This window comes from Rhodococcus sp. NPDC047139, assembly GCF_040643435.1.
In the GTDB taxonomy this organism is placed as follows: domain Bacteria; phylum Actinomycetota; class Actinomycetes; order Mycobacteriales; family Mycobacteriaceae; genus Rhodococcus.
On the sequence record NZ_JBEYUH010000001.1, the window covers coordinates 115,344 to 172,422 of the forward strand.

Below are 57,079 nucleotides of genomic sequence, written 5' to 3' on the forward strand. Positions count from 1 at the left end.
GGCCGGTGACGCCGATGCCGATCTGATCGACGCCGGTGCACCGCTCGTCGCAGCGGTGAAGGCGATGCCCTGGCCCGACGGCGATGTGCAGGTCTTCGTGCACGGGGAGGCCGAGGCGGTCATGAAACACATTCGGCCGTATCTGCGGAAGGAACGGGCCGTGCCCTCGGCGCGGGCGTCGATCTCGGGCTACTGGCGTCGCGGACGCACCGAGGAGGGATTCCGGGTGTGGAAGAGCGAACTGGCCGCGGTGGAGGGCAGCTGACCGCCGTAGACGCTCGTCAGCTCGTGGACTCGCGCGCCAGCAATGTGACCGAGGTGAGTGCGAGGCCCGAGCAGACCACGATCGCGACCGCCATCGGTATGCCGGTGCCTTCGCCGCCGAGGCCCACGAGGGGGGAGACGGCGGCGGCGAGACCGAACTGGGATGCGCCGATCACGGCGGAACCGGTCCCCGCGGCCTTCGGGACCTGCGACTGGGCGAGGGCGGTGGCGTTGCCCAGGGTCATGCCGACCATGCTGACGGCGACGAACAGCAGCGGCAGGATCAGAGCCGCGACGTATCCGATGAAGATCATCGCCGACAGGAGCAGGACGCCTGCGGTGAACATGGTGGTCACGCCGAAGAGCAACAGCGTCCGTACCTCGAACCGCCCGATGAGGCGGGTGTTGACGACGTTGCTCAGAACGAGTCCGACCGAGTTGACGGCGAACACGAGGGAGAACTGGCCGGGGCTCAGACCGAGGATGTCCTGCGTGATGAACGGCGACGCCGAGATATACGAGAACATCGCGCCGAAGCCCAGCGCCATCGCCGCTGCGTAGCCGACGAAACGGCGCTTGGACAGGACGTAGCCGAAGTTTCCGGCCATGATCTTCAGCCCGCCGCCGTGCCGCCTCTCGGGCGGCAGGGTCTCGGGAACGAACAGTAGTGCGCCGAGCGCCATCGCGATCGCCAGGGCTGTGAGCACCCAGAAGATCCCGCGCCATCCGATCGGGCCGAGCAGGGCCCCACCGAGCAGCGGAGCGACGACGGGGGCAATGCCTCCGATGATCATCATGAGGCTGAACAGCTTCGCTGCCTGGTTGCCCTTCGCCCTGTCGGCGATGACCGCACGGGCCAGGACGATTCCGGTACCACCGCTGAATCCCTGGATCAGCCGCGCCGCGATCAGAACCTCCACGGTGGGTGCCATGGCGCAGATCGCGCTGCTCAACGCGAGCACGACAGTGCCGGTGAGAATCAGCCGGCGCCGTCCCCAGCTGTCGGAAAGCGGACCCACCAGGAGCTGACCCAGGCCGAGGCCGGCCATGAATGTCGTGAGGGTCAACTGGACCCCGACCGTCGTGCTTCCCAGGCTCTCCGCCATCACGGGAAGTCCGGGGAGGTACATGTCGGTGGCGAGCGGTGCTGTCGCAGACAGCAGCGCCAATGCGCACAGCATCGGCACCGGAATCATTTTGTTCACAAAAGTACTTTAATCGGCGGGGTTCGTTGCGTTCGCGGCACCGACAGCGCACGGTAGGACCATGCGAAGCGACGGACCGGACGATCTTCCCGCGCCCCTGGCCGTGCACCTCGGCGACTTCCTCGACCATCTGCGCCTCGAGGGTAACCGCTCGCAGCACACGATCCGCGCCTATTCCACCGACATCCGTTCGCTGCTGCGCCACCTTGAGGAGCGGAATCCGGAGGCGCGCATCACCGAACTCGATCTCGACCTGCTGCGATCGTGGCTGGCCGGGATGGTGGAAGCAGGCGCCGCGCGCACCACGCTCGCGCGGCGGACGTCGTCGGCACGGGTGTTCACGGCCTGGCTCGTTCGCACCCACCGGCTCGACACCGACCCCGCAACGCGACTCGTGTCGCCGCGTCCGCATCGGACGTTGCCCGCGGTGCTGCGCGACGATCAGGCGCTGCAGATCATGGAGGCCGCAGAATCCGGTGCCCGGGAACTCGATCCCGTCGCCCTACGCGATCGCACCATCGTAGAACTGTTGTACGCGACCGGCATTCGAGTAGGTGAGCTGTGCGCAGTCGACCTCGGGGACGTCGACGCCGACCGGAGGGTCCTGCGGGTCGTCGGCAAGGGTGACAAGGAGAGGATCGTCCCCTACGGAGCACCTGCCGCCGACGCGCTCGACGCGTGGCTGCGTCACGGTCGCCCTCACCTCGCACGCCCGTCTTCGGGAGCCGCATTGCTGCTGGGCAAACGCGGCGGGCGAATCGATCAGCGGCAGGTCCGGTCGGTGGTGCACGAAGCCGTCTCCTCGGTGCCCGGTGCTCCCGACCTCGCGCCGCACGGTCTGCGCCACAGCGCCGCGACGCATCTGCTCGAAGGGGGAGCAGATCTGCGGGTGGTCCAGGAGGTACTGGGCCACTCGAGTCTGGCCACCACCCAGCTCTACACCCACGTCTCGGTGGCTCGGCTGCGCGCGGCTCACGAGCAGGCCCACCCCCGCTCCTGATCGTGCGCCGAAGGCCCCTGCAGGTTTGATAGCGTGCCCCGGCACCATCGAATCGGGGGAACAGATGAGACGCAACGATCCGAGTCCTGCCGTGCCCGCTTGGCTGCAGGAACGACCGGAATCCGAGTCCGACACCACCCGCCGCGGTTTCCGCCGCGCTTCTCGCGGAGCCGAGACCACCGGTTCGTCCGCACCACCCGGCGACAGCGCGCCCTCGCAGGCTCCCTCGGCCCCGCTCGAGATGACGGCCTCCGTGCCATTCGGGATGGTGCTACCGCCCCGTGCCGCCGCCACGTCCGAGCAGCCGGAGACCGACGGCGCGGAGCAGGCACTCGTGCCCGACCCGGCGCCGATGCCGCCTCCGGCAGAACCCGAGGACTCGACGCTCCGCGTGAGCGAGCGGGAGGCCCACATCGACCCCGAGCCTGTAGCTCCGGGCCCCGGGCCCGAACTCCCCACACCGGACCCCGAACCCGGGCCGGCGGACGGTGTGGAGCCGACAATGCTGCCCGCCTCGCAGCGCCTCGATCATCGACCGTCGAACGTCGATCTCGCGTCGGGTGTACTCGTACGTAGGTCCCGACGGGCGTCCGGTCGATGGCGGGAGAGCATGAGCAGGCTCACCGGGGGCCGACTCGACGGGGGCAACAGCGACCGGCACGACGAACTCGTCGCCCGCATCCGCCAGCCGATCTCGGGTGACTACCGGATCGCGGTGCTGTCACTGAAGGGTGGGGTAGGAAAGACCACTACGACGGTCGGGCTCGGATCGACGTTCGCGTCGTTGCGCGGCGACTGTGTCATCGCCGTCGACGCGAATCCCGACTTCGGAACCCTCGCCCAAAGGGTCCCGTTGCAGACCACCTCGACGGTGCGGGATCTGCTGGCGAATGCTGCCGGAATCTGCCGATATTCCGATGTGCGCGCCCATACATCGCAGGCGCCGAGCCGGCTCGAGGTGCTCGCGAGCGAACGTGATCCCGCCGCGTCGGAGGCGTTCAGCGAGGACGATTATCGCCGCGTCGTCGACATCCTGCAGGTCTACTACAACGTCATCCTCACCGACTGCGGAACCGGGATCATGCATTCGGCCATGCGGGGGGTGCTGGATCTGGCGAACACCCTGGTGCTCGTCGCCTCTCCCGCGGTCGATGCGGCACGCAGCGCGGCCGCCACACTCGACTGGCTCCAGGCACACGGCTACACGGAACTGGTCGAGCGCACGGTCGTGGTGATCAGTTCGCCGCGGCCGGGTTCGGCGAGTATCGATATGGACGCCTTGACCGCTCACTTCCTCGCGCGGTGCCGGGCGGTGACGGTGCTGCCCTTCGACGAGCATCTCGCCGAGGGAGCCGAGATCGATCTCGAGCGCCTGCGACCCGCGACGCGTGCCGCGTTCGTCGGACTCGCCGCGATGGTCGCCGACGACTTTCCGGCGTTGTCGGGTCGCCACGCCGGACGGTAGCGGGCGGACACCGCGCCTCGGCTCACACCGGTAGCAGCCGGATCACCGGCCGTCGCACGAGGGGGAGTGGGTCGAGGTAGTCGTCGCGGCTGCGGCGCAGTCCCCAGTGCAGGCAGGCCGCGGACGGACACCCCTCGTGGCCGCCGACGACCGTGCCGATCGGGTCGCCTTTCGTCACCCGGCGACCTGCGGCGACCGTCGCCGCAACGGGTTCGTAGGTGGTGCGCAGACCGCCCGGATGATCGACCGACACGACGGGTTTCCCGGCGACCGTGCCGGCGAACGCGACGATGCCGTCACCCGCGGCCGCGACCGTCTGTCCGGTGCGTGCTTCGAGGTCGACACCGCGGTGGCCGGGAAGCCAGTCGTGCTCGGGTGGGGCGAATTGCCGGGTCACGGTGGGGCGAGGATCGAGCGGCCAGCCGAACCGCTCGGCGTCGGCGGACCCGGTACCCGGGACGGCCGCCAGCACGATGAGCACGGTGATCGCGACGACCGGAATCGAGCGGAGGTGCGTGGCAGGGGACATGGTTTGTCAGCGTCGTGATCCGCAAGGGTTGCCGCCAGAGGGTTTCGGCGATCTGTGGACAACTCCGATCGCTCCACAGCCCGGATGCCTCCCGGTTAGGGATCCGTGTCCGGGCCGCGTACACTTGTCGGGCGGTCTGTATACGCAGATCGACTTCGCGCGTCCGCGCATCGGTGCCGACCCGTTTCTCCGGGTTGCGCCGGAAATGGCCGTCGGCCGGTCCCGAAAGGGTTCGACGGGCATGTGGACGCCAGGGCGGGGATCGGAAGATCTCCCGCGGCAACCGACACGAAAGAGAGACAACAGCCATGGCTGTCGTAACAATGAAGCAGCTGCTGGACAGCGGCGCCCACTTCGGTCACCAGACCCGTCGCTGGAACCCGAAGATGAAGCGGTTCATCTTCACCGACCGCAACGGCATCTACATCATCGACCTGCAGCAGACCCTGACGTACATCGACAAGGCGTACGAGTTCGTCAAGGAGACTGTCGCCCACGGTGGAACGGTCCTGTTCGTCGGCACCAAGAAGCAGGCTCAGGAGTCCATCGCCGAAGAGGCCACCCGCGTGGGCATGCCCTACGTGAACCAGCGCTGGCTCGGCGGCATGCTGACCAACTTCTCGACGGTCCACAAGCGCCTGCAGCGCCTGAAGGAGCTCGAGTCGATGGAGCAGACCGGCGGCTTCGAGGGACGCACCAAGAAGGAAATCCTCATGCTCACGCGTGAGAAGAACAAGCTGGAGCGCACCCTCGGCGGCATCCGCGACATGGCGAAGGTTCCGTCGGCGATCTGGGTCGTCGACACCAACAAGGAGCACATCGCCGTCGGTGAGGCCCGCAAGCTGAACATCCCGGTCATCGCGATCCTCGACACCAACTGCGATCCGGACCTCGTCGACTACCCGATCCCGGGTAACGACGACGCGATCCGTTCCGCGGCGCTGCTGACCAAGGTCGTCGCCTCCGCCGTCGCCGAGGGCCTGCAGGCCCGCGCCGGCAAGAGCAGCGACGCCGAGGCGAAGCCCGAGGCCGGTGCCGAGCCGCTCGCCGAGTGGGAGCAGGAACTGCTCGCGCAGGCCACCCCGGCCGCCGACGCCGAAGCACCCGCAGCGGACGCAGCCCCCGAGGCCTGATTCGTTGCCCGGCCCCGACCGCGCGATCGAGAGATCATGGTCGGGGCCGTCGCTTCGCAGTCCGAGTCCGTTCGTGCACCGGGCTGCAACCAGAGACTTTTTCCACCACAGACACAGGAGGCTCGCTTCCATGGCGAACTACACCGCCGCCGACGTCAAGCGTCTCCGTGAGCTCACCGGCTCCGGAATGCTGGACTGCAAGAATGCTCTCGCCGACAACGACGGCGACTTCGACAAGGCCGTCGAGCAGCTGCGCATCAAGGGCGCCAAGGATGTGGGTAAGCGTGCAGAGCGCTCCACCGCCGAGGGCCTCGTCGTCGCCAAGGACGGCGTGCTGGTCGAGCTGAACTCCGAGACCGACTTCGTCGCGAAGAACGACGAGTTCAAGGCGCTCGCCGAGAAGGTCGTCGCCGCTGCCGCACAGGCCCGCCCGGCCGACGTCGATGCGCTCAAGGCGGTCGAGGTCGACGGCAAGACCGTCGATGCCCTCGTCCAGGAGCTGTCCGCGAAGATCGGCGAGAAGCTCGAGCTGCGTCGCGTCGCTGCGTTCGACGGCCAGACCGCCGTCTACCTGCACAAGCGTGCATCCGACCTGCCGCCGTCGGTCGGCGTGCTCGTCGAGTACACCGGTGAGGGTGACGCCGCTGCCGAGGCCGCTCGCGCCGCTGCCATGCAGATCGCTGCACTGAAGGCCAAATACGTCACTCGTGACGAGGTTCCCGAGGACATCGTCGCCAACGAGCGTCGTATCGCCGAGGAGACCGCCAAGGCCGAGGGTAAGCCGGAGCAGGCCCTGCCGAAGATCGTCGAAGGCCGGGTCAACGGCTACTTCAAGGACGTCGTTCTCCTCGAGCAGGCGTCCGTGACGGACTCGAAGAAGACCGTCAAGGCCATCCTCGACGAGGCCGGTGCGAACGTCGTCCGCTTCGTGCGTTTCGAGGTCGGCGCCAGCTAGTTCTTCCACTTCTCGACCCCGCCGGTTCGTGATCGGCGGGGTCGAGGTGTGTCGGGCCACGCCGCCTCGCGGCCCGGAGGCACCCGCGTACGGTGCGTGGTGACAGGTGTGGCGTGTCGATTCCGCCCGGTCTCGGTTCCTTCGGGCGGATGAGGCAGGATGATAAGGGCCGATTCATGCGCAACCAGAGGAGAGTCATGTCCGACCACGCCCACGATCGGCCCGGATTCCGCCGGGTACTGCTCAAGCTCGGCGGCGAGATGTTCGGCGGCGGCAAGGTCGGACTCGACCCGGATGTGGTGACGACGGTAGCCGAGCAGATCGCGGAGGTCGTGCGCGGTGGCGCCGAGGTCGCAGTCGTTATCGGTGGGGGCAACTTCTTCCGCGGCGCAGAACTCCAGCAGCGCGGTCTCGAACGGGCCCGTTCGGACTACATGGGCATGCTCGGCACCGTGATGAATTCTCTTGCACTGCAAGATTTCCTGGAGAAGCAGGGGATCGATACCCGTGTGCAGACCGCGATCACGATGGGGCAGGTGGCCGAACCCTATCTGCCCCTGCGTGCACGTCGGCACCTCGAGAAGGGACGCGTGGTCATCTTCGGCGCCGGCATGGGTATGCCGTACTTCTCCACCGACACCACTGCGGCGCAGCGCGCCCTCGAGATCGGGGCCGAAGTCGTGCTCATGGCGAAGGCCGTGGACGGCGTGTACTCCGACGACCCGCGCACCAACCCGGATGCAGTGTTGTTCGAGGAGATCACCCACCGAGAGGTGATCGAAAAGGGCCTCAAGGTCGCCGACGCGACCGCCTTCAGCCTGTGCATGGACAACGCCATGCCGATCATGGTCTTCAATCTGCTGACCAAGGGCAATATCGCTCGAGCCATCGCCGGTGAGAAGATCGGAACACTCGTACGGTCATGAACGGACAACGGAACATGGAGGAACTGCCGTGATCGATGAAGCCCTCTTCGAAGCCGAAGAGAAGATGGAAAAGGCCGTCACGGTGGCCCGGGACGATCTGGGTGGCATTCGGACCGGTCGTGCGAACCCGGGCATGTTCAACCGGATCGTGGTCGACTACTACGGTTCCCCTACCCCGATCACTCAGATCGCCAGCATCAACGTTCCCGAAGCGCGCATGGTCATCGTCAAGCCCTACGAGGCCTCGCAGCTGAACGCGATCGAGACCGCGATCCGCAATTCCGATCTCGGGGTCAACCCCACCAACGACGGCAACATCATCCGCATCTCGGTCCCGCAGCTGACCGAGGAGCGTCGCCGTGAACTCGTCAAGCAGGCCAAGGCCAAGGGCGAGGACGCCAAGGTGGCGGTGCGTAACGTGCGTCGCAAGGCGATGGAAGAACTCGGCCGCATCCAGAAGGACGGCGAGGCAGGCGAGGACGACGTGAACCGCGCCGAGAAGGAGCTCGACAAGACGACTGCGAAGTATGTCGGTCAGATCGACGAGTTGATCAAGCACAAGGAAGCCGAACTGATGGAGGTCTGACAGTGGGTCGAGCCGACGGGTCCCCCGACCCGCAGCTTCCACTCGGCACCGGAACCGATTCCGATGCCACCCCTGTAGACCCGGCACCGGTGGCCGATACAGTGTCGGCGCCGGTGAAGGCACCGTCGCGCGCGGGACGCGATCTTCCGGCCGCCTTCGCGGTCGGCGGCAGCCTCGGTGCGCTCGTCATCGGGATCCTGCTGTTCGCCCCGACGGCGTGGCTGGCGGTCGTCGCGGCCGCGATCGGTATCGCAACCTGGGAAGTCACCAAGCGACTGCGCGAAGCCGACGTGCTCGTCCCCAGAGTGCCGCTGCTGGCCGGCGGCCAGGCGATCATCTGGCTCGGGTGGCCCTACGGAACGACGGGTGTGCTCGGTGCCTTCGCGGGCACCGTCGTGTCGACCATGTTGTGGCGCCTGTTCGACCACGGTCTCGCCGCGCAGCCGCGCAACTATCTGCGCGACACCGCGGTTGCGGTCTTTGTCGCCGCCTGGTTGCCGCTGCTCGCCTCCTTCGCGACCCTCATGGTTCTCGAGGATCAGGGCGCGCAGCGCGTGTTCTGCCTGATGCTCGTGTGTGTGGCGTCGGACATCGGCGGTTATGCGGCCGGTGTGCTGTTCGGCAAGCACCCGATGGTGCCGGCGATCAGCCCGAAGAAGTCCTGGGAAGGATTCGGCGGGTCGCTCGTGGCGTGCGTCGCAGCAGGGATTCTCACGGTCACCTTGCTGCTCGAGGGTCCATGGTGGGTCGGTGTGCTGCTCGGCTCGGTGCTCGTACTCACGGCTACGGCGGGCGACCTGATCGAATCGCAGGTCAAACGGGATCTCGGAATCAAGGACATGGGCACGCTGCTGCCCGGGCACGGCGGCATCATGGATCGGCTCGACTCGATCCTGCCGTCCGCCTTCGTCACCTGGTTGATCCTGACCGTCTTCGTGTAGTCACGGGATGTTGCGCACATCGATGTGGCGGGCGGGCAACCGGGAAGCGGACCGCGGTGTCATCGCCAGCCCCAACATCTGGCACTGGCCGGAGGTGTACGAAGAGGAGAATCGCGCCCAGGACCCTCGCGGCGCCGTGTATGCGGCGCTGCGGGAGAGCGCGGACTGGACCGCATCCGACGTCGTCGACGTCGGAAGCGGTTCCGGTTTCCACCTCCCGATGTTCGCGTCCGACGCGCGGACGGTGACCGGGATAGAACCTCATCCGCCACTGGTCGCGGCGGCGCGCACCCGCGTGCGGCATCTCCCGGGCGTAACCGTGGCGGAGGGCTCGGCCGCGGCAATGCCGATCCCCGACGCCTCCGTGGACCTGGTGCACGCCCGCACGGCCTACTTCTTCGGCCCCGGCTGCGGGCCGGGAATCCTCGAGGCGATGCGTGTGCTGCGTCCCGGGGGCACACTGGCCGTCATCGATCTCGACGCCACGGCCCATCCCTACGGCACGTGGATGCGCGCCGACCTGCCGCATTACGATCCGGCGTCCGTCGAGACGTTCTTCGAGGCCCAGGGTTTCGAACTGCGCCGGATCGACACACTGTGGGAGTTCCCGGACCGTGCGACGCTCCAGCGCGTGCTCGGGATCGAGTTCGGGCCGCGCATAGCGGCGCGAGCGCTCCGCGAGACACCCGGCACCACGCTGACCGTCCGTTACCGCCTGCACATACGCCGCAGGCCCGCCGGTCTCGAACTCGGGTGAGCCGGGACCGGATCAGCGAGATCGGCCGATACCGAACATCCTCGCGAGTTCGGTGATTCTTTTCGCCTTCGCGAGGTTGGGCAGGTCGCTGCCGTCGCGCACGTTCCGGCCGTCCGCCCCCACGCGATCGATCACGCCTTCCGCCCAGTCCATTTCCGCGCTGTTCGGAGCCATGGCGGTGTTCGCATACGACGCGCGTTCGGCGGTCATGCACAACTTGCCGGTCATACCCATCGACCGGGTCAGCTCGGCCTCACGTGTCAGCACGTCGGGGTCGTCGCTGAGGGTGGGACCGTCGATCGGCCCCGGCAGCCGCGCCGCGCGGCTCGTGATCACCAGCCGGGACCTGGCGTACGCCAGCGCGATCCGAGCGTCGCTCATGCCGGTATCGCGTCGGAAGTCGCCGCTTCCGAAGACCAGGCGGAACGTTCCTTCGGCTCGGGCGATCTCGGGGACGGCCTCGAGCCCGGTTGCGGATTCGATCAACACGAGGATGCGCGTGCCGGAAGCAAGCGCGTCTGCGGTGGCTTCGACCTGATTGCCGCTCTCGGCCTTTGCGAGCATGACACCTCTCAGACCCGGGACGACCGAGAGCGAGGCGAGATCGTCGGCCCAGAACGGAGTTGTCGCGTCGTTGATGCGCACCCAGGCATGTCCGCCCCCGCACAACCACTCGACGACGTCATTGCGTGCCGCAGGTTTGATTCCAGCGGGCACCGCGTCCTCGAGATCGAGCACCACCGCATCGGCGGGGGAGTGAGCGGCAGCGTCGAAGAGGTCGGGAGAGTGGCCCGGGACGAGCAGCCATGAACGCGCGACTTCGGGTGCGACGGACCGGTCATGTGGTCCATGCTCCTCGCATTCCCGCCGCCGGATGTCCGCGATCCGCCTCGGGCCGGCGGGGCGAGCATCACAGCCACGCCCGGACCGCTCGGTCCCGAACCATGGGACAATGGGTGATTATGGCTTCTTCTCTGCCCCTCGTCTTCGATGCACCCAAGCGCGGGCTGCCTCCGCGTCATCTTGCCGACCTCGACGCCGACCAGCGCCGGGAGGCGGTGCGCGAACTGGGGCTTCCCGCCTTCCGTGCAGACCAGCTCGCCCGGCAGTACTACGGGCGGCTCGAAGCGGATCCCGCGAAGATGACCGATCTGCCCGCTTCGGTCCGTGAGAAGGTCGGCGAGGCGTTGTTCCCCTCACTGCTCACCGCGGTCAAGCACATCGCGTGCGACGGAGGAGAGACACGCAAGACGCTGTGGCGCGCCCACGACGGCACGCTGCTCGAAAGCGTACTGATGCGGTATCCCGACCGCGCCACACTCTGTATCTCCAGTCAGGCCGGCTGTGGCATGGCCTGCCCGTTCTGCGCGACCGGTCAGGGAGGACTCGATCGCAACCTGAGCACGGCCGAGATCGTCGACCAGGTCCGGTCGGCAGCAGCGGATCTGCGGGACGGGGAGGTCGCAGGCGGACCGGGACGTCTGTCGAACGTCGTGTTCATGGGTATGGGGGAGCCGCTCGCCAACTACAAGCGGGTGGTTGCAGCGGTCCGGCGCATCACGTCGCCGGCGCCCGAAGGCCTCGGTCTGTCCCAGCGTTCGGTGACGGTGTCCACGGTCGGACTGGCGCCGGCCATCCGGCGCCTCGCCGACGAAGGGCTCAGCGTCACCCTCGCAGTGTCGCTGCATACCCCGGACGACGAACTGCGCGACACCCTGGTTCCGGTGAACAACCGGTGGTCGGTCGCCGAAGTGCTCGAAGCGGCACGCTACTACGCCGACAAGACCGGTCGTCGCGTCTCGATCGAGTACGCCCTCATCCGCGACGTCAACGACCAGCCGTGGCGCGCCGACATGCTCGGCAAGAAGCTGCACAAGGCACTCGGATCCCTCGTGCACGTGAACCTGATCCCGCTCAATCCGACGCCGGGTAGTGAATGGGATGCCAGCCCCAAGGACGTCGAGCGTGAGTTTGTGCGCCGCGTGCAGGCTCAGGGCGTGTCGTGCACCGTGCGCGACACGCGGGGTCAGGAGATCGCCGCAGCCTGCGGTCAGCTCGCCGCAGAGAACTGAGGGGGCTCGACGCCGAGAGGACTATGCGTCTGCGGGTTCCGCGCCGACGGTGCCGAAATAGGCACTTTCGAGACGATCGCGGTCGGCGGCGAGTTCGCGGGCATCTCCCTGCAGTAGCACCTTTCCCCGGCCGAGAACGAGAGCTCGGTCGGACACCGCGAGTGCGAGGTCGACGTGCTGTTCGACGAGGAGGACGGCGATGCCCTCCTCCTGGGCGAGTTCTCGGAGCGAGGGCAGGATCCGGTCGACCACCATCGGCGCCAGCCCCAGGCTCATCTCGTCCACCATGAGAAGACGGGGTGATGCCAACAGCGCGACGGCGATCGCCAGCATCTGCTGCTCTCCTCCGGAGAGAAGCCCGACCGCACGAGACCGGAGACCGGCGAGCGCGGGGAAGCGGTCCAGCACGGCCTTCTCACGTTCGTGGTCGGGTTTCCGGCATGCCAGGCGCAGATGTTCGCGCACGGTCATGGAGGGGAAGAGTCCACGATCGTCGGGAACGAGTCTGACTCCCCGGCGGGCGACGGAATGCGGTGCGCGGTGATCGACCGATGCGCCCAGCGCGCGGATGGTCCCGGACATCGGCGGCAGCAGTCCTGCGAACGCGAGCAGCGTCGTGGTTTTCCCTGCTCCGTTGGCTCCGAGGACGGATACGACCTCCCCGGCTGCCACGGACAGATCGAGGCCTTCGATCACGGGGATACCGTTGTATCCGCACGACAGGTTCTCGACCTCGAGCACGATCTCAGACATCGATGGGCTCCATGGGGGTTCCGAGATAGGCGGCCACCACCGCAGGATCCGTCCGAGCCTCCGACGGGGTTCCCGAGAAGATGATCTTGCCGAACTCGACTACGTACAGGCGGGTGCACACGCTCAGGATCAACGACATGTCGTGGTCGATGAGCAGGATTCCTCTGCCGCTGTCGGCTACCGCACGGATGCGGTCGGCGAACGCGGTGCTCTCCCGGGTGTCGAGCCCGGCGGCGGGTTCGTCGAGCAGGAGTACCGAGCAGGTGCCGGCCAGCGCGCGGGCCACACCGACAAGCTTCTGTTGGCCGAGGGTGAGGTCGCGTGCGAGCATCGCCCCGAGACCGGCGAGCCCGACCGCCTCGAGAGTGGTGTCCACGATCGTGTCGACGTCCGTCGAGTGTCGCCCGAACAGATCGCCGAGGACGGCCCGGAGACCGCCGGGCCGCAGCGAGACCGTGACGTTCTGTCGCACGGTGAGATTCGGGAACAGTTCGCCCGACTGCCAGGTGCGTGACAAGCCTGCGCGGCGCCGGCGGTGCGGGGGCATGCCGGTGAGGCTTTCACCGTCGAGCAGCACGTCACCCTCCGCCGGCGTGAACCCGGTAACGGCGTCGACGAAAGTCGTCTTACCCGCTCCATTCGGACCGATCAGCCCGACGATCTCGCCGGGCTCCACCGTCAGGGAGATCGCCTCGTTCGCGACGACGCCTCCGTACCGGACGGTGAGCCGCCGGGTTTCGAGGCCCGTCCCTGCGGGTGCAGAGGCATCGGCCGGCGTGTGCGTTTCATCGGGCATCGGTCACTGCCGCCTTCCGAGTCGTGTCGTTCACGGTCGACGGGGGTTCGTCGCTCACTGGTCCCCGGGAGACGGATGCGGCTCGTCGTGCGCGGATCGAATCTGCGAGACGACCTGCCTCACCGGCTATTCCGACAGGGTTGACGATGGCCGTGAGGATCAGGGCGAGCCCGGAGATCAGCGGATAGTAGTCGCCGAGGTCGAACGCGTTGTGCAGCACGATGTACACGATTCCGAGAGGCCCGATGACGCCTGCGATCGCCGCCCCGGTGAATGAGGTGATCCCGCCCAGATACGCCACGGCCAGCACTTGCAGCCCGACGAACACGGTGAACGACTCGGCGGAGAGCTGGCCCGCGCTGTATCCGATGAGACACCCGGCGACACCCGCGATGAACGCCGACACCCCGAACCCGATCAACTTGGTACGACGGACGTCGATGCCGGCCGCTGCGGCGGCTCGTTCATTGGCGCGCACCGCCAGGAAGGTACGTCCCGTATCGCCCGAAGCGAGCCGGACGAACGCCCATACGACGATCGCGGCCACGGCGAGCACCGTGAGTGAGAACGCCAGGCGTGCGATGTCGCTGCCCTCGCGTACTCCGAGGTTCAGGCCGAACAGGCTCGGGCTCGCGATCGGATTACCCGAAGGTGGTGTGAGACTGTAGTTGTCGAACACGAAACGTTCGATGGCCAGAGCCGCGGCGATGGTGACGATCGCGAGCTGCGCGCCGCGAATACGGAAGGCCGGCAATGCCACAACCATGCCCAGAAGGGCGGCGACGAGCGCGCAGAACAGCAACGACAGCGGAAACGGCATCGACCACTCGGTGGTCACCTTCGAAAGTGTGAAACCGGCGGCGCCCGCGAATGCCGCCTGCGCCAGCGAGATCTGTCCGAGATAGCCCGTGATCACCACGTACGACAAGGCCAGCAGCATCAGGATGATCGAGTAGGTCACGCCGAATCGATAGGTGCCGGAGGTGAGAACCAGAGCGGCGGCGGTGCCGGCAACCAGAAGCGCGGCGGGGACCGGACGGAATCGGGGAATCTGCACGTCGGGAAGCTTCACCGTCTGCAGCGACCCGCGGGACGGCAATCGTCCGCCGAAGACGAACAGGATCACGATGATGACGAGGAACGGCGCCACCTGATCGACACCGGACTGCGCCCACACCGGCCACCAGCTTTCGCCGGTGAGCAGATTGAGCACCGATTGGAACGAGCCGAGTGCGAGCGCCGCCACCACGATCGTTGCCACCGACGTCATGCGGGCGACGAGCAGTACTGCCAGTGCGGGAACCACGAGCAACGAATAGTTCAGGGGGCTCAACCCGGTCAGGCCGGCGCCGAGTACGACTCCCGCGGTGCTGACGACCGTGGCCATCACCATCGCGACCGCAGCGAGCCGGTCCGCGGAGAATCCCATGAGCGTCGCGCCGCGCTCGTTCTCCGCTGCGGCACGAGTCGCCGCGCCGAGCCGAGTGAAGCGGAAGTACCCCCAGATCAGAGCCGAGAGCACGAGCATGATTGCGGCCATGAAGATTTCGGCCGACGATACCGATGTCCCGAGCAACTGCAGCGTCCCTGCCGGTACGACCGACTCGATCGGAATACTGTTCGGCCCGAATCGCAGCACCACCAGCGCCTGGATCGTCAGCATCAACGCCACCGAGACGACGACCTGCGCCAGGGCAGGCGCGCGGCGGATGGGGCGGAAGACGAGGTAATGGGTGACCACACCCAACAGGCCCGCAGTCAGCATTCCGATCGACAACGCGACCGGGACGGACGGCCTGCTCTCGAATGCGAAGCTCCCGACAGGCAGGACGAGGGTGCCGTCCCTGCGTAGTTGCGCGAAGACGTATGCGCCCCACATCGCCATTGCGCCCTGTGCGAAGTTGATGATGCCGGTGGATCGGTATACGAGGAGCAAACCGTTCGCCAGGCCGATGTACACCGCGCCGAGGCCGAACCCCAGCACGACGAATTGCAGGTAGGTGCTCATGGTGTGTCCCTGCCCGTCAGGACGCGGGCATCAACGACGGGTCGAGGTCCATGTACCCGGCCTCGTCGACAGGCTGCAGAGTGCCGTCCTCCTGCACCTCGAAGAAGATGGCCTGCGCATTGCAGGTAGTCGCGATTCCGGGCCATTGCTGTCCGTCGCACGTGGCGTTCGGTCCGGCGAAGGTCGGGAAGTCCCTGAGCGAGGAGAAGGCATCGATGACCGATTCCGACGTCACGTCGTCGGATCCGTTCTCCGACAATATTTTTGCGATATTCACCAGAGCTGCGAATGTGTACAGCGACCGTGACGACGCCTGGTCTCCGTAACCGACCGCGTCCATTGCCTGCTCGAACTCTTCGAGCTGCCGGCGAACTTCCTCCGGTGCAGCCTCTTTCGCCAGTGGCACCCACAGTCTCGGCTGGGTGACGATCCCGGCCGCGTCCGCGCCCATCTCGTCGATGAACTGGGAGCACGAGCCCGCGAGGATCGAATTGTCGTAACCCTGTCGGCGGAGGGCCTGGAACAGCCCGGTGCAGGCATCCTCGGGGAGGGCGATAACTCCTGCGATGTCGGGATCGTCGGCCAGCTGGGTCGCGGCGACGACATTGAGGTTCGCCCCGGAGGCCGGCGGGTACTGGACGCTGACATCGATGCCCATCTGCTCCGCGATCGGCAGGATCAGGTCGTCGACGTACGCATGAGAGGTGGGGGACTCGTTCACCGCCAGCGACGCCTTGGTCTTGCCCATCGTGTCGAGGACCGACATGCTGCTCAGCGCTGCGAACGACACAGGTCCGGTGAAGTAGAACGCCTTACCGTACTCAGCGCTGTCGGCGACGAACGAGCCCGCGAGTGTGCCGATGATCGGAATGTTCGCCTCAGCCAGGATCGGCACGGCCGCACCCATCGACTGGTCGACCGCGTCGATGACGAGGGGCACCTTCTTCGACACGAATCCGTTCGCGCAGTTGATCGCGGTTTCCGGACTTCCGTCGCCGCCACAGACGTCGACCTCCACGGGACGTCCGGCGATACCTCCGAGGACCTCGTTGATGTAGTAGGCGCCGGCCTCGAGTCCGTAGGCGGTCTGCGGATAGGCGGTCGCACCCTTGATCGGTGCCTGCGCGCCGATGACGATCGGTGCGCCCGTCGCGCGGGTACCCGACAAGTCGTTCTCCGACCCGGAGCTACAGGCGGTGAGCGCGAGGGCAGCAACTGCCCCCAGAACACCGACGTACGGCTTCTTCATAGGATGCTCACTTTCTCGAGGTCGGATTGCCGGCGGACGAGTCGGACCGCACGGGCAGATGGGGGAGCAGTTCTTCTTCGGGTTCCACCCCGAACGAACGCAGCGCCATGCCGAGCATCGCGTAGGCGCCGACGGTGAACACCAGGTCCATCAGCTGCCAGTCGTCGAGTTCGCCCGCGAGAATCTGCCAGGTGGCGTCGGCGATCATCCCGTCGTCGAGCAGTTCGTCGACAGAGGAGAGAACGGCGCGTTCGGTTGCGCTCCACTCCGGCGAGTGCGGGGCGTCGGAGATCCGCGCGAGCTCATCATCGGTGATCCCGAACTTGCGGGCGAGGATCACGTGTTGGGCCCACTCGTAGTCGGATCGGCGAATCGCGGCGACACGCAGTACCAGCAGTTCCCGAAGGCGTCCCGACAACGAGGTGCCCCGCAGAAGGTGCGTGTTGAAGCCGAGGAAAGCTCTGGCCAGCGTTGGATACCGGGCGAGCGTGCCGAGCAGATTCGAACCCGATGCGCGTTCCTTCTCGGGGCCGCCGCTGGCGACCCCGGAGCGGAAACCCTCGAAGAACTCGGTCATTTCCGGTGTGCGCTCGGTCTCGGGAACGGGTGGTAGCCGGGTGGTCATCGAATTCCTTCGCAGCTCGTGGGGAGGGGGCGGCAATCCGGTCTCAGGTGTTGCGGCCACCGTTGACGCCGATGACCTGCCCGGTGATGTAACCGGCCTCGTCGCTGACCAGGAATGCACAGGTCGCGGCAATATCTTCGGGGCGGCCGATTCGTCCGACCGGTGTCTTCGCGGTCTGCTGGTCGAGATCGACGAATCCCTTCTCGACGGTTCGGCGCAGCATCGGGGTGTCGATGAAGCCGGGCGGGATGGTGTTCACCGTGACACCGTGCTTGCCGAATTCCAGTGCGAGCACCTTGGTGAGTCCGACGACCCCCGATTTGGCCGAGACGTAACCGGCCAAGCCCGCCGAACCGCTGTGCACGCTCGACGAGGAGATGTTCACGATCCGCCCCCATCCCTCGTCGAGCATGTCCGGCAGGACCGCCTGACAGCAGTCGAATGTTCCGGTGAGGTTGACGGCCAACGATTTCTGCCACAGCTCGGGCGTGATGTCGAGGAAGGGCGAGTCGAGCGACAGGCCGGCATTGTTCACCAGCACGGTCGGACGACCCAGCCGGGAACGCACCTCGGCGACCCCCGCATCGATCGCCGAACGGTCGGTGACGTCGACCTGGACGCCGAGGGCTTTCCCTCCGCTCTCTTCGATGGTGGCGGCCGTGGCGGCTGCCGCATCGCTGTCGAGATCGAAGATCGCCACCATGTTTCCGTCGGAAGCGAGCCGCAGACCGATCGCCCGGCCGATGCCGGAGCCTCCGCCTGTCACGATCGCAATGCGGTCGCTCATTTGATCGGCTCCCGCCCGGCGATGGTCGAGCGGTGCATCACACGCGGCTGCGACCGGTCGAAGGGACAGGCTCGGTGCAGCAGGCCGTGGTTGTCCCAGACGACCAGATCACCGACCGACCAGACGTGCCGATACACCCGATCCGGGGTGGTGGCACGCTGCTCGAGATCCTCGAGCAGGGCTCGGCCCTCGTCGAAGTCCATCCCGACGATGTGCGACGCGAACGCCCCTATGACCAGTGACCGGCGTCCCGAATCGTGTTCCCAGACGAGAGGGTGCTCCCGTGGCGTGCGCGAAGCCCACTCGTCCAGTTGCGCCTGCGTCGGATTCGGATACGACCGCCGCTGGATGGCTTCGAAGGTGTAGATGGCGTGGAGATCGGCGAAGCGCTCCTTCTCGTCGTCGGAGAGTGCGTCGTAGGCCGCGTACGTGCTGGCGAACTCGGTTTCACCACCCTCGCCCGGGATCACACGGGCGCTGAGCATCGACGCTTTCGAGGCGACGTCGTCGGTCAGGCCGTCGATATGCCAGAAGACGTTGGCGGCGAGGTACTCCGCATTGCCGTTGGCAGGGTCGAAACTGATCTCCATGACTTCCTCCGCGGCCGGAGGTAGATGGGGGAATTTCCGTAAGGGTCCGAGTTTGCGACCGAACTCGACTTGCGCGGCGTCGTCGGCGTGCAACTCCCGGAACAGCAGCACGCCGTACTGCTCGAGTGCTTCGAGACAAGCTCCGGGCAGATCCTCGTCGTGGAGCAGACGATCGACGTCGACGCCGAGAATTTCGGCCCCGACATTCTCGCTCAGCGCTTCTATCGTGAGTGTGGGCATCTATCATTCCTCGCTCGTGATCACGGGTACGCGGACAGGTACCGCTGTCGAAAACGAATCCTTGTATCAGGCAGGTGTGTTCGACTGCCGGATGTTCGTCAAGGGGCGGGTGTAGGAAGGGTCGCTCGTACTGCGGGAGGGAGCACCGTTGTCGTAGACGTCGGGGACGTCGGCGAACGGGAGTTCCATCGACGGGACCATTCCCGACCACTCGATCACGTTGGTACGAAGGGCGATACGCCACTGGCCGTCGCGGCGCTCGAGTCGGTCGATGTAGCGACCGCCGGCAATCCAGTTGCTGTCATCGATGTTTCGGGCGGCGAACAGGTAATAGGTCTCGGTGTGCGCGGTGTCGCCGTCGATGTCGCACGTGTGGTTGAGCAGATTGTGGTGGGTTGCCTTCTGTCCACGGGCGTGCATGTCGGTGGACCAGTCGTACAGGTCCACCGGGCCGCCGACGAAGCTGCCTGCGGCAATCGTCGCGTCGGGGTGGAAGGCGGAAAGGAAGAGGTCGCGGTCGAAACGATCCATCGCCCGGCTGAACCGCGTGAGCGTATCGAGAATGTCCTGGCGGTCGAGGACCGTCTCGAGCCTGGCGATCCTGTCTGCGGAAAGTCCTGTCACCGGCGTGGTCATGGTGCACTCCGTTGCATTCGGGGGGAGGAGGGGACCGGGTCGATCGGCGACCAGATCGGTTCGCCGCGTGTCGCTCGCAGAGACGGAATCGTTCTGCCGTCGATGTCGTCGATTCCGTAGTGCTGCGCGAGTTCGGCAGTGATGAAGGTGCCACCGGACCGCGCCATCAGAGCCGGATCGGTCGCCAGAGCCGCGATGACCCGACCGGGAAACTCCGGTGAGCACCCGTTTTCCGGGCGTGTGGCCGAACCCGTCGTCAATCCGGGGATGTCGGCAAGATTGCGTTCTGCGCGTTCGGTGAAGGTCAGGCCCTGCCAGAGCGAGACCGAGGCCACGTTGTGGGGTTGCAGTTCGACCGCCATGTCGCGTGCCATGCGGTCCACCGCGGACTTGGCGGTTCCGAAGACGACGCCGTAGGTGTAGGCCACGCCGGTATAGCCGGATACCGCCACGATGAGCCCGGACCGTCGGGAAACCATCAGTTCGGCGGCGTGCCGGGCGGCCACGAAGTTCGATCGCACCCCCACATCCACCATCTCCCAGTTCGACAACGGCTTCTCCCAGAAGGGATCGGGGTCCGTCAGATCGTCGGGTATGGAGAACGCGTTGTTGACCAGGATGTCGAGACGCCCCTGCTCGTCGCCGACGCGCTCGAAGAGGTAGGCGACCTGCTCGTCGTCGGCGTGGTCCACCTGGACGGCGATGCCCTGGCCTCCACGGCGATCACACTCGGCCGCGGTTTCTCCGATGGTGCCCGGGAGTGGGTGCGTGCCGGGCGTCTTCGTACGACCGCTGACGTAGACGGTGGCTCCCTGTTCCGCCAGTGCCAGGGCGATACCTTTGCCTATACCGCGGCTGGCGCCGGTGACGACGGCGATCCTGCCCGACAACGCACCCATTCGAACTCCTTCCTGCCGAAGCGGGTTACTTCCGTGCGGCCAGGTCACCGGCGGCGAAGAACGTTTCGCTGTGGTCTCCGACGGCCTTGCCCGTGAACCGGCCGTCGCGAAACGGCGTGCCCATGACGCCCTGCGACCAGTCGACCGAGACGCCGTCGTCGCGGAACCAGTCGTAGAGCATCGTGCGTTCCGCGATCCGCCACTGCCCGTCGCGCGCCTCGAATCGATCGAGGTACCGGCCACCGAGGACGGTGTCGCATTCCTCGGTGCCCGTGTCGACGCGGTGGTAGGCGACGACATGCGTTTCGGCGAGCAACGCATTACCTGCCGGTTCGATGTGGGTCTGACCGAGCAGATGCTGTGTCACCAGAACGGCGGGTGAACCCGGGACGACCCAAGCGAAGTACTCGTCGAACGACCCCGCGAAGATGCCGAAATCCACGGTCGCGTCCGGCCAGAAGGCGGCGCGGACGGCCCCACCGTCCCGGCGGTCCTCGCCGCGTGCGAGTTCGACTATGCGCGCACGGACCTTATGATGTGCGAGAAGCACGTCGAGGTCGGGATCTTCGCTCATTCGGTGCCGTCTTCGGGTGCGTAACCGAGTACGGCCTTGATCTCGAGATAATCGTGGAAGCCGAATTCGCCCCATTCACGCCCGTTCCCGCTCTTCTTGTAGCCACCGAACGGTGCGCCGAAATCGAATGCACCGTTGATGGCGATGCTGCCTGCGCGGATTCGGCGCGCGATGCTGCGGGCCTGCTCGAGGTCGGCACCGGCCACGAACGCGGCGAGACCGTAGTCGGTGTCGTTGGCGATCTCGATCGCGTGATCGGTGCTGTCGTAGCCGAGGATCGTGAGCACGGGTCCGAAGATCTCTTCACGCGCGATCGTCATGTCGTTCTTGACGTCGGCGAAGACGGTGGGCCGCACGAAGTAGCCCACCGTCAGTCCGTCGGGGCGCCCGACACCGCCGCCGACGAGGGTGGCGCCCTCGTCGATTCCTGTCTGGATGAGTGTCTGGATCTTGTCGAACTGTGCCTCGGATACCACTGGGCCGACCGCGAAATCGCCCCCGGGGTCACCCACGGTGATCTGCGACAGCGTCTGCGCCGCGACGTCGATGGCTTCCGCCATGCGCTCGCTGGGAACGAGCATGCGCGACCCGGCGCTGCAGGTCTGGCCGGAGTTGACCATCATGGTGGCGACGCCCGCACCGACGTTCGCGGCGAAGTCGGCGTCGTCGAGCACGATGTTCGGGCCCTTGCCGCCGAGTTCCTGCGTCACCCGCTTGACGCCCGGCGCGGCCGCAGTGGCAATATCGACGCCCGCCCGCGTCGACCCGGTGAAGGACACCATGTCGATACCGGGATGGCCGGAGATGGCCCGGCCGACGCCGGCACCGTCACCCTGGACGAGGTTGAACACCCCCGCGGGGACACCGGCCGCATGCAGGATCTCCGCGAAGACCTGCCCGCTGAAGGGTGACTGCTCCGACGGTTTGAGCACCATGGTGCAGCCGGTGGCCAAGGCGGGGAAGACCTTCACCGCGATCTGATTGATCGGCCAGTTCCACGGCGTGATCAGGCCGCAGACACCGATCGGTTCCTTCACGATCAGGGTGCCGCCACGCTGTTCCTCGAACGTGAAGTGCTCGAGCACGTCGATCGCGGTGGTGAGGTGCCCGAGCCCCAGGTTCACCTGGAAGCCACCCGCAAGTGCCTTCGGAGCGCCCATCTCCTCGGTCAGCGCCGCCGCGAGATCGCCCATCCGCTGCTGGTAGACGTCGAGCACGTTGCGGAGCACACCCAGTCGCTCGTCGCGGCTCGTCGCGGACCAACCGGGAAAGGCGCGACGGGCGGCTTCGACCGCTCGGTCGACGTCTGCGGCGGAGCCGAGAGCGACCCGCCCGGCGACCTCTTCGGTGGCCGGATTGACGACCTCGAAGGTCTGCGACTGTGCAGGATCGGTCCACTGCCCGTCGATATAGAATTTCGGATACTCACGCATGTCTGCCCGATTCTCTCGTGTTCTTCGCCCCGGATATCACTGTCGGAATCCGGAAAAGCGCTGTCACTGCTGGCCTTCGGCGTACCAGGTACGGAACTCGTCGTAGCTCGGCATCTCCTCCGAATTGGCCTTGGGGTCGACCGCCACGTGGATGACTCCCGGCTTTCCGCTCGCGTAAGCGCGCTTGATCGCGGGGGCGATGTCTTCGTCGCGTTCGACGTACTCGCCGTAGCACCCGAAACCTTCGGCGACCTTGTCGAAGCGGGTTTCCTTGCTCCAATGCACACCGGTTTCCAGCGATCCGTGACCGTAGGTGCGTTTGTAGACACCGACCTCCAGGCCCCACGCGTAGTCGACCGCGACGACACAGACCAGGGGGAGGCCGAGGCGCGCAGCCGTTTCCAACTCGGCGATGTGGAACTGGAACGACGAATCACCGGTGATGAGCATCATCGGCCGTTTGCCTCCGGTCGCGACCCCCGCGCCGACGGCGTAGGGGAGACCGGTGCCGAGATGGCCGAAGTTCTGGTTCCACATAACGTCGTGCGGCTTCGCCTGTGAGTACGTCCAGCCGAAGATGGTCGTGGCACCGCCGTCGCGGACCATGATGCCGTCTTCCGGGAATGCCTTGGTCGCCTCGACGATCAGGCGGGCCGGGTGCACGGGGGACATTCCGGACGGTGCCGTCTCCGCGAGCTCCGCCAACTGATCGGCGTCCTGCTTGATCCAGCCCTCGAGCTCCGGCGACGGGGTGCGCGGGGAGTCCTTCAGCGCGTCGACGAGCTGGGGCACGATCGCCCGCAGGTCACCTACCAGCGGAACATCGATCGGGCGGTTCACTCCGATGGCCGAAGGGTCCTGCTCGACGAGGATCCAGTTCCGGTTCGCTTCGTTGGCCACCCAGTGCCGTCCACGCCCGAAGTGGACGGGCTCACCGAGTTCGGTGCCGATCGCCAGGCACAGGTCGGACTTGACGACCGCGTCGATCGCGGCGGCCGAGAAGCCGTACGGGAAGGTCCGGTCTTCGAGCCCGTCGATGTAGGACGTGCCGCCCGAGGTCTGGATGACCGGGCATGCCATCAGGTCGGCCAGCGCTTTCACGGAGGCGCCCGCGCGGGAGGTGTGGACGCCGTGACCGACGAGGAGAATGGGCTGCTTTGCGGCAGTGATCAATTCGGAAGCCTTGGCGACGAGGTCAGCGCCGGCGGTCTGGCCGACGAGGCGGTAGGCCTCGGGCGGGAGAACAGGAGGAACGTCGAGTTCTTCCTGGATGACGTGCTGGGGGTACTCGATGTACACGGGTCCGGGGGTGCCCGAGAGTGCCTTGCGCAAGCCTTCGCGGATGATCTCGTCCGTTTGCTCCGCGTACTCGATGCTGGCGCTGTACTTGACGGAGTTTTCGACCAGCGCCATCTGCTGCACGAACTGGATGCGTCCGCGCCGGACGCGCTGCTCGGTGATCCGGGCGCGCTGCCCGCCCAGGAAGATCACCGGAGAGTTCTCGACCTTGGCGCACATGATGGCACCTGCGAGGTTTGCGAGTCCCGGCCCGAGGGTGCCGATGCACAGTGCGGCCTTGCCCGTCATGCGGGATACGGCTTCGGCCATGAAGCCCGCAGACTCTTCGTGGTGCGGCGCAACGACGTTCCAGCCACGTTCCTCCGCGAGGTGGAACAGGTGGACGAAGTTCGGATCGGGAATTCCGAACAGGGTGTTGATGCCCTCTGCTTCGAAGAGATCCAAGATGCGCTCGTAAACCTTAACCGACATGCGTGCTGCCCTCTCTGGCTATCGCAAAGCTCTTGGTGATGTGGTCGACGTGGCCGGAGACAGCCGGGAGGATCCACGGATCGCTGGTGTCCCGGATGACGTCGATGTTGTCGGCAACGTCGCTGATCGACCAGGACGGCCGGTACACGCCGGGGGTTTCGGCGACGAAAACCTTCGCTACCCGGCCGGCGATCGCGGCGAACATCTCGCCGGTCACCGAGCACGACTCGTGGGCGAGCCAGCCGACCACCGGCGCAGCGAGTTCCGGTCCCATCGGGGGATACGCAGAGGTGTCGAGACCATCGGCCAGCCTCGTCAGAGCTGCCGGGATGATGACGTTGGACCGCACCCCGTGGTCCGCACCTTCGATCGCGGCCACATTGGACAGGCCGATCATCCCGGCTTTCGACGCGGCGTAGTTGGCGACCCTCGCGTTGCCGTAGATGCCGCCGATCGACGAGGTCAGTACGATCCGTCCGTATCCGGCTTCACACATGAGGGGAAATGCCGGACGCACGACGTGAAAGGCCCCACGCAGATGGACATCGAGCACGGCGTCGAAATCGTCGTACGACATCTGCGACAACGGCGCATAGCGATTGTTTCCGGCGTTGTGGACGAGGATGTCGATGCGTCCGTAGTTGTCCAGTGCCGTCTGGACGATTGCCCGGCCGCCTTCGGCGGTCGCGACGGACTCGATGCAGGCGACAGCTTCGCCGCCGGCAGCCCGGATCTCGCGGACCACTTCCTCTGCCGGTCCTGAATCCACGTTCTCGCCGTCGATGGCGGCGCCCGGGTCGTCGACGACGACCTTGGCGCCTCGGGAGGCGAGCAGGAGCGCGTAGTCGCGCCCCAATCCCCTGCCGGCGCCGGTGATCACGGCGACGCGACCGTCGAATCGCAGGTCAGACATCGGACACTCCTCGTGCCGTCGCGATGTGAGGATAGGGTGCGTGTGTCACTTCTCGAGCACCAGCCCCTCCAGTTGTCCTGTACTGCGCCAGTTTTCGAGGAGTTCGGTGAGTTCGTAGAATCCGCCCCAGAAGGGATCGCCGAGGAACGAGCGACCGTTCGGCTCCCCTTCGCTGTTGTAGTAACCGGGGGTGCATTCCGTCGTGAAGGTGCTGTTGTCCACCGAGTACATCCGGATCGTCCGGACCCAGTTCTCCTCGGCCTCGGCGGTGGGCTCGACCAGGGTGGCTCCACGAGCCTGCGCTTCCTTGATGATGTAGGCGATGTGGTCGGCCTGCTGTTCGAACATCAGGGTCGTCGATGCGGTGACACCCCCCTGCACGAAGCCGGTGGCGAAGTGGTTCGGGAATCCGTGCGCCATGATGCCGTGCAGAGTGCGGAATCCCTTACCCCAGTGGTCGTAGAGGGAGCTTCCTTCGCGGCCGGCGAACGGCGTGATATCGAACTGGCGCTCGAGCGCGGTGGTGATCTCGAATCCGCTGGCGAACACGATGCAGTCGAACTCGTGCTCTACACCGTCGACGATGATGCCCCGCTCGGTAATGCGTTCGACGCCTTTGGTCGCCGAGACGTCGACCAGGGTGACGTTGGGGCGGTTGAAGGTCGGCAGGTATTCGTCGTTGAACACCGGGCGCTTGCACATGTTGCGGTAGTACGGCTTCAGTTTCTCTGCCGTCTCGGGATCTTCGACGATCTCGTCCACCCGGCGACGGAGGCGTTCCATCGCCCGGTAATCCTCGATCTCCTTCAGTTCCATGAACTTCGCCGGATCCGCCAACGCTGCCCAGCCGTCGGTTTCGTTGAGCTTGGCGGCCATGTTGCGGGCGACCTCGGTCCATCCGTCACAGATGAGGTCGGGCTCGCCCGGGTTGTAGAAGGCGAAAGCGGCATTGTGGAAGTTTCGTTGCCGCGCCGCCCGCCAGCCCGGTTCGAGGCTTTCCACCCATTCGGGGTCCGTGGGGAAGTTGGCCCGTTCGAAGATGTAGGAGGGGGTCCGCTGAAAGACGGTCAGGTGTTTCGCGCCGCGCGCCAGGTGCGGGATCACCTGAACGCCGCTCGAGCCCGTGCCGATGATGGCGACCCTCTTGTCGGCGAGTTTGTCGAGCCCGCCGTGCAGGTCGCCACCGGTGTAGTCGTAATCCCAGCGGGCGGTGTGGAAGGTGTGCCCCTTGAAATCGGTGATGCCGGGAATGCCCGGAAGTTTCGGGCGGTTGTAGGGCCCCTGCGCCATGACGACGAAGCGAGCGCGGATCTCGTCGCCCCGATTCGTGCGGATCTGCCAGCGGTTGATCTCCTCGTCCCATTCGAGAGAGCGGATCAATGTGTGGAAGATCGCGTTGTCGTACAAGCCGAAGTGCTTACCGATGCGCTGGGCGTGTTCGAAGCATTCGTCTCCCTTCGAGTACTTCTCCTTCGGCATGTAGCCGGTTTCCTCGAGGAGGGGGAGATAGCAGTATGCATCCGAATCGATCTGGATGCCGGGGTAGCGGTTCCAGTACCAGACGCCCCCGAAGTCACCGCCGAGTTCCACGATCCGAAAGTCGGTGACACCTGCCTGCTGGAGTCGATGTGCGGCGATGAGACCGCAGAAGCCACCGCCGAGGATCACCACTTCCATGTCGTCGTCGATCGGTTCCCGCGGTACTACCGGCATGTGCGGGTCGCCCTCGTAGAACTCCGAGAACTCGTGGTCGGCTTCGAGGTACTGTTTCTGGCCCTCGGGGCGGAGTCGCTTGTCGCGTTCCGCGAGGTACTTGTCTCTGAGAGTGGGGATGTCGACGTCGGGCGTCTGGGTGGGGGCACAGTTCTGCATGCGAAGGTCCTCGGCTAGGGGCGGGATTCGGGCTCACGCGAGGTCGCGCGGAGCGCCCGTACCCATGTAGGTGGCGAGATTGTGGTGGAGATTGACGACGCTGCGTTCGCGGTACGGATTGGGCTTGGGCCCGGAGAATCCGCGGGTCTTCATACCCTTCTGCACGGCTGCCATGTTGTGGAAGTCCTGGGGCAGGACGGTGCGCCAGCCCGGGTCGTCCGCCGGCGTGTACTCCCACTCGGTCTCGGGTTCCTGTCCGGCGGGGAAGAGTTCGTAGACAGCGGCTTCGAAGATGCACTTGTCGGGATCGTCCCCGTAGGGGCGGGCGCTGTAGCAGAGCATGTTGTTGAGGGCATGCCCGATCTGGAAGTTCGGGAAGATCTGCCAGGCGGTGCCGCTCTGGGCGACCACCTCGGGCGGGACGGTCGGCCACACCACGCCGCGCGCTTCGTCGTCGCGGCGGGCCGAATCGAGCCAGTGGCGCAGCACCTGGTCGGGGGGCGTGCCTTCGGGCAGTTCGTCGATCAGCCGCTGTGCGGCGTCGACGAGTGTGCGGGTGGTGTTGGTGTTCGCGTTCTCCCACGTGAAGTTCTGCAACTGGATGGTGGCTTTGCGTGCGTCCGGACCGTTTCCGACCCGGAGCTTCGCCTGGTTCTCCTCCATGCCCTTCGGCGCGTCGTAACCGATGTTGCTGTGCTTGCCCTGTGCTCGCGACCACCCGAGAAAGTTGCCGAAGTTCATGAACTCCGGGTGGGTGTACGGCACGTGGTAGGTCTCCATGAAGGCTTCGAGTGCGACCTTCCAGTTGCAGTCGAAGACCAGCCACTTCCGCCAGCGGTACCGCATGTTCTCGAGCTGGAAGTGGTCGAGCAGGGAAGCCGCCGGCTCCAGGTAGTCCCGTAGGGGTTCGGAATCCGGATCCATGTTGATCCAGATCCAGCCGCCCCAGGTGTCGACCTTGACGTCCACGAGGCGGGACCGCTCGGCTGTCAGGCTGTCCTGCCAGTCGTCCCGTTCCGGCGCAAAGGTGTTGTTGCCGTCGAGGTCGTACCTCCAGCCATGGAATCCGCACACGAATTGCTTTGCGCACCCACGCGCTTCGCGCGCGCCGGCCGGGGTGTCGACGAGCCGGCGCCCGCGGTGCGAACAGACGTTGTGATACGCGCGGATCGTCTCGGGAGAGGTACGGACGACGATGATCGAGTCGTCGAGAATCTCGTAGGTCAGGAAATCCCCGACCTTGGCGAGTTCTTCGACGCGGCCGACCTGTTGCCAGACCTTCGCCCAGAGCTTGTCGCCCTCGGCGCGTGCGTATTCGCGAGAGGTGTAGGCCTCCACGCCGATCGTGAGCGGAGTCGAAAGTGGTTCGGGGGACGCGCTAGCAGTGTTTTCGATGTTGTCGACGGTGTCGGTCATGGAAACTCTCCTCTGAAACCGTGCTGTGTCAGCGAGTGATGGCGGCGCGGAAGGTCTCGTCCTTGAGGAACAGGGAGGTGTGGTCGGCGCCCATGTGGGTCCACTTGAGGTTCAGTCCGCCGTCCACGAGGATCGTCTGTCCCGTGATGTAGCTCGACAGGTCGGACAACAAGAAGAGGATCGCCCCTGCTTGCTCCTCGGGTGTGCCGCGGCGGCCCATGGCGATGGCGCGACGGTCACGCTCGAGGTCTTCGTCGACATAGGTACCGGACGCGGGGGTCGCGGTGACCCCGGGTGCAATGGCATTCACGCGGATGCTGTCTGTAGCGAGTTCGACGGCCATCGTGCGTGTCGCCGCAACGAGGGCAGCCTTGGCCGTGCCGTATCCGACGTGGAACGGTGCCGTGTTCATACCACTGATCGACGAGATGGAGACGATCGATCCGGGCAGTGACCGTGACTTCAGTTCGGCTGCCACCGCCTGGCTCATGAAGAACATCGTCTCGAGGTTCTGGGTGAACAGGGCTCGCCAATCCTCCCGCGTGACACGGGTTGCCGGCATCCACGTCGTAGGTGCGGCGCCGCCGGCGACGTTGACCAGTCCGTACAGTTCGCTGCCGGTATGGCGGGCTGCCTTCAGGGCTGCGGCGATCCCCTCATCGGTGGACGCATCGGCTGCGACCGGAATCACTGAAAGTCCCTCGGCCGCTAGGGGTTCGATGTGTTTACCGAGGTTCTCCTCGGAACGGCTCACCGCGACAACCGTCGCACCGGCCTGGGCGATCATTCTGCTCACCGAGGTGCCGATGCCGCCGCCCGCGGCCCCGGACACGATGATCGTGCGCCCACCGAGATCGAGGAAGTTGTTGTTCATCGTGTGCTCACCTCTGTTCACGGATCGCGAGGATGCTGCCCTCGGCGTCGGCGGAGACGTACAGCGTTCCGTCGGGGCCGGCGGCGATTCCGGCGAACGGTCCCTGAGGGCCGGCGAACGGAACGATGCCCTTGAGGGGTTTGGGCGTCACGCCCTCGGGCGCGCCGACCGGCAGGTGCCGGGCGATGATCTGCTGAGCCTTGGTCTCCAGGTCCACACTGATCAACTGCTTCGACCCGGCGTCGACGATGTAGAGCTTTCCGTCGCGAACGAGGATGCCCTGCGGTCGTTCGAGCCCGTCGACGAGCGTGTCGACGCCACCGCTCGTGACGGAGACGACGCGTCCCGCCCCGGCTTCGGAGACGAGAAGGCTTCCGTCCGCGGTGAATGCCACGCCCGTCGGGTCCTGAAGTCCGGACGCGACCACTTCGGACTGTCCGGATCGAACGGTGTGCACCTTGCCGGTGCCGAGGTCGGCGACCGCCACGGTTCCGCTTCCGGAGACCGCCACGCCGTAGGCCTGGGAGAGTCCGCCGAACAGCGTCTCGCTCTCGGCAGTGGAGGGACGGTAACGGGAGACGTGAGTGTCGCCGGCGACGATGAATTCGCCGTCCCCGACGGCCGTCACGCCGCGGATGTACCCGGGCCAGCCGGGGTGGAAGAGCATTCCTGCGGTGTGCAGTTCGCCGTCCGAGCCGAGTGCGAGCAGGAAGGTTCCGTCTGCGACGAACAGCGTGCCGTCCGATCCCACCGTCAGGTCCAGCGGCCAGGTCAGGCCGTCGGCCAGGGCGGTCTTCGTCTCGCCGCCCCCGAGCACCTCGGTGATCTGCCCGGTGAAGCTCGACACGAACAGGCGGTCGCCGACGAAGGTGAGATTGTCCAGGCCCGAGCCGATGTCGGCGATCACGGTGCTCTCACCGTTGCGGGGGTTGATGCGCAGCACCTGCCCCGATGCGACCTGGGGCGAGATGATGAAGCCCTCGGCGTCGAACTTCAGCGCGACGGGCACGCCGAGGTCGCCGGCTACACGCTCGGGTTCACCACCGTCGGGATCGATACGCCAGATGTCGTTGGTGCCGAGCATCGGGTAGTACAGCTTGCCGTCCGGACCGACTTCGAGAGCATTGGGAAGCTGGAGCCCTTCCGCCAGGACTTTCGGTGCTCCGCCGTTGAGGTCGATCTCCATCAGGCGGCCGTCGGGGCGGCACTCGTCGACGAACAGCCGGCCCTGGTGGAACGTGATGCCGTTCGCACCGGGGAGGTCGTCGCGCAGCAAGCGAGTGGACCCGTCGGTGCCGCGCACGCTGACGCGGCCGTCGTAGTACTCGGTGATGTAGAGCTCGCCATCCGGGTGGAAGGCCAGGTCGTCGGGCGCGGTGATGGCGCTGCCCATGGCGCTGATCGTCTCGATGTCCCCGGTGGCGGGGTCGAAGGCGCTGATCTGGCTGCCGGCCACCTGGGCGACGTAGATACGTCCGTCTGCACCGGCGCGAATTCCGTTGGCGCCGAACAGTCTGCTGGGAGGGGTGATCCTCTCGAGACTCCACCCTTCCGCGAGGCTGGCCGGTGAACCTGTGTAGCGCGACCCTTGCGTCAAGGTGGGTCTCCTCCTGTTAGAGAACTTTGTTCTCGCTGAATCGAGAACATGGTTCTTCCGCTGTGGAGCGCGAGAGTGGCCCGTCGAGTCGGGCGTAGTGGGAAAACCGCGTAGAGAATAGTGACGCAAGCCACTCTCGGCTATGTTTTGCAGTTAACCACGAACGCGAGAGCGTTACAAGTATTATTATCCTTGTAAGGATAGGCGTGAGATGCGTGAGGTCTGATGAGAATCGAATTCTCATCAGTGAGGTCGGAGTCGAGACGGGGGATCTCGGTGGATCCGGGGCGCTTGCGAAACCGAACGGCCGGGCACCGCGTCGAAACGCAGGGGCCCGGCCGTTCGGTTTCGTGCCGGGTGGGATGTCCCGGCGGATGGCGAAGAGCGCTTACATTCGTGAACCCCGGCCGGAGCGAATGGAATTGCGGGCCAGTGCAGCCGATGCATTGACCACGCTGTCGCCGAAACGTTCGAGGACGAGGGTCTGGGTTGCGGCGAGGTGGATACGAGCGAGTCTTTCGGCCTCGTCGGCACGACCGGCGGCGATTTCCGTGAGGATCCGCTGGTGGGCTCTGACGGCTTCGTGGGCGTCCGCTTCGGCGGGATACTCGCCGCGCCGGGTCAAGGCCTCTGCCCATGCCTCCTCCTGGGCGGACCACAGGGCGACGTAACTGCTCACGGCATAGCGGATCGTGACGTTCGGCGTGAAGGAGACGACGAGATCGTGGAATTCGCGGGCGGTCTGGGTGAATGCGACGCCGTCGCCGACGACGCGCTCGGAACCCTCGATGGCGGCCTCGAGGACTGGGACGACCACCTCGAGGCGATCCTCACGCCGCGCACACTCGGCGGCGCACATCGGTTCGAGCATCTGCAGGCCGGCCGCGAGGTCGCGCAGGGTGACGCGAGCGCCCTGGAGTGAGAGGCCGAGGTGGTAGGCGGCCGAGAACTCGTCGGGCCGATGCACTTCGGCCCCGCCGACGTTGCCTCGGCGCACCGTGACGAGCCCTTCGGTTTCCAGAATGCGAAGTGCTTCCCGGATCGAGGGATAGCTGACACCGAAATCCTTGACCAACTGGTCTTGAGTCGGCAAGCGGTAGTTGTCGTCGGACAGGATGTGATCGCGCAATTCGGCGGCAACGGTCTCGGCGATGCGGCGTTGGGGTACTCGGCCGCGCCGCGGGCTCGTCACGAAAAACGCCTTCCATGCATGGGCGTCAGTCTAGCGACAGCAGTCTTTTCTACCAAGTATTACGAGGTTAATTCTCGCAAGCATTGCTATCCTTGTTAGGATTGTCGTAATGTCCGGACATGGACTTCACGATGGGTGGGGCGGCCCCGGAACTCCGGAGTGAGCTACGCCGGCTGGTACATGAGCACGTCCCCTCGGGCTTTCTCGGGGCGTTCACGGACGACCCTGCCGATCTCGAAACGGCACAGGAGTTCTGCCGGCTCCTTGCCGACCGTGACCTGCTGTGCATGGCGTGGCCCGAAGAGTTCGGTGGGCGCGGGGCGTCGATCTGGGAGCAGACGGTGGTCCGCGAAGAGATGTGGGCACACCACGAGCCCAGAGGCGCACAGTACATGGGCGTGAACTGGGTGGGTCCGACCATCATGCGCCACGGAACCCCCGACCAGCAGCGCGCACATCTGCCGCCCATCGCGCGCGGCGAGGTGATCTGGTGCCAGGGATTCAGTGAACCAGGATCCGGATCGGACCTCGCCTCGTTGCGGACCGCAGCCCGCCGTGACGGCGACGGCTGGATCATCTCGGGCCAGAAGATATGGACGTCCTACGCCACGATGGCGCAGTGGTGCTTCCTGTTGGCCAGAACATCGACGGGCGCACGTAAACAGCAAGGCCTCACGGTATTCCTTGTGCCGATGTCGGATCCCGCAATCGAGGTCCGCCCCATTCGCGCCATGCTCGGGCCGCACCATCTCAACGAAGTGTTCTTCGACGACCTCCGCGTCACCGACGCCGACGTTCTCGGCAATGTGGACGAAGGATGGAAGGTCGTGCAGGAGGTGCTCGCCTACGAGCGTGTGGGCATCGCCCGGTACGCCCGATGCGAACGTCTCCTGCAGACGGCACCGTCGATTCTCGGCGACCGCTGGGACGACGTACCGGAGGAACTGAAAGCACGCTGGGCACGGATGCTCACCCATTGCCGCCGGGCCAGGCTTCTGGCCTACCGGGTGGTGTCCCTGCAAAGCACCGGCGACGTGCAGCCGGGCGACGCCGCGGCATATCGGATCGCCGTGACCACGCTCGATCAGGACAGCGCCGAGGTGCTGACCGAGATTGCTGCCTACGCAACACCGACCGCAGCCGGTGCGGACCGGTTCGACGACGACACCGTCGAGTGGTTCCGGCGTGCGGTCGAAGATCACTGGCGGTATTCGCAAGCAGCCACCGTGGCATCGGGAAGCATCGAGATGCAGCGGATCCTGCTGGCCCGAGCCCTTCTGGCGGCGTCATGAACACGGAATTGAGCACGGAAGCAACCGACTACGGGCGCGAAGTCGTCCGGGCGCTGGAAGCCGCCGGAGGTGACGACCTCGCCCTGGCGATCGAGAACGACCCCGACCGTCGCCGGACGATTGTCGCACCCCTTCTGGGAGAGTTGGGTGCGTGGGACCTCGATCCACGCGGCAACGCCGACGAACTCGAGGCATCCGCGGCACTTTGCCGCAGCGTGGGCTACTGGGCGGTGCCCTATCCGGTCGCGGAGCGAGTGGCGCGTCCTGCCGATCTCGAGGTCGACGGACTGCTCGTGGTGGCGGACTCCGACCCCCAGGCACCCGTCGCATGTCTCGACCTTCGTTGGGCCGCAGTCTCGCTGGATGGGCGGCGCAGTATCGCGGTGGCCCGGCCACCGAGCCTCGCGCCGAGAACGTCGTCATTCGTCGCGCAACTCGACCTGCATCCCGTCGACGACAACGGCGCCACGGACCTTGCGCTCGCAATTACCCTGCCATGCTGGACCCTGCTGGGAATGCTCGATCGGGCGATGGAATTGACGCGCTCGCACGTTCTCCTCCGTGAACAGTTCGGAGCGCCGCTTGCGACGCTCCAGGGTGTCCAGTTCCAGCTCACCGACGCGGAGGTCGAACGCACCGGACTGGAGGTACTCGCGAAGTACGCACTGTGGAGTGTTCAGGCCGGCAACGACGAAGCAGTGGACGACGCGCTCGCGCTGCGCCTGGCGGCCGTCGAAGCTGCGCAGAAAGTCTTCCGCGTCGCGCATCAACTGCACGGCGCGAGCGGGTTCTGCGACGAGACGACGCTCTCCTGGATCTCCCGGTACAGCTTGCCTCTACGACGGACCCCGTGGGGGCTGTCGGGGACACTCGATGCGCTGACACGACGGATCGGGCGGCGTGGACTGACGGGACTGTTCGGTGACTCTCCGGAGAAGGAATCGCGATGAGATACGAGTTCCCGGACGCACTGAAGGTGACCTGCGACGGCCCGATCCGGCTCGTCGAGATCGACCGCCCCGACGAACTGAACGCGGTCGACAAGAATCTGCATCGGGCGCTCGCGACCGTGTGGCGGCAATTGGCTGCCGACACCGACGCCGCGGTGGTGATTCTCACCGGCGCGGGCCGCGCATTCAGTGCGGGCGGCGACCTGGACTGGATCACATCGTTCCTCGACGATCCGGTCGGACGTGACGAGAGTATTCGTGAGGGCGCCGAGATCATCGACGAGATGCTGCGCTTTCCGCTCCCGGTGATAGCCGCGGTCAACGGGCCGGCAGTCGGACTCGGCTGCAGTGTCGCCGTGCTCTGCGACATCGTCCTCATGTCGGAGAAGGCATACCTGGCAGATCCGCATGTGGCGGTGGGTCTCGTCGCAGGCGACGGTGGCGCCGCCTTCTGGCCCCTGCTCACCCCGATCATGCGGTCGCGTGAGTACCTCTACACCGGAGACAGGATCTCGGCGAGCACGGCAGTCGAACTCGGCCTCGCCACCCGCGTCACCGCGCCCGAGGATCTGTTGCCCGAGGCGCACCGCCTCGCCGGCAGGCTCGCCGCTCAACCCGCGCAGGCATTGCGGGACACGAAGCGAGTGGTCAACATGTACCTGTCCCAAGCGCTCGGCGGTCCGATGCAGGCCGGCTTCGCAGCCGAGGTCGCGACCATGCAGTCGGCCGAGCATCGGGATCGGCTGACCGCGCTCCGGAAGAATGCGCCGAGGCAGAAGGAATCGGCGCGATGAGATCTGCGACCCCTACGCTCGCGGAGTTCCGGGCGACGGTCCGCAAGTGGTGCCGCGACCACGTTCCGCGCGACTGGCGCCGGGCACAGACCGGCGTCCCGGACGAGGAGTTCGTCCGATTCCAGAAGGAATGGTTCCGGACGCTGCGCGAGGCAGGCTATGCGGTACCGCACTGGCCGAAGGAATGGGGCGGAGGGATGCCGGTCGCCGAACAGGTCGTGCTGTACCAGGAATTGGCCGCTCACGACGCGCCTCGCCTGGTCCTGCCCTTCGTATCGATACATCACGCCGCGTCGACGTTGCTGGTGGCGGGCACCGACGAGCAGCGGGAACGTCATCTGCCCGCAATCCTCGACGGAGAGATCTGGTGCCAGGGATTCTCCGAGCCGGGCGCCGGATCCGACTTGGCTGCGCTCACGACGAGCGCCCGCAAGGACGGCGATGTCTACGTCGTCAACGGGCAGAAGCTGTGGGCGAGCGGGGCGATGCACGCCGATCGGTGCCTCCTGCTCGCCCGCACCGATCCCGGTGCCCCGCAACGACGTGGCATCTCGTACTTCCTCATGGACATGAGGACACCCGGGATAGAGGTACGCCCCATCCGGCAGGCGACCGGAGAATCGCACTTCTGTGAGATCTTCCTCGACGACGTCATCGTTCCGGCGACGGACCTCGTCGGTCCTGAGAACGAAGGCTGGCGGGTTGCCCAGGAAACGCTCGGCGCCGAACGCGGGATGACCATGCTCGAACTCGCAGAGCGGCTGGGCAACGCCGGATTCCGGTGGCTCGTCGAGTTGTGCGCCCGGCCCGGCCCGGGTGGGGCGATACCGCTCGACGATTCTCTGGTCGCCGACCGGTTGGCCCAGTTCGAGATCGAGCTCACCGGACTGCGCGCGATGTGCGCCGAGTTCGTCGCGGACGATCGGCCCGGCCCCGCCGACGCGTCGATCGTCAAGCTCTACTACAGCGAATTGCTCCAGCGCATGACCGGCTTCGCCACCGAGCTCGCCGGTCTCCCGGCCCACGCCCAGCTTCGGAAACCCGCGTCGAGCGGGTGGGAATCCGGTGCATGGGTACTCGATTTCGTCGGATCGTGGGAGTGGACGATCCCGGGCGGGGCCAGTGAAATCCAGCGCACCATCATCGGCGAACGCGGCCTGGGCCTGCCCTACGAACCGAGAGGCGATCGATGACGGATTCGCTCACCGACCTTTCCGAGTTCCACGACGACATGCGCGCGGTCGTCCGGGACATCCTCGGGCGACCGGGAAGTCACCATGGCCCGGCGTGGGAAACCGTCGTCGGCTCCGGTTGGCTCGGATTCGAGGTCCCGGGGGAGTTCGACGGTGCCGATGCAACTTTCGCGGAAGTTGCGGTGGTGCTTCGGGAGATCGGCCGCGCGGCCGCGCCCGGCCGGTACCCGGCGGTCGCCGTACTCGCACTGGGGGCACTCGGCATGCTCGAGTCGTGCCCGGATCGCGACCGGCTGCTTCGTGACATCGTCTCGGGGACGTGTGTTCCGGTCCTCGCCGTCGCAGGGGAGCCGACGGGCCGGACGCCCTTCCGTCTCGAACACGTGCCGGGCGGCGCAGTCCTCGACGGTACTGCGCCCTTCGTTCTCGGGGCGCCCGGAGCGGACCGGATCCTCGTGCCGGCCGAGGAACCCGACGGAACGACGGTGATCGTCGATGTGGGACCGAAGACTCCCGGCATGGTGGTCACCGAACAACCGGTGATCGATGCGACCCGCAGTTTCGGTTCAGTCCTCGCGGCAGGGTTACGCGTGCAACCGGAGTCGGTGTGGCGATTCCGCGGCGACTCCGGGGAGGCGATCGGATTTCTGCACGCCCGTGCCGCAGTGGCGGTGGCATGCGACAGTCTGGGGCTGAGCGAGGCGATGCTCGATGCCACCGTCGCCTACGTCGGCGCGCGGGAGCAGTTCGGCCGCAAGATCGGCTCTTTCCAGGCGGTCAAGCACGCGTGCGCCGACATGCTCGTTCAGGTGACGGTCGCGCGCAGGCTCGTCGACGCTGCCGTGCGCGGCATCGCGAGCGGGGATGCGGACGCGCCGGTCGCGGCATCGATGGCCAAATCGTACGCGTGTTCCGCGGCAGTCGAGATATCCGGCAAGGCAATGCAATTGCACGGTGGTATGGGCTACACGTGGGAGAGCGGTATCCACGTGTATCTCAAGCGGGCCACGCTCAACCGTTCGCTTTTCGGCTCACCCGCGCTGCACCGCGCCCGCGTGGCGGAGCGGTACCGGACTGCATTCCGGGACTGACGGTCTCCCGAAAAGGATCGCCCCGCACGAGTCGATCTCGTGCGGGGCGATCCTTTCGTTCTGTCGTCACGACCGGAGCATCACACCTGAAGACGCGCGACAGCCAGGTCGCGAATCTCGCTCGACTTGATCTTCGCGCTGCCGGTGAGGCTGATCTCACCCTCGTCGAAGAACAGCACCTCGCGCGGAACCTTGTAGCTCGCGAGTCGCTCCCGCAGGTACGACCGGATTCCGTCGACATCGAGATCCGTGTCGGCGTGCGCCACGATGCATGAGACGACGACCTCGCCGAGCGTGTCGTGCGGAACCCCGACGGTGCGGGCGACCTTCACTCCTGGATGGGCGATGAGTGCCTCGTCCACCTCGAGCGGCGACACATTCGCGCCACCGGTCTTGATGATGTCGGTGAGCCGGCCTTCCCAGAACAAGCGGCCGGCAGCATCGACGTAGCCGCCGTCCCCGGTGTGGAAGAACCCCGATTCGTCGAGCGTCTCACTGAGGGGGATTCCTACATATCCGAGCATCAGGGTCGGGCCCTTGACGCAGATCTCGCCCCGTTCGCCGCGTGGCAGGACTGTGCCGGTCAGCGGATCGACGATCTCGATGGTTACGCCGGGCAGCGGCTCACCACTACTTCCGGCAGCGATCTCGGACGGTGTGTTGGCGGGATAACACGCGCTGATCGTGAACGTTTCGGTGTTTCCGTACGCGTGGCTCGGCTCGTACCACTGCGCCGTCACCGTGGGATGCCGCGCCACCGGGGTGTTGAAATCGACATAGAGCAGACTGCTCAGATCCGCCCTTTCCCAGTTGGGTGCGCCCACGAGTTGTGCCCATTGATGCGGCCAGGCGAACGGAAAGTTCACCCGCTCCTTCTCGATGAGTTCGAGGGCTTCCACGGGATCGAAGGTCGGTTGCAGCACCAGGCACCCGCCACTGGCGAGGGTGTTACCCAGCGCCATTGCGAAGTTGCCCGACCAGAAGTAGCCGTTGGCCGTCCAGCACCGGATGTCGTGTTCGGGCGCGAAGCCGTACATGCGACGGAAGCGCCACATCTGGATACTCACACCGCGGTGGGCGCTGAGGATCCCCTTCGGTTTGCTCGTCGAACCCGAGGAGAAGAACAGCACGGCGACATCGCTGGGTCGCACACCCGCCGCAGAGGCCTCCACCAGTGCTCGCGGCTGCGACTGCCCATGTGCCAGGAATTCGTCCCACGACGGCACGGACGCGACTTCGTCCGGTGTGCCGATCATTGCGACGTAGCGTAGGAACGGGTACTTCGCCGACTGCACCACTCCGGACGTGGTGGTGCCGAGCTGCGGTTCCAGGCCGGCCAGGGCGGCAGCGAAATCCGTCTTGAGCACGGTGCGCTCGAACAACAGGACGGAGACTCCGGAGGTTTCGAGCATGTAATCGAGCTCGGCCGGGGTCGAGAAGGTGCTCAGCGTGACGGCGACGCCTCCCGCCAAGGAGGTGCCGAAGACCGCTGTGATCCATTCGGGCCGGTTCGTCATCAGCACGCCGACGCGGCCGTCCTTCGCGAGCCCGATTCCGCGCAGCGCTCGTGCCACCTCGATCGCACGTTCCCACAGTTCGGCGTAGGTCCAGCGGGTGACACCGTCGGCTCCGTGCATGACGAGCGCTTCGCGGTCCCGGTACAGCTCGGTCACCTCGCGCAGGAAGCCGGGCAGCGTAAGGCTGCCCAGCCCCGGCTCTTCACTCAGCGGAGGTCCCGAGACGACGGAAATGGAGTCCACCACTTCTGCGGTCGTATCAGTGCTCATGATGACTTCCTGTTCTCCGTGCTGCCGCTAGAGCGGCAACTCGACCTCGGCGGTGGAGGAGACGAGCACGTTGCCGTCCTGATTGGTCAGGCGCAGCTTGATCTGCACGAGGGGGACACCCCATGTGGTGTCGGTTTCCTTGCCGACAACCTCGGCGTCGAAGTACGTCACGTCGCCTTCGAATGCCGGTCCGCGGAAGTCGGACTTGATGTGGCGAACCATGCCGTCGTGCCCGGCCCAGTTGGCCAGGAAGTCGGTGCACCACGCACCCATCGTGGCGCCGTAGCCGTATGCCCTGGCCATGCCGACCTCACCGGCCTTCTCGGCGTCGATGTGCCCGCGCGAGGGGCCCACATACAGGCCGTCCCGCTTGCGCGGATCGATCATGGCGCCTTCTTCGTCGAAGCCGAATCCTTCGACCCAGCCCGGGTCCTGGTTGATCCACGGATCCTCGACACCCTCGGGCGCCACCCACTCGAAGGTTCCCCAGATATTGAAGAGGAACGCGCGGTATTCCGTGGTGAACGTCGCGATGCTGTGGGGTCCGATCACGCGACGGGGGAGAGTGTCGCCGACCTTGACCTCGTCGAAGTGCGGCGATGTGCCCGACCAGTTGGACAGCAACCATTCGTGACGCAATGCCTCGATCTCGAGGAGTTCGTCGTTCGTCCACTTCTTGACCTCGCCGAGCTGGTTCTCGTACATGCCACGCTTGGTGGCTTCGGCCGAGAGATAGCGAATCGCGGTGGAACGCTCACGGGCGACAAGGGCGCCGTGCTGATTCGTATGCGTGGTGTCACCACGCGAGAACATCGTGGGTCCCGCGAACTTGGTCTCCGTGACTTTGTAGTCGTGGAATCGGCGCTCCTGGAACAGTTTGTCTCCGGGACGCACCGGGACTCCGTAGAACCACCATTCCTCGCCCCCGAAGATCAGGTGGCTGTTCGGGATGTAGCCGACGCACGCGGGTGCGGCGCCGTGCCCGAAGTCGAGGGCCACCGCAATGGACTGGGGGGCGACCAGGCCTCCGAACTTGGACTCACGCGCGAAGGTCTCGTTCCAGTGCAGGGGATTGGGGTTGTCCATGGCCATGGCCCAACGCCGTATGTCGGACGTGCTGCACGGATCCCAGAGTTGTCCGCCGCCGACCGGCTTGCCCACGCGGTGCTCGACGTCGGACAGGTCCAGTTCTACAGTTTCCGGCGTTGAGGATTTCTTGCTCATCTGCGCTCCCCTTTATCGATTGACGTCGACGACGATGCGCCCGCGCACCGTGCCGTTCATGAGTTCGTCTGCGGCGGTGATCGCTTCTCTCAGCGACACTTCCCGGGCGATGGCGTCGAGCGCGGCCGGATCGAGATCGCGGGACAGGCGAGCCCACGCGGTGACACGGCGCTCTCGTGGTGCCATGACGCTGTCGATCCCGAGCAGGGACACACCTCGCAGGATGAAGGGCGCCACCGACGCCGGGAAATCCATACCCTGAGCCAGCCCGCACGCGGCCACAGCACCGCCGTAGCGTGTCTGCGCACACGCGTTCGCGAGGGTGTGGCTGCCGGCGGTGTCGACGACGGCCGCCCAGCGTTCCTTCTGCATCGGTTTGCCGGGCCCGGAAAGGTCCGCGCGGTCGACGACGGTGGATGCGCCGAGTTGCTGGAGGTATTCGGCCTCGGACGTCTTGCCGGTCGCGGCCGCCACGGTGAATCCGGCCTTGGTCAGCAGCGCGATCGCGACGCTGCCGACACCGCCGGTCGCGCCGGTGACGAGAACCTCGCCCTGATCCGGAGTCACGCCGAAGTCCAGGAGGGCGTCCACGCACAGGCTTGCGGTGTATCCGGCTGTGCCGATTGCCATCGCTTGCCGCGCGGTGAATTCGGCGGGCAGCGGCACGAGCCAGTCTCCGTTCAGCCGTGCGCGCTGGGCCAATCCGCCCCAATGGGTTTCGCCGACGCCCCAGCCGTTGAGGACGACCCGGTCGCCCGGCGACCACTCCGCGTGGTTGCTTTCGGTGACGACGCCCGCGAGGTCGATTCCGGGAACCATGGGGAACTTGCGGACCACCGGCGACTTGCCGGTGATCGCCAGTGCGTCCTTGAAATTCAGCGTGGAGTATTCCACGTCGACGGTGACGTCGCCGTCGGGGAGGTCGCTGTCCTCGATGGTCTTCAGCGACACCTCTTGTCCGGCGTCGCCCTTCTCGATCATCAGTGCCGAAAACATCTCTAGGGAATTCCTTTCTCGGTCCGCCCCGTTGTGCGGACGTTCCACTCAGCCGCACCGTACTTCAATCATTACAAGGATGGCAATACTTGCATGTTCTGGTGTTGCCGGTGATACTCGCTGTGATCGTCGTCACGATGTCTCGCGTTCGAGTGTGAAGTCGCTCTGGGCTGCGAAAGCCGGAACCCGCTGAAACCGCCTGTGTTTCCTACTCGCCGAACCGAGTGCGCGTCGTGTCTCATCCCGCTGTTCTGTCTCCACCGAGAGGTCACCATGTTCCGACCCAGACGTTTTCTGCCCGCGGTTGCCGCGGCGTGCGCCGCGGTGCTACTGCTCAGCTCGTGCGGCGAGGCGAATTCCGGCACGGGCGCCTCCGCCGAGACCGGTGATCCGGTCGCGGGCGGTTCTCTCACCGTCCTGCAGACCGGTGAACCCCGTTCGCTCGACCCCGCCGCGCTGACCAACTATTGGGCTTTCCAGCCCACCCTCGGCAACGCGCTGTACGGGACATTGATGATCAACGATGTCGAATCGCTCGACATCGAGTACAAGATGGCCACCGATTTCTCTACCACCGACGGTGGGGCCACGTTCACGCTGAAGCTCCGGCCCGACCTCGTGTTCACGGACGGCACCCCGCTCGATGCTGCTGCCGTCAAGTACAACTGGGATCGCCTTGTCGATCCCGCCCTCGGATCGACGTCCGGGCGGTTCGCCGGCCAGATTGCCGAGACCCGGGTCGAAGACCCGACCACTCTGAAGGTCACGATGAGATCCCCCAATCCGCATTACGCGCAGTCCATCGTGGGGAGTTCGCTGAACTGGATCGCGTCTCCGGCCGCATTGGCGAAGGGGCCGGGCGAATTCGATGCGAACCCCGTCGGTGCGGGACCGTTCACCCTTGCCTCCTGGGCGCGCCAGGACGCGATCGAGCTGACCAAGAATCCTGATTACTGGGATGCGCCGAAGCCGTATCTGGACACGCTCACCATCCGGACTGTGAGCGACACGAATCAGCGCGTGAACGCCATGACCACAGGTGCGGCAGATCTGGCCTCCGAAACGAACTGGGCAAGTCTGAAGAAGGTCGAGGCCGCAGGGCTGAACATCGATGTCGTGCCGACGGGTGGCGGGCAGTTCGCCGGTATGAATTTCGCACGTGCTCCCTTCGACGACGCACGTGCGCGCCGAGCGGTGTCCCTCGCCGTGGACCTCGACGCGATCAACACCGCCGTCTACAACGACGAGGGTCAGATCCCCGGGACGCTCTTCGAGGAGAACTCGCAGTTCTTCAGTGACATCCCGCTCAAGGCGACCGACCCTGCCGCTGCTCAGAAACTCTTCGACGAACTGGCCGCCGAGGGCAAGCCCGTGTCGTTCACGTACCTGTCCTACCCGACGACGGAGAGCCGGACACTCGGTGAGGCACTGCAGGCGCAACTGAGCGCCTTCCAGAACGTCGAGATGAAACTGGACGTCGTCGACTACGCCCAGGCGACAGCCCGGACCGCCGCACGAGATTTCGACATGCTCATCTCCTCGGCCGTGATCCAGGATCCCGACACTGCGCTGTGGCTCGCCTTCCACAAGGACTCGTCCGGTAACACGGTGGGCATCGACGACGCGGAACTCAGCGCAGCGCTGGACGCCGGCCGCGTCGGTGTGACCGTCGACGAACGTAGGGCGGCGTACGAAACGGTCCAGAACCGCCTCGTCGAACTCAACCCGGGCCTCTGGTACTACCGCGCCGTCCCGGGCGTCGTGTGGGGACAGAACGTGCAGGGTGTCGAGGTGTACGCCCTCGGGTCGCCGTTGCCCGAGGAAATCTGGGTCACCGACTAGTCCCCGTCGCTATCGCACCGGCGCAGAAACTACGACAGGAGTAACAGAGTGACAGTGAGCTGGCGAAAGATGCCACGTCCGTTGCTGGTGGCCGTCGCATCGGTCATGGTGGCCGCCGGTTGCGGTAGTGGCGGAACCTCCGGAAACCAAGGGGCCGGGTCGGATACCCCGGTGCGCGGCGGCGAACTGGTGATGGCCGTCAACGTCGAAGGGCAGACGATGGATCCGGTCTGGTGTGCAACCCATGCGTTCGACCGGTGTGCGCCCGTGTTCGGGACCCTGCTCCGCTTCGACACCGAGGACGAACAGTTCGTACCTGCGATGGCGTCGTCGTTCGACTCGGAGGACGGGATCACCTGGACGCTGACGCTGCGCGAGGGTGTGCGCTTCAGCGACGGCACACCGTTCGACGCCGCCGCCGTCGTATTCAACTGGGACCGAGTCAAGGATCCCGCGAATCTCTCTCCCTCCGCCCGGATCGCGGCGCCACTGACCTGGAGGGTGGTCGATCCCCTCACGGTCGAGGTGGTCGCGGAGGAACCGAACTTCCAGCTTCCTTGGGCGCTTGCGCAAGGCATGGGGATGATCGGGTCACCTACCGCCATTGCACAACTCGGCGCCGACTTCGGCAATGCCCCGATCGGCGCCGGCCCGTTCCTCCTCGAGAAATGGACTCGCAACTCCGAGGCCAGATTCGTGGCCAATCCGGAGTACTGGGACGAAGGTGCGCCGTACCTCGACAGTTTCGTACTGAAGGTGATCGGCCAGGACGATCAAAGACTCAACGCTTTGCGGTCCCGAGAGATCGATGTCAACTGGTCTCTGCTCTCCAAGGATGCCCGGGCGGTCGAGGCCGAGGGCTTCACCGTCCACGCGCTCCCTCTCGTCGGTGGGACCGGACTGAACTTCAACTTCGAGGACCCCGACCTGCGGGACCCACAGCTGCGCCTCGCCGTGCTGAAGACCTTCGACAGCGCCCAGATCAACAGTGCCGTGTACCCGGGTGACGGACCGGTGGACGCATTCCTGTTCTCCGAAAGCCCTTACCGCGACGACAGCCTCGGAACATTCCCGGCCAAGGATCTCGAAGGCGCCCAGAAGTTGTTCGACGAGTACCTCGAACGTACCGGGAAATCCGACCTCACACTGCGCCTGAGCACGTTCGCGGGTCTGCCCGCACTCGAACAGGTCGCCCAGATCCTGCAGTCACAGGTGCAGGCGATCGACGGATTGCGCATGGAGATCGACGCAATGGATTACGCCACCCTCCAAGGTGTTCAACGCTCCGGCGACTACCAACTCGCTCTCGGCGCGACGCTGTCACAGCACATGGACGCGCTCTACGAGACCTTCCACTCGGCCGGGACGAACAACACGACACGGTACGCGAACCCCAAGGTCGACGAGGCCCTGGAGGTGAGCCGCACATCGAACGATCCGGATGCGGTCGCCGACGCCTACCGGGTGGTCAACGGGGAGATCTCGAAAGACGGACCGCTGCGGAACTGGCGATATCAGACCGGCTACATCTTCACCCAGGGCTACGTGAAGGACCTCGTCCTCACCGGCACGCTCGGCGGCGCGGGTGTCTACCTCGATCGTGCGTGGATCGACGAGTAGACCTCCGTGAACAGCACACGCGGCGAAGTACGGGAGCGGAGGTGGCGAGGCGTGAAGCGACGAGCAGTCCTGCGGGGCGCGGCCCCGGTGGTGAATTTTCTCCTTCTGGTCTGGATGGTCAGCGTGGCCGTCTTCCTGCTTCTGGAGCTGATCCCCGGGGATCCCGTCGACAGCCTCGTCCCACCGGGTGCCTCCGAGGAGATGCGCGAGCTCGCCCGGCAGAACTACGGTCTCGACGAGCCGCTGCTTCAGCGCTACGCCTCGTGGATGGGAGGTGTGCTCCAGGGCGACTTCGGCCGGTCCTTCACCACGCAGACGGACGTTCTGGCCTCCATAGCCGAGCGCGCCCCCGTGTCGTTGGAACTCGCGGTCGTGTCCATGCTGTTGGCGCTCGCAGTGTCGGTCCCGGTCGGTGTCTGGTCGGCGTACCGTCCCGGTGGCCACGTCGACCGGATCGCGACGACCCTGACCTCGGCAACCCTGGCGGTTCCCTCCTTCGTTCTGGGGATCCTGCTCGTGTTCGTCTTCGGGGTGCAGTTCGGGATGCTGCCCATCCTCGGGTGGGTGCCCTTCTCCGAGGATCCCGTCGACCATGTGCGGCACCTGGCCTTGCCGGTGCTGACCCTGGCAGCCGGCGAATGCGTCCTGTTCACGCGATTGCTCAAGGGGGACATGACAGCGACCCTCCAGCAGGACCACGTGCTGTCGGCAAGGGCACGAGGGCTGCCCACCTGGCGCATCCTCGTCCGGCACGCCCTGCGTCAGTCCTCGTTCTCGCTCGTCACCGTCTCCGGCGTGGTCATCGGCCGACTCATCGGAGGGACCGTCATCGTCGAACTGATCTTTTCTCTGCCGGGGATGGGGACGTTGGTGGTCAACTCGATCCTCTCCCGCGATTTCGTCGTCGTTCAGGCCGTAGTCCTGCTCAGCGCGCTGCTCTACCTGTCGATCAACACAATCGTCGACCTGGTCTACCCATGGCTCGACCCGAGAGTGAGGAAGGTGAGTGCCGCGTGACCGACCTGATGCGGCAGGACACCACCGGTGGAGCACAGAGGCGACTTCCGGCGACGGTGGCTTCACCCCTCACCCCACGCACGACCCGGCGGAGACGTCGAGATATCGGCGCCTTCGTCGGGGCGGCGTGGATTCTCGCCGTGGTCGTCACCGCTTTGACCGCGGACTGGTTGCCTCTGCCCGACCCCAACGAGATCACCGACGACTTCAGCGCGACTCCTGGCTGGGGACCGCACCCGCTCGGTACGGATTCGCTAGGCCGCGACCTCCTTTCGCGTTGTATCCACGGTGCTCGCGTATCGATGGCCGTGGCGATCGGAGGCACTGCGCTCGCGATGGTCGTGGGTGTCGCGCTGGGTATGATCGCCGGATTCTTCAGGGGCACGGTCGACCGGGTGATCTCCCTGGTCGTGAACTTCCTACTCTCCTTCCCGGCCTTGATCTTCCTCATCGCGCTGGTGGCCGCTCTCGGACCGGGGCTGTCGACGCTGGTACTCGGCCTGGCCCTGTTGGGTATTCCCAACTTCGCGCGTGTGGCGCGGGCGAACACGATGGCATTCGCCGAGCGCGAATTCGTGATGGCGGCAAGAGCACTCGGCGCCGGCCCGTGGAGGATCCTCGTACGGGAGCTGCTGGCCAACGTGATGCTCCCCGTCATGTCGCTCGCGCTGGTGGTGATGGCGACCCTCGTCGTGGCCGAAGGAAGCCTGAGCTTCCTGGGCCTCGGAGTACCGCCACCAACGCCGAGCTGGGGCGGGATGCTGGCAGCAGGGCGCGAATCCCTGCGGCAGTACCCCCATCTCGTACTGATTCCTTCCCTGTTCTTCTTTCTCACGGTGTATTCGTTCAACAAGCTCGGTGATTCCGTTCGCGGGCGGATCGGTAGGGAGTCGTCGATATGACCAGCGATGTCACCGTGTCCACGGACGAGACGACAGGACGCCGAAATTCCGATCCGGCCGTCGCCCTGCTGGAGGTGAGCGAACTGCGCGTGTGGTTCGATACGCCCCGCGGGCTCGTCCGGGCCGTGGACGGTGTCGACCTCCACCTCGAAGCGGGCCGGACGCTCGGAATCGTGGGAGAGTCGGGCTCGGGAAAGTCTGTGCTGTCGCGAGCGATCATGAAGATTCTGGCGCCGAGCGCTCGTGTGCTTCCCGGGAGCCGAATCGTGCTGAACGGCGTGGACCTGGCGACCGTGTCTCCTCGAAACAACAAGCACCTGTGGGGCGTCGAGCTGTCCATGGTGTTCCAGGATCCGATGACCTCGCTGACCCCTGTCCTGACCGTGGGGCAACAGCTCACCGAGACCCTGCGCTTCCATCTCGGCCTCGACCGGCGGGCCGCCAAGGCGGAAGCGATCCGTCTGCTGACACAGGTGGGTATTCCCGAACCCGCCGTACGGTTCGATCTGTATCCGCACCACCTGTCGGGTGGTATGCGGCAACGGGTCACCATCGCACTCGCGATCGCGTGCTCGCCGAGGCTGCTCATCGCAGACGAACCGACGACCGCGCTCGACGTGACGGTTCAGCAGCAGATCCTCGATCTCCTGGCCGATCTTCAAGCCAGGACGAACATGGGCATGATCCTCATCACCCACGATCTCGGTGTCGTGGCCGGGCGCACCGACAGCATCGCGGTGATGTACGCGGGAAGGGTGGTGGAAAGCGGCCCCACCCGGCAATTGTTCTCCCACATGCGACATCCGTACACGCGGGCTCTGATGGATGCGATTCCGCGCCTCAACCGGCCGAGTCACACCTATCTGCCCTCCATCCCGGGGAGGCCACCGACGATCGTCGACCCGCCGCCCGGCTGCAGTTTCGCTCCGCGCTGCCCGTCTGCGCAGAGCAGGTGCCTGGCGGAAACCCCGGAGTTGGAAGCCTCTCCCGATTCCTCCGGCCACTTCGCCGCGTGTTTCTTTCCGCTGGGAACGCCGCAGGGAGACGCCGCCCGCCAAGCCAATGCCGTCGCCGGCGCCACCGCGGCGGGCACCCGAATCGACCCCAAGGACGTGATCTGATGGCCGGCAGTGGTACCGCCCACCTCCGGGACGGTCTCGACGTGGTGCTGAGCATCCGCAACCTCACTGTCGAGTACGCCGGACGAAAAGGCGAGCGCGTCCACGCGGTGTCCGACGTGAGCTTCGACGTCCGCCGAGGAGAAACGGTCGGTCTGGTCGGGGAATCGGGTTGCGGCAAATCCAGCGTGGCCAAAGCGATTCTGCAATTGCCACCTCCGACGTCGGGGTCGGTGCTACTGGACGGAACAGAGATGATCGGTCTCGGTGGTTCTGCGCTACGCAACCATCGTCGGCGGTTGCAGATGATCTTTCAGGATCCGATCTCGTCACTCAATCCGTTGCGCAAGGTCAAGGATATCGTGGCCGAAGGTCTGCGGATCCACGGCTACGCCGACGAGAAGGAGATCCGGGAACGGACCCTCGACATGCTCGAGCGGGTGGGTCTGGACCCGGACACCGCATCCGATCGCAGACCGCACGAATTCTCCGGCGGTCAGTGCCAACGGATCTCGATCGCACGGGCGATGGTTCTCGATCCGGAGATCGTCATCTGCGACGAACCGGTGTCGGCTCTCGACGTGTCGGTGCAGGCACAGATCGTCAATCTGCTCGAGGAGATGAAGGCTCGGTACGAACTGACCCTGGTCTTCATCGCTCACGATCTGGCCGTGGTGAAGAACGTGAGCGACCGCGTGGTGGTGATGTACTCGGGAAAGGTCTGTGAGGTCGCCGACTCGGACGAACTGTTCGGCGCGCCGGCGCACCCGTACACACGCGCGCTGATCGATGCGGTTCCCGAACCGGATCCCGATGCGCCGGTTCGCACCGGCGCGCTCGACGGAGACATCCCTTCGCCGCTCGCGCCCCCGAGCGGTTGCCGCTTCCGCACCCGCTGCCCGGCTGCACAGGAGGTGTGCGCGAATGTGGAACCACAGATGCGCGAAGTACGACCGGGGCACTTCGCAGCGTGTCACTTCCCCCTGGAGGACGGCGTCGGCCTCAGCCGGTGAGGCCGACCGGGGATCACCGCGCCGTCCACCCGCCGTCCACGACGATCGTCTGACCCGTGACATAGCTTCCCGCTGCCCCGACCAGCCACAGGACCGCGCCGACGATGTCGTCGGGCGTTCCTTCCTTCGGCAGGGGAGTGTTCCGACGGAGGTATTCGGTGGCCTTGGCACTGTCGTAGAGCGGCCCGGTGATCTCGCTACGGAAGAAGCCGGGGGCCACCGTGTTGACCCGGATCGAGTGACGAGCCCACTGGACTGCGAGTTCTGCTGTCAGGCCGGACAATCCGAGCTTGCTCGCAGCATAGGAGGCCTGAGGAATGCCGGGCACGCCGACACGTCCACTGATCGACGACACGTTGACGATTGCCCCGCCGCCGGCATCGCGCATATACGGAAAAACGGCTTGTGAGAGCCGGAACGGGGCGAGCAGGTTGAGATCGATCGTGCTCCGGACAGCGCCCAAGGGCTCTGATTCGGCGCGCTCTTCCGTGAACATGTTGCCCGCGCCGTTGACCAGGATGGTCGGTGCGCCCAGACCGTCGACGACCACCGGTACCACGTCGTCCACGGCATGCAGGTCGGACAGATCGCACGGCACGGACAGACCACCGATGCGCTCGGCGAGGTCGTCGAGGCGGTCCTTGCGACGGGCTACCACCGCGACGCGGGCCCCGAACGCCGCGAGTGTCTCGGCGACCGCTGCTCCGAGTCCGGACGATGCGCCGGTCACGAGCGCCACCCGGCCGTGGAGACCGAACATCTTCGATGCGGATTCCGGGTTCATCGGTGCGACGTGCTCCTTCGGGGTCGTTGTCACGAGGTGGCCTGCCTGTGTGCTGCAGCGAGTTCGGGTAGCCCGGCACGCTGGATCTTGCCCATCGCGTTGACCGGGAGGGCGTCGACCCGCGTCCATACTTCCGGGACCTTGTAGGTCGAGAGTGTACGACGGCAATGATCCTCGATCGAGTCGAAGTCGATTTCTCTGCGACCGCTTTCGATGATCGCTCCCACTCGGTGACCGAGCCGGTCGTCGGGGACGCCGTACACGGCAGCCTTCGTGACGGCCGGGTGGGACCCGAGTACCCGTTCGACCTCGAGGGGGTAGACGTTCGCGCCGCCGCGGATGATGACGAGTTTCTTCCGGTCGAGTACGGTCAACACTCCGTTCTCGTCGACCGAGCCGATGTCGCCGGTGGGGAACGGCCCGGGATCTGCGGGGTTGACGGTACCGTCCTCCCAATAGCCCAGTAGGGGAGTCCACCTGTTCGCCCAGTCGCCCGTCGTCGCGCCGGTCAACCGCAACTCGCCGATCTCGCCAGGGGGCAGACGCCGCCCCTCGTCGTCGTAGGCGGCCACGTCGTACTGTGGCAGAACGTGTCCACTCGTGCCGGTTCGCCACTCGGCTCCGGGGGGGTCTATCGAGACCACGGTCGGTGCCTCGGTCAGTCCGTAGGTCGCGCGGGGGACCAGGCCGTGGGCCGCGGCGAAGGCGTGTCGTAGGGCGTCCGGAGTGTCGCTGCCACCGCTCCACACCTCGACGAGTGATCGGAGATCGAGATCGGGGCGTTTTGCGAGGTCGAACAGTTGTGCGGGGGCACCGTTCCACACGGTCACCCGCCGAGTCGAGATCCACTCGGCGACGCCGTCGGCATCGCGCCGGTCCATGATCACGGCACATCCGCCTGCCTGTGCGGTGAGGAGGGTCGACAGCACCATGAGATTGAGGATCGTCAGCGGGAAGCTGTCGCCCTTGCGCAGTTCCGTACCCCACCCGCGGATGGCCGTCAGGACCGCTCCCGGCAGGAGCAGATTGCGTTGGCTGTGGACGACCGCCTTCGGGCGTCCGGAAGTGCCGCTGGTGAAGGCGATTCCGGCCGGCGCATCGGGGTCGAGATGCACAGGTGGGGCGGTGAGGTCGTCGTCGAGTAGTGCTGCCCATTCGTGCTCGGTGACGACCCCCTCGGTGACGGCTTCGTAGCGGGGACCGGTGAGGGTGATGCGAGGTCGGCACATCCGGTGGAGATCGTGCTGCTCTTCGGCGGTGAGAGCTTCTCCGATGCCCACCCATACGGCTCCGATGCGCTGGGCCCCGTGGAAGGCGCCGACGATGCCGAGATCGTTGGGCAGGCAGGCGGCGACCCGGTCTCCGGGGCGGACCCCCAGCGACCACAGCGCGCCGGCTGCGCGACGCGCTCGATCGTCGAGTTGCCGGTAAGACCACACGCCCGAGGCGGCCTCGATCGCGGGTGCGTCGGGGTGCGATACGAGGGCGTCGTCGAGCACCTCGGCAATCGTGTTCGGCGCAGTGCTGATTCTTTCCACCCCATAGTGATACCACTATCCTTGTAAAGATTCACTTGATAAGGTGACGCCGTTCCCCGAGCCGTGGATACGTGCGGGGGCTTCAACTCTCATCCAGTGCAGCGAGGTCATCTACCGATGAAACACACGGGTCCGCTCGCAGACGTACGTGTCGTCGACCTGACTGCCATGGTCATGGGCCCTTACTGCACCCAGATCATGGCCGACATGGGAGCCGACGTGATCAAGGTGGAACCTCCCGCCGGCGACAACACGCGCTACATCTCCGTGGGGCCGGAGCCGGGAATGGGCGGGGTGTTCGTCAACGTGAACCGGGGCAAACGCAGCGTCGTCCTCGACCTGCGAACCGAAGAGGGCGCCGCCGTCCTGCGCGATCTGGTTGCCGACGCCGATGTCTTCATCCATTCGATGCGGGCCACCGCCATCGCCGATCTCGGATTCGGCTACGAGGCTGTCGCGGAACTGAACCCGTCGATCGTCTACACCAACTGCTACGGCTACGGCCGCGGCGGCCCCGACTCGAACCTCACGGCCTACGACGACACGATCCAGGCCGAGTGCGGCCTTCCGTCCGTCCAGGAACAACTCACCGGCGCATCGGGATACGTGGCAACGATCATCGCGGACAAGGTCGCCGGGATGACCGCGCTCTACGCGACGATGATGGCGCTGTTCCACCGCGAACGGACCGGCGAAGGGCAGGAAGTCGAGGTTGCCATGTTCGAGACCATGGCTGCCTTCATGCTCGTCGAACACGGAAACGGTGCGATGTTCACCCCACCTCTCGGCGCCGCGGTCTATCCGCGCGTGGTAGCGCCGAATCGAAAACCGTACCGCACCAAAGACGGTCGAATCTCCGCGCTTGTCTACAACGACAAGCAATGGGCAGCCTTCGTCGACGCCGTGAAGCCGGATTGGGCCGGTGAACACCTCGCGACGCTGGAGCAGCGGGCCCGCCGGATAGACGAAGTCTACGCACTGCTCGGAAGAACGTTCGAGGAACGCACCACCCGGGAATGGCTCGATCTGTTGCGCTCCCACGATATTCCCGCCGCTCCTGTTCGAACTCTGGACGAACTGTTCGAAAACCCGCATCTCGAGCAGGTGGGGTTCTTCGAGGATGTCGACACCCCGAACGGCACTGTCCGGTTTCCCGGCCCCCCGGCGTGGTTCTCCCGCACCCCGGGGCGAGTGGCCGGCCCCGCACCGAGGCTCGGAGCCCACACCGACGATGTGATCGAGGAGATGCGCCTTCGAAGCGAGCTCGACACGATGTCCGAGCGCCCCGGAGCTCGGTCGTGACCGTCGCAGAAGAAGCCCGCCTCGACCTGTCGGCGATACTGCGGCCCGGTGACCGGATCGTGATCGGGCAGGCATGCGGAGAACCCACCACGCTCATCGAGGCCCTGATACGCCAGGGCGCAGAGATCGGCGATCTCTCGGTGTTCGTCGCCACCAGCTTCTCAGGGATCTTCACTTCCGAGACAGCCGAGAGCTTCTCGGTGGCAAGCATGGGTGCGATCGGGTCGCTGCGGGCCCTGTCGAAAGCCCATCGCCTCGAGATCGTGCCCTGCCACGTGAGCCGGATAGGGCCCTTGATCGAAGCCGGCGTACTGCGCTGCGACGTGGCGTTCGTTCAGGTGAGCCCACCCGACGAGCACGGACGTCACAGCTTCGGGCTCATCAGCGACTACGTGCAGGCCGCCGTGTCCACGGCGCGCGTCGTCGTCGCCGAGATCAACGACCGGATTCCTTGGACGCCGGGAGAATATCTGCCGGCATCGGCGATCGACCACGCGATTCGTGTCTCCCGGCCACCCGTCGAGGTGCCACCGGCAACCATCGGTGAGACGGACGAGGCCATCGCGCGACACGCCGCACGCTTCATCGGCGACGGAGCAGTCCTCCAGACCGGGGTGGGAGCCGTACCCGATGCCATCCTCCGTCTGCTCCATGACCGCGCAGACCTCGGTGTCCACTCCGGCATGATCGGCGACGGTCTCGTCGACCTGATCGAAGCGGGCGCAGTGACCAACGCGCGCAAGAGGATCGACAGGGGAGTGTCGATCACCGGGGCCCTGATCGGTACCCGGCGGCTGTACGATTTCGCGCACCGGAATCCGCAGCTGCGTATGTGCACGACCGAGTACACGCACGACGCCGCCGTCCTCGCACAACTCGACTCGCTCGTCACGATCAACTCCGCACTCGAAGTGGATCTGACCGGACAGGTGAACGCCGAGCAGAGCGGCTCCGTCTATATCGGTGGAACAGGTGGACAGGTCGACTTCGTACGTGCCGGAACCCGTTCACCCGGGGGCCATTCGATCATCGCGCTTCCCGCAACCGCGAAGGGCGGCACAGTCGGCCGGATCACCGCACAGCTGTCGGGCCCGGTCACCACGGCGCGAAGCGATGTGGACGTGATCGTGACCGAATTCGGGGCAGCCGAACTCCGCGGCCGAAGTCTCGCGGAGCGGGCCCGTCGACTCATCGCGATCGCCCACCCGGATTTTCGCGAGGACCTCGAACGTGAGGCACACATCATTCGACGACGAGGATTCTGATGAGCACAGAATTGGCAACGGATCAGGCCGTGCTGTTCGAAAGTCGCGATGACGGAATCGCCGTGATCACTCTCAACCGGCCCGCGACGCGCAACTGTCTGTCGGCGGAGGTTCGGGAGGGACTTCGCGCCGCCTGGGACCGGTTCGAGCGAGATCCCGCTCTGCGAGTGGGGATCGTCACCGGAGCGGGGGAGAAGGCGTTCTGTGCGGGCGGTGATCTCAAGGCGATGGTCGATTCCGGAATGCAGGTCCCGCCCCGGGACTTCATCCCGGTTCCTTACGACAACGTGCATCTGTCCAAGCCCACCATCGCCGCGGTCAACGGCGCGGCGTTCGCCGGCGGCTGGCTCATCGCCCAGTCGTGCGATCTGTGTGTAGCCAGCACGTCCGCGACATTCGCCGTCACGGAGGTCAGGGTCGGCAGGAGCTCACCGTGGGCCACTCCGCTCATCCACATGATCCCGCAGCGGGTGATGATGGAGATCCTCTTGACCGGCAAACCGATCTCCGCGCGGCGCGCCTACGAAATCGGATTGGTCAACCGCCTGGCCGAGCCGGAGGATCTGATGAGCGAGGCCCTCGGCTTGGCTGCCGAGATCCTCGACGGTGCCCCGCTGTCGGTTCGAGTTGCGCGCGAGACCGTGATGCTCGCTACCGAGATGGGCCGCTCGGCGGCTCTGGAGGCTGCACGTCACGCCTCCGAGGTGTGCTACCGCAGTAGCGACGCCCAGGAAGGGCCCCGGGCCTTCTCGGAGAAGCGCCCCCCTCATTGGCAGGGGCGCTGATCGCCGCGGGGCCACCACGACGAACTCGGGCCCGTCCGGAGTGCTCCGGACGGGCCCTGAACGTTGGTCGACTAGCGCAGACGACGCCGGCGCACCGCGTCGATCACGACGATGAGAACCAGCAGCGACGCCGTACCGATCAGGTACAGGCTCTCGACATTGCCTTCGTGGTTGCCGATGAGCATCAGCAGCAGGAACGCTGCGGAGACCAGGGCCATGACACGGAAGAGCTTCGGGGTTTCCCCGCTCCAACCCCACTCGGCCGACGGCACTTCCGCCAGCACGTCTCGACGAGTGGACTGCAACTCGGTACCGGCCACGGTTTCCTCCTGCTCACCAGATGCTGCTGTTGCCGCTTATCGTGACATACGACCCCCTGTCGTACGAAGCGGGGCATGCGCCCGGCCTGTCGGGACAGGGACAGAGCGGGTGGTTCAGGAACTCTTCAGGTCCGTCAGGAACAATGCACCCGTGGCCGATACACGATCTTCCTCCCGCACCAGGGTGTTACTGCTGGGCAGCACCGGTTCCATCGGTACCCAGGCGCTCGACGTTATCGCCGCCAATCCCGACGACTTCGAGGTCGTCGGACTGGCCGCAGGCGGTGGCAGGACCGACCTGCTGGCGGAGCAGATCCGCGCGACGGGCGTACGCGAGGTCGCGGTAGCCGACCCCGACGCCGCGGCACGTCTCGACCTGCCGGTCCGGAGCGGTCCCCGAGCCGTCACCGAACTCGTGCGTGAGGTGGAAGCCGACGTCGTGCTCAATGCGCTCGTCGGCTCTCTCGGACTCGAACCGACCCTGGCGGCCCTCGGCACCGGCGCGCGTCTCGCGCTGGCGAACAAGGAATCGCTGGTCGCGGGCGGAGCGCTCGTCACGGCAGCCGCGGCACCGGGCCAGATCGTCCCGGTCGATTCCGAGCATTCGGCGCTTGCGCAGTGCCTTCGTGGCGGCAGCGGAGACGAGGTGGCACGCCTGGTCCTGACCGCCTCGGGCGGACCGTTCCGCGGCTGGACCGCGGATCGCCTCGAATCGGTGACCCCCGAACAGGCGGGTGCTCACCCGACCTGGTCGATGGGGCCGATGAACACCCTCAATTCGGCCACCCTGGTCAACAAGGGCCTCGAGCTCATCGAGACGCATCTGCTCTTCGGAGTGGGGTACGACCGGATCGACGTGACGGTGCACCCGCAGTCGATCGTGCACTCCATGGTCACCTTCGTCGACGGTTCCACCCTCGCGCAGGCGTCGCCGCCGTCGATGAAGCTGCCGATCGCGCTGGCACTCGGATGGCCGCACCGCGTCCCGCACGCGGCGCCGGCGCTCGACTTCTCGGCTGCATCGACCTGGGAGTTCGAACCGCTGGACGACGAGGTGTTCCCCGCGGTGCGGCTCGCACGGCAGGCCGGAATCGGCGGGGGCTGTCTCACAGCGGTCTACAACGCCGCCAACGAGGTCGCCGCGGAGGCCTTCCTCTCCGGGACCCTCTCGTTCCCGCGGATCGTGAAGACGGTCGAGTCCGTGCTCGACGACGCACACGAGTGGGCCGCCGAACCCAGTACCGTGGACGACGTGCTCGCCGCCGACGGCTGGGCCCGCGAGCGGGCGCGCGCACTCGTATAGGAGGATCGACCACTCATGATGTTCGCACTGGGCGTGGTGGTGTTCGCCCTCGGCATCGCCATCTCGATCGCTCTGCACGAGGCCGGCCACATGTGGACGGCGCAGAAACTGGGCATGAAGGTCCGGCGCTACTACATCGGGTTCGGCCCCCGGGTGTTCGCGTTCCGCCGCGGCGAGACGGAATACGGCCTCAAGGCCGTGCCGGCCGGGGGATTCTGCGACATCGCGGGCATGACAGCCCTGGATGAACTCGCGCCCGACGAAGTCGACCGCGCGATGTACAAGCAGAAGACGTGGAAGCGCCTGGTCGTGATGTCCGGGGGCATCGCGATGAACTTCCTGCTCGGCATAGTCCTCATCTACGGGTTGGCGGCGTCGGCCGGGTTGCCCAACACCGACACCCGGGCAGTCGTCGGCACGGTGGAGTGCGCGGCACCCACGCAAGCGGGCCCCCCCGACTACACGCCGGCCGAGTGCTCGGGTCCGGGACCGGCCGGGGAAGCCGGTATCCAGCCCGGCGACGTGATCGTCGCCGTCGACGGTGAACCCGTCGAAACCTTCGCCGACCTCCGGCAGGCCACGCAACCGTTGTCGGGCACCGTGCCGTTCACCGTCGAACGCGGAGACGAGACCGTTACTCTCCCGGTCACGGTGCAACAGGTGCAGCGCTATGTCTACGAGAGTGAGTCGCCCGACGCCGAGCCCGTCTCCCGGACCGTCGGTGCGATCGGTGTGGGCGGCGAGCCGGGAGTCGTCGAGTACACGCCGCTGACCGCGATCCCCGCGACCTTCGAGTTCACCGGCTATCTGGCGGTGCGTACCGCCGAGGCGCTCGTCAGCCTGCCGAGCAAGGTCGCCGACCTGTGGACCGCCGTCACCGGCGGAG

The 57,079-nt window shown here is 66.0% G+C and carries 53 protein-coding genes (2 of these 53 only partly in view); 26 read left to right on the plus strand and 27 right to left on the minus strand.

The features are described from left to right. A protein-coding gene (locus tag ABZ789_RS00550; RefSeq protein ID WP_358417384.1) for a siderophore-interacting protein crosses the window boundary here: on the plus strand, positions 1-265 show its 3' end. 518 nt of this gene lie to the left of the window's left edge; only the last 265 of its 783 coding nucleotides appear in the window; its start codon lies off the left edge, out of view; its stop codon occupies positions 263-265. A 16-nt stretch (positions 266-281) separates the two neighbouring features. Here the strand turns inward: ABZ789_RS00550 and ABZ789_RS00555 are convergent, their stop codons facing one another. Further along, on the minus strand, positions 282-1,445 hold the full coding sequence (locus ABZ789_RS00555) for a multidrug effflux MFS transporter (RefSeq protein ID WP_358418181.1): 1,164 nt from the start codon (positions 1,443-1,445) through the stop codon (positions 282-284). 85 nt (positions 1,446-1,530) lie between these two features. Between ABZ789_RS00555 and ABZ789_RS00560 the strand changes: the two genes are divergently transcribed. Both ABZ789_RS00560 and ABZ789_RS00565 read left to right on the plus strand, forming a co-directional pair. Then, positions 1,531-2,469 (plus strand): tyrosine recombinase XerC, encoded by a 939-nt coding sequence (locus ABZ789_RS00560; RefSeq protein ID WP_358417387.1) that lies wholly within the window; start codon positions 1,531-1,533, stop codon positions 2,467-2,469. Positions 2,470-2,533: 64 nt separating this feature from the next. After that, complete coding sequence (locus tag ABZ789_RS00565) at positions 2,534-3,934, plus strand: AAA family ATPase (protein WP_358417390.1); 1,401 nt, start codon at positions 2,534-2,536, stop codon at positions 3,932-3,934. Positions 3,935-3,956: 22 nt separating this feature from the next. Here the strand turns inward: ABZ789_RS00565 and ABZ789_RS00570 are convergent, their stop codons facing one another. After that, positions 3,957-4,463, minus strand: coding sequence for a M23 family metallopeptidase (locus ABZ789_RS00570; protein WP_358417393.1), 507 nt, complete (start codon positions 4,461-4,463; stop codon positions 3,957-3,959). A gap of 308 nt (positions 4,464-4,771) precedes the next feature. Here ABZ789_RS00570 and rpsB point away from each other — a divergent pair, with 308 nt between their 5' ends. The 6 genes from rpsB (at position 4,772) to ABZ789_RS00600 (ending at position 9,761) form a co-directional block, all read left to right on the plus strand. Further along, positions 4,772-5,596, plus strand: a complete 825-nt coding sequence (gene rpsB / locus ABZ789_RS00575; RefSeq protein WP_358417396.1) for a 30S ribosomal protein S2 — start codon at positions 4,772-4,774, stop codon at positions 5,594-5,596. Between the two features lie 130 nt (positions 5,597-5,726). Next, positions 5,727-6,551 (plus strand): translation elongation factor Ts, encoded by an 825-nt coding sequence (gene tsf / locus ABZ789_RS00580; protein ID WP_358417399.1) that lies wholly within the window; start codon positions 5,727-5,729, stop codon positions 6,549-6,551. A 197-nt stretch (positions 6,552-6,748) separates the two neighbouring features. Then, entirely contained in the window at positions 6,749-7,477 is a 729-nt protein-coding gene (pyrH, locus tag ABZ789_RS00585; RefSeq protein ID WP_358417402.1) for a UMP kinase, read from the plus strand. A 28-nt stretch (positions 7,478-7,505) separates the two neighbouring features. Then, a complete protein-coding gene (frr, locus tag ABZ789_RS00590) occupies positions 7,506-8,063 on the plus strand; it encodes a ribosome recycling factor (RefSeq protein WP_358417404.1) in 558 nt (185 codons plus the stop codon). 2 nt (positions 8,064-8,065) lie between these two features. Then, positions 8,066-9,004 (plus strand): phosphatidate cytidylyltransferase, encoded by a 939-nt coding sequence (locus ABZ789_RS00595; RefSeq protein WP_358417407.1) that lies wholly within the window; start codon positions 8,066-8,068, stop codon positions 9,002-9,004. A 7-nt stretch (positions 9,005-9,011) separates the two neighbouring features. Next, positions 9,012-9,761, plus strand: a complete 750-nt coding sequence (locus ABZ789_RS00600; protein WP_358417410.1) for a class I SAM-dependent methyltransferase — start codon at positions 9,012-9,014, stop codon at positions 9,759-9,761. A 12-nt stretch (positions 9,762-9,773) separates the two neighbouring features. Here ABZ789_RS00600 and ABZ789_RS00605 read toward each other — a convergent pair whose 3' ends face one another. After that, on the minus strand, positions 9,774-10,637 hold the full coding sequence (locus tag ABZ789_RS00605; RefSeq protein WP_358418184.1) for a CoA ester lyase: 864 nt from the start codon (positions 10,635-10,637) through the stop codon (positions 9,774-9,776). Between the two features lie 86 nt (positions 10,638-10,723). Between ABZ789_RS00605 and rlmN the strand changes: the two genes are divergently transcribed. After that, positions 10,724-11,833, plus strand: a complete 1,110-nt coding sequence (gene rlmN, locus ABZ789_RS00610; RefSeq protein WP_358417413.1) for a 23S rRNA (adenine(2503)-C(2))-methyltransferase RlmN — start codon at positions 10,724-10,726, stop codon at positions 11,831-11,833. A gap of 21 nt (positions 11,834-11,854) precedes the next feature. Here rlmN and ABZ789_RS00615 read toward each other — a convergent pair whose 3' ends face one another. The 18 genes from ABZ789_RS00615 to ABZ789_RS00700 all read right to left on the minus strand — a co-directional run bounded on the left by ABZ789_RS00615 (position 11,855) and on the right by ABZ789_RS00700 (position 32,057). Then, on the minus strand, positions 11,855-12,586 hold the full coding sequence (locus ABZ789_RS00615; RefSeq protein WP_358417415.1) for an ABC transporter ATP-binding protein: 732 nt from the start codon (positions 12,584-12,586) through the stop codon (positions 11,855-11,857). Then, complete coding sequence (locus tag ABZ789_RS00620; RefSeq protein WP_358417418.1) at positions 12,579-13,382, minus strand: ABC transporter ATP-binding protein; 804 nt, start codon at positions 13,380-13,382, stop codon at positions 12,579-12,581. Before ABZ789_RS00620 ends, ABZ789_RS00615 begins: the two co-directional genes overlap by 8 nt. Further along, entirely contained in the window at positions 13,372-15,390 is a 2,019-nt protein-coding gene (locus ABZ789_RS00625; RefSeq protein WP_358417421.1) for an ABC transporter permease, read from the minus strand. The genes ABZ789_RS00620 and ABZ789_RS00625 overlap by 11 nt, the downstream gene beginning before the upstream one ends. A 16-nt stretch (positions 15,391-15,406) precedes the next feature. After that, entirely contained in the window at positions 15,407-16,639 is a 1,233-nt protein-coding gene (locus ABZ789_RS00630) for an ABC transporter substrate-binding protein (protein ID WP_358417423.1), read from the minus strand. Positions 16,640-16,646: 7 nt separating this feature from the next. After that, positions 16,647-17,264: a carboxymuconolactone decarboxylase family protein gene (locus ABZ789_RS00635; RefSeq protein WP_358417426.1), complete on the minus strand. Its 618-nt coding sequence runs from the start codon at positions 17,262-17,264 to the stop codon at positions 16,647-16,649. A 43-nt stretch (positions 17,265-17,307) separates the two neighbouring features. After that, positions 17,308-18,051 (minus strand): 3-oxoacyl-ACP reductase FabG, encoded by a 744-nt coding sequence (fabG, locus tag ABZ789_RS00640; protein WP_358417429.1) that lies wholly within the window; start codon positions 18,049-18,051, stop codon positions 17,308-17,310. Beyond that, positions 18,048-18,881 (minus strand): TauD/TfdA family dioxygenase, encoded by an 834-nt coding sequence (locus ABZ789_RS00645; protein WP_358417431.1) that lies wholly within the window; start codon positions 18,879-18,881, stop codon positions 18,048-18,050. The genes fabG and ABZ789_RS00645 overlap by 4 nt, the downstream gene beginning before the upstream one ends. A 66-nt stretch (positions 18,882-18,947) precedes the next feature. Then, positions 18,948-19,517, minus strand: coding sequence for a nuclear transport factor 2 family protein (locus ABZ789_RS00650; RefSeq protein WP_358417434.1), 570 nt, complete (start codon positions 19,515-19,517; stop codon positions 18,948-18,950). After that, positions 19,514-20,416: an SDR family NAD(P)-dependent oxidoreductase gene (locus ABZ789_RS00655; RefSeq protein WP_358417437.1), complete on the minus strand. Its 903-nt coding sequence runs from the start codon at positions 20,414-20,416 to the stop codon at positions 19,514-19,516. Before ABZ789_RS00655 ends, ABZ789_RS00650 begins: the two co-directional genes overlap by 4 nt. 25 nt (positions 20,417-20,441) lie before the next feature. After that, positions 20,442-20,990 carry a nuclear transport factor 2 family protein gene (locus tag ABZ789_RS00660; protein WP_358417440.1) on the minus strand — a complete coding sequence of 183 codons (549 nt, stop codon included), beginning with the start codon at positions 20,988-20,990 and terminating at the stop codon, positions 20,442-20,444. Beyond that, complete coding sequence (locus ABZ789_RS00665) at positions 20,987-22,423, minus strand: aldehyde dehydrogenase family protein (protein WP_358417443.1); 1,437 nt, start codon at positions 22,421-22,423, stop codon at positions 20,987-20,989. The genes ABZ789_RS00660 and ABZ789_RS00665 overlap by 4 nt, the downstream gene beginning before the upstream one ends. Before the next feature lie 63 nt (positions 22,424-22,486). Continuing rightward, on the minus strand, positions 22,487-24,193 hold the full coding sequence (locus ABZ789_RS00670; RefSeq protein ID WP_358417446.1) for a thiamine pyrophosphate-binding protein: 1,707 nt from the start codon (positions 24,191-24,193) through the stop codon (positions 22,487-22,489). Further along, positions 24,183-25,106 carry an SDR family NAD(P)-dependent oxidoreductase gene (locus ABZ789_RS00675; protein WP_358417449.1) on the minus strand — a complete coding sequence of 308 codons (924 nt, stop codon included), beginning with the start codon at positions 25,104-25,106 and terminating at the stop codon, positions 24,183-24,185. The genes ABZ789_RS00670 and ABZ789_RS00675 overlap by 11 nt, the downstream gene beginning before the upstream one ends. 45 nt (positions 25,107-25,151) lie before the next feature. Beyond that, complete coding sequence (locus tag ABZ789_RS00680; protein WP_358417452.1) at positions 25,152-26,978, minus strand: NAD(P)/FAD-dependent oxidoreductase; 1,827 nt, start codon at positions 26,976-26,978, stop codon at positions 25,152-25,154. 33 nt (positions 26,979-27,011) lie between these two features. After that, positions 27,012-28,394: an aromatic ring-hydroxylating dioxygenase subunit alpha gene (locus tag ABZ789_RS00685; RefSeq protein WP_358417454.1), complete on the minus strand. Its 1,383-nt coding sequence runs from the start codon at positions 28,392-28,394 to the stop codon at positions 27,012-27,014. A 28-nt stretch (positions 28,395-28,422) separates the two neighbouring features. After that, entirely contained in the window at positions 28,423-29,268 is an 846-nt protein-coding gene (locus ABZ789_RS00690) for an SDR family oxidoreductase (RefSeq protein WP_358417457.1), read from the minus strand. Between the two features lie 7 nt (positions 29,269-29,275). Then, positions 29,276-30,865, minus strand: a complete 1,590-nt coding sequence (locus tag ABZ789_RS00695; protein ID WP_358417460.1) for an SMP-30/gluconolactonase/LRE family protein — start codon at positions 30,863-30,865, stop codon at positions 29,276-29,278. 388 nt (positions 30,866-31,253) lie between these two features. After that, positions 31,254-32,057 (minus strand): GntR family transcriptional regulator, encoded by an 804-nt coding sequence (locus ABZ789_RS00700; protein ID WP_358417463.1) that lies wholly within the window; start codon positions 32,055-32,057, stop codon positions 31,254-31,256. 119 nt (positions 32,058-32,176) lie between these two features. On the opposite strand from ABZ789_RS00700, the gene ABZ789_RS00705 reads away from it, so the two are divergent. From ABZ789_RS00705 to ABZ789_RS00725, 5 genes are read left to right on the plus strand one after another with little or no spacing between them, the layout of a single operon-like run. Beyond that, complete coding sequence (locus ABZ789_RS00705; RefSeq protein ID WP_358417466.1) at positions 32,177-33,349, plus strand: acyl-CoA dehydrogenase family protein; 1,173 nt, start codon at positions 32,177-32,179, stop codon at positions 33,347-33,349. Further along, on the plus strand, positions 33,346-34,299 hold the full coding sequence (locus ABZ789_RS00710; RefSeq protein WP_358417468.1) for an acyl-CoA dehydrogenase family protein: 954 nt from the start codon (positions 33,346-33,348) through the stop codon (positions 34,297-34,299). Before ABZ789_RS00705 ends, ABZ789_RS00710 begins: the two co-directional genes overlap by 4 nt. Next, positions 34,296-35,093, plus strand: coding sequence for an enoyl-CoA hydratase/isomerase family protein (locus ABZ789_RS00715; RefSeq protein ID WP_358417471.1), 798 nt, complete (start codon positions 34,296-34,298; stop codon positions 35,091-35,093). The genes ABZ789_RS00710 and ABZ789_RS00715 overlap by 4 nt, the downstream gene beginning before the upstream one ends. Next, on the plus strand, positions 35,090-36,286 hold the full coding sequence (locus tag ABZ789_RS00720; RefSeq protein WP_358417474.1) for an acyl-CoA dehydrogenase family protein: 1,197 nt from the start codon (positions 35,090-35,092) through the stop codon (positions 36,284-36,286). The genes ABZ789_RS00715 and ABZ789_RS00720 overlap by 4 nt, the downstream gene beginning before the upstream one ends. Continuing rightward, a complete protein-coding gene (locus ABZ789_RS00725) occupies positions 36,283-37,377 on the plus strand; it encodes an acyl-CoA dehydrogenase family protein (RefSeq protein WP_358417477.1) in 1,095 nt (364 codons plus the stop codon). Before ABZ789_RS00720 ends, ABZ789_RS00725 begins: the two co-directional genes overlap by 4 nt. 80 nt (positions 37,378-37,457) lie before the next feature. On the opposite strand, the gene ABZ789_RS00730 is transcribed toward ABZ789_RS00725, so the two are convergent. Genes ABZ789_RS00730 through ABZ789_RS00740 form a run of 3 tightly spaced genes read right to left on the minus strand, consistent with a single transcriptional unit; the run spans position 37,458 to position 41,384 of the window. Then, the gene (locus ABZ789_RS00730; RefSeq protein ID WP_358417480.1) at positions 37,458-39,164 is read right to left on the minus strand and encodes a class I adenylate-forming enzyme family protein; all 1,707 of its coding nucleotides are present in this window, start codon (positions 39,162-39,164) and stop codon (positions 37,458-37,460) included. Positions 39,165-39,191: 27 nt separating this feature from the next. Beyond that, the gene (locus tag ABZ789_RS00735) at positions 39,192-40,388 is read right to left on the minus strand and encodes a MaoC family dehydratase N-terminal domain-containing protein (protein WP_358417483.1); all 1,197 of its coding nucleotides are present in this window, start codon (positions 40,386-40,388) and stop codon (positions 39,192-39,194) included. Positions 40,389-40,400: 12 nt separating this feature from the next. After that, entirely contained in the window at positions 40,401-41,384 is a 984-nt protein-coding gene (locus tag ABZ789_RS00740) for an MDR family oxidoreductase (RefSeq protein ID WP_358417486.1), read from the minus strand. Positions 41,385-41,657: 273 nt separating this feature from the next. On the opposite strand from ABZ789_RS00740, the gene ABZ789_RS00745 reads away from it, so the two are divergent. Genes ABZ789_RS00745 through ABZ789_RS00770 form a run of 6 tightly spaced genes read left to right on the plus strand, consistent with a single transcriptional unit; the run spans position 41,658 to position 48,896 of the window. After that, positions 41,658-43,226: an ABC transporter substrate-binding protein gene (locus ABZ789_RS00745; RefSeq protein ID WP_358417489.1), complete on the plus strand. Its 1,569-nt coding sequence runs from the start codon at positions 41,658-41,660 to the stop codon at positions 43,224-43,226. A 48-nt stretch (positions 43,227-43,274) separates the two neighbouring features. Next, positions 43,275-44,846, plus strand: a complete 1,572-nt coding sequence (locus ABZ789_RS00750; RefSeq protein WP_358417492.1) for an ABC transporter substrate-binding protein — start codon at positions 43,275-43,277, stop codon at positions 44,844-44,846. Positions 44,847-44,897: 51 nt separating this feature from the next. Beyond that, positions 44,898-45,863 (plus strand): ABC transporter permease, encoded by a 966-nt coding sequence (locus ABZ789_RS00755; RefSeq protein ID WP_358417495.1) that lies wholly within the window; start codon positions 44,898-44,900, stop codon positions 45,861-45,863. After that, positions 45,860-46,765, plus strand: coding sequence for an ABC transporter permease (locus tag ABZ789_RS00760; RefSeq protein WP_358417498.1), 906 nt, complete (start codon positions 45,860-45,862; stop codon positions 46,763-46,765). The genes ABZ789_RS00755 and ABZ789_RS00760 overlap by 4 nt, the downstream gene beginning before the upstream one ends. After that, positions 46,762-47,886 (plus strand): ABC transporter ATP-binding protein, encoded by a 1,125-nt coding sequence (locus tag ABZ789_RS00765; RefSeq protein WP_358417501.1) that lies wholly within the window; start codon positions 46,762-46,764, stop codon positions 47,884-47,886. Before ABZ789_RS00760 ends, ABZ789_RS00765 begins: the two co-directional genes overlap by 4 nt. Next, positions 47,886-48,896: an ABC transporter ATP-binding protein gene (locus tag ABZ789_RS00770; protein WP_358417504.1), complete on the plus strand. Its 1,011-nt coding sequence runs from the start codon at positions 47,886-47,888 to the stop codon at positions 48,894-48,896. The genes ABZ789_RS00765 and ABZ789_RS00770 overlap by 1 nt, the downstream gene beginning before the upstream one ends. A gap of 13 nt (positions 48,897-48,909) precedes the next feature. Here the strand turns inward: ABZ789_RS00770 and ABZ789_RS00775 are convergent, their stop codons facing one another. Beyond that, complete coding sequence (locus ABZ789_RS00775) at positions 48,910-49,680, minus strand: SDR family oxidoreductase (protein WP_358417507.1); 771 nt, start codon at positions 49,678-49,680, stop codon at positions 48,910-48,912. A 29-nt stretch (positions 49,681-49,709) separates the two neighbouring features. Further along, entirely contained in the window at positions 49,710-51,218 is a 1,509-nt protein-coding gene (locus tag ABZ789_RS00780; RefSeq protein WP_358417509.1) for a class I adenylate-forming enzyme family protein, read from the minus strand. A 117-nt stretch (positions 51,219-51,335) separates the two neighbouring features. Between ABZ789_RS00780 and ABZ789_RS00785 the strand changes: the two genes are divergently transcribed. From ABZ789_RS00785 to ABZ789_RS00795, 3 genes are read left to right on the plus strand one after another with little or no spacing between them, the layout of a single operon-like run. Further along, a complete protein-coding gene (locus tag ABZ789_RS00785) occupies positions 51,336-52,520 on the plus strand; it encodes a CoA transferase (RefSeq protein WP_358417511.1) in 1,185 nt (394 codons plus the stop codon). Beyond that, on the plus strand, positions 52,517-53,785 hold the full coding sequence (locus ABZ789_RS00790) for an acetyl-CoA hydrolase/transferase C-terminal domain-containing protein (protein ID WP_358417513.1): 1,269 nt from the start codon (positions 52,517-52,519) through the stop codon (positions 53,783-53,785). Before ABZ789_RS00785 ends, ABZ789_RS00790 begins: the two co-directional genes overlap by 4 nt. Next, the gene (locus ABZ789_RS00795) at positions 53,785-54,570 is read left to right on the plus strand and encodes an enoyl-CoA hydratase-related protein (RefSeq protein ID WP_358417516.1); all 786 of its coding nucleotides are present in this window, start codon (positions 53,785-53,787) and stop codon (positions 54,568-54,570) included. The genes ABZ789_RS00790 and ABZ789_RS00795 overlap by 1 nt, the downstream gene beginning before the upstream one ends. 71 nt (positions 54,571-54,641) lie before the next feature. Here ABZ789_RS00795 and ABZ789_RS00800 read toward each other — a convergent pair whose 3' ends face one another. After that, the gene (locus ABZ789_RS00800; protein WP_358417519.1) at positions 54,642-54,890 is read right to left on the minus strand and encodes a DUF2631 domain-containing protein; all 249 of its coding nucleotides are present in this window, start codon (positions 54,888-54,890) and stop codon (positions 54,642-54,644) included. 151 nt (positions 54,891-55,041) lie between these two features. Between ABZ789_RS00800 and dxr the strand changes: the two genes are divergently transcribed. After that, the gene (dxr, locus tag ABZ789_RS00805) at positions 55,042-56,193 is read left to right on the plus strand and encodes a 1-deoxy-D-xylulose-5-phosphate reductoisomerase (RefSeq protein WP_358417522.1); all 1,152 of its coding nucleotides are present in this window, start codon (positions 55,042-55,044) and stop codon (positions 56,191-56,193) included. Between the two features lie 15 nt (positions 56,194-56,208). Next, positions 56,209-57,079, plus strand: the 5' portion of a protein-coding gene (locus ABZ789_RS00810; RefSeq protein WP_358417525.1) for a M50 family metallopeptidase. 347 nt of this gene lie beyond the right edge of the window; only the first 871 of its 1,218 coding nucleotides appear in the window; its start codon is at positions 56,209-56,211; its stop codon lies beyond the right edge, outside the window.

Bases quoted from the DNA above. Each gene is read 5' to 3' on its own strand.
- ABZ789_RS00555 (WP_358418181.1), bottom strand. From the start codon at position 1,445: ATGCTGTGCGCATTGGCGCTGCTGTCTGCGACAGCACCGCTCGCCACC.
- ABZ789_RS00560 (WP_358417387.1), top strand. From the start codon at position 1,531: ATGCGAAGCGACGGACCGGACGATCTTCCCGCGCCCCTGGCCGTGCAC.
- ABZ789_RS00565 (WP_358417390.1), top strand. From the start codon at position 2,534: ATGAGACGCAACGATCCGAGTCCTGCCGTGCCCGCTTGGCTGCAGGAA.
- ABZ789_RS00570 (WP_358417393.1), bottom strand. From the start codon at position 4,463: ATGTCCCCTGCCACGCACCTCCGCTCGATTCCGGTCGTCGCGATCACC.
- rpsB (WP_358417396.1), top strand. From the start codon at position 4,772: ATGGCTGTCGTAACAATGAAGCAGCTGCTGGACAGCGGCGCCCACTTC.
- tsf (WP_358417399.1), top strand. From the start codon at position 5,727: ATGGCGAACTACACCGCCGCCGACGTCAAGCGTCTCCGTGAGCTCACC.
- pyrH (WP_358417402.1), top strand. From the start codon at position 6,749: ATGTCCGACCACGCCCACGATCGGCCCGGATTCCGCCGGGTACTGCTC.
- ABZ789_RS00600 (WP_358417410.1), top strand. From the start codon at position 9,012: ATGTTGCGCACATCGATGTGGCGGGCGGGCAACCGGGAAGCGGACCGC.
- rlmN (WP_358417413.1), top strand. From the start codon at position 10,724: ATGGCTTCTTCTCTGCCCCTCGTCTTCGATGCACCCAAGCGCGGGCTG.
- ABZ789_RS00615 (WP_358417415.1), bottom strand. From the start codon at position 12,586: ATGTCTGAGATCGTGCTCGAGGTCGAGAACCTGTCGTGCGGATACAAC.
- ABZ789_RS00620 (WP_358417418.1), bottom strand. From the start codon at position 13,382: ATGCCCGATGAAACGCACACGCCGGCCGATGCCTCTGCACCCGCAGGG.
- ABZ789_RS00625 (WP_358417421.1), bottom strand. From the start codon at position 15,390: ATGAGCACCTACCTGCAATTCGTCGTGCTGGGGTTCGGCCTCGGCGCG.
- ABZ789_RS00630 (WP_358417423.1), bottom strand. From the start codon at position 16,639: ATGAAGAAGCCGTACGTCGGTGTTCTGGGGGCAGTTGCTGCCCTCGCG.
- ABZ789_RS00635 (WP_358417426.1), bottom strand. From the start codon at position 17,264: ATGACCACCCGGCTACCACCCGTTCCCGAGACCGAGCGCACACCGGAA.
- fabG (WP_358417429.1), bottom strand. From the start codon at position 18,051: ATGAGCGACCGCATTGCGATCGTGACAGGCGGAGGCTCCGGCATCGGC.
- ABZ789_RS00645 (WP_358417431.1), bottom strand. From the start codon at position 18,881: ATGCCCACACTCACGATAGAAGCGCTGAGCGAGAATGTCGGGGCCGAA.
- ABZ789_RS00650 (WP_358417434.1), bottom strand. From the start codon at position 19,517: ATGACCACGCCGGTGACAGGACTTTCCGCAGACAGGATCGCCAGGCTC.
- ABZ789_RS00655 (WP_358417437.1), bottom strand. From the start codon at position 20,416: ATGGGTGCGTTGTCGGGCAGGATCGCCGTCGTCACCGGCGCCAGCCGC.
- ABZ789_RS00660 (WP_358417440.1), bottom strand. From the start codon at position 20,990: ATGAGCGAAGATCCCGACCTCGACGTGCTTCTCGCACATCATAAGGTC.
- ABZ789_RS00665 (WP_358417443.1), bottom strand. From the start codon at position 22,423: ATGCGTGAGTATCCGAAATTCTATATCGACGGGCAGTGGACCGATCCT.
- ABZ789_RS00670 (WP_358417446.1), bottom strand. From the start codon at position 24,193: ATGTCGGTTAAGGTTTACGAGCGCATCTTGGATCTCTTCGAAGCAGAG.
- ABZ789_RS00675 (WP_358417449.1), bottom strand. From the start codon at position 25,106: ATGTCTGACCTGCGATTCGACGGTCGCGTCGCCGTGATCACCGGCGCC.
- ABZ789_RS00680 (WP_358417452.1), bottom strand. From the start codon at position 26,978: ATGCAGAACTGTGCCCCCACCCAGACGCCCGACGTCGACATCCCCACT.
- ABZ789_RS00685 (WP_358417454.1), bottom strand. From the start codon at position 28,394: ATGACCGACACCGTCGACAACATCGAAAACACTGCTAGCGCGTCCCCC.
- ABZ789_RS00690 (WP_358417457.1), bottom strand. From the start codon at position 29,268: ATGAACAACAACTTCCTCGATCTCGGTGGGCGCACGATCATCGTGTCC.
- ABZ789_RS00705 (WP_358417466.1), top strand. From the start codon at position 32,177: ATGGACTTCACGATGGGTGGGGCGGCCCCGGAACTCCGGAGTGAGCTA.
- ABZ789_RS00710 (WP_358417468.1), top strand. From the start codon at position 33,346: ATGAACACGGAATTGAGCACGGAAGCAACCGACTACGGGCGCGAAGTC.
- ABZ789_RS00715 (WP_358417471.1), top strand. From the start codon at position 34,296: ATGAGATACGAGTTCCCGGACGCACTGAAGGTGACCTGCGACGGCCCG.
- ABZ789_RS00720 (WP_358417474.1), top strand. From the start codon at position 35,090: ATGAGATCTGCGACCCCTACGCTCGCGGAGTTCCGGGCGACGGTCCGC.
- ABZ789_RS00725 (WP_358417477.1), top strand. From the start codon at position 36,283: ATGACGGATTCGCTCACCGACCTTTCCGAGTTCCACGACGACATGCGC.
- ABZ789_RS00730 (WP_358417480.1), bottom strand. From the start codon at position 39,164: ATGAGCACTGATACGACCGCAGAAGTGGTGGACTCCATTTCCGTCGTC.
- ABZ789_RS00735 (WP_358417483.1), bottom strand. From the start codon at position 40,388: ATGAGCAAGAAATCCTCAACGCCGGAAACTGTAGAACTGGACCTGTCC.
- ABZ789_RS00740 (WP_358417486.1), bottom strand. From the start codon at position 41,384: ATGTTTTCGGCACTGATGATCGAGAAGGGCGACGCCGGACAAGAGGTG.
- ABZ789_RS00745 (WP_358417489.1), top strand. From the start codon at position 41,658: ATGTTCCGACCCAGACGTTTTCTGCCCGCGGTTGCCGCGGCGTGCGCC.
- ABZ789_RS00765 (WP_358417501.1), top strand. From the start codon at position 46,762: ATGACCAGCGATGTCACCGTGTCCACGGACGAGACGACAGGACGCCGA.
- ABZ789_RS00770 (WP_358417504.1), top strand. From the start codon at position 47,886: ATGGCCGGCAGTGGTACCGCCCACCTCCGGGACGGTCTCGACGTGGTG.
- ABZ789_RS00775 (WP_358417507.1), bottom strand. From the start codon at position 49,680: ATGAACCCGGAATCCGCATCGAAGATGTTCGGTCTCCACGGCCGGGTG.
- ABZ789_RS00785 (WP_358417511.1), top strand. From the start codon at position 51,336: ATGAAACACACGGGTCCGCTCGCAGACGTACGTGTCGTCGACCTGACT.
- ABZ789_RS00795 (WP_358417516.1), top strand. From the start codon at position 53,785: ATGAGCACAGAATTGGCAACGGATCAGGCCGTGCTGTTCGAAAGTCGC.